Raw genomic sequence first — 45651 nt, forward strand, 5'->3', positions numbered from 1 at the left:
TCGTTCATTGCTCGGTCCCCGGCAAGTGCCCCAACGGCAACGCCCCCGGCGTCTTCATCGTATGAATCGCAAAGTTGCTGCGGATATCACTCACCCCCGGCAGTTTCAGCAGCCGCCCAGTGAGAAAACGGTCGTAAGCCCGCAAATCCGGCACCACCACTTGCAACAGAAAATCCGATTCACCTGACACCAGAAACGCCGAGATCACTTCCGGCAATGCCGTGACGGCCTGGCGAAACGCTTCGGCTTGTTCGTCGTTGTGCCGTTCAACTTTCACGCCGACAAAGATCGTTAATCCGAGCCCTACTTCGTCACGGTCCAGGATGGCTTGATAACCGCGAATGACACCGGCTTCTTCGAGCATCCGCACGCGGCGCAAGCAGGGCGACGGGGACAGGCCAATTTCTTCGGCCAGTTGCACGTTGCTCAGGCGGCCGTCCCGTTGCAGCGCGGCGAGGATTTTGCGGTCAAAGGCGTCCAGTTTCATGGGTTGGCAGATTCCGATTTAATGGCACGAATAAGTGGCAGGTTATGCCAATTAGCAACGCTTTAGAAGCTGACTTCGCAACCACCTGCCCTCCCCCTCGGCTCTAGACTGGCGCTATCAAATCGTCGCTCAAAGGGGTGTCACGTGGCAGAGCTCTGGTTGTTCCTGATGGCCTTGATGGTGGTCTACGTGTTGCCCGGGCCGGACATGATTCTGCTGCTGCAAACCGGTGCCCGTCAGGGCAGGGGCGCGGCGCTGGCGACGGCGGTGGGCCTGGGGGTTGCTCGTGGGTGTCATGTTGCATTGGCGGCGTTGGGGCTTTCGGCCTTGTTCAAGACCGCGCCGTGGACGTTCGACGTCGTGCGTCTGGCCGGTGCTGCCTACTTGTTATGGATCGGTTTTCAATGCCTGCGAACCACCTTGTTGCCGAGTTTTGAAGGTGCCGCCGTCGAGGTCGGGAAACGGCGCTGCTACCAGGCGATTCGGCGTGGGCTGCTGACCAATCTGCTCAATCCCAAAGCCTTGCTGTTTTGCTCGGTGTTATTGCCGCAGTTCATCGATCCACAGGGCGGGCCGGTGCTGGGGCAATTCGCGACCCTGGGCGTGGTGCTGGTCGGCGTCGGCCTGCTGTTCGATAGCGCCTACGCGTTGGTGGGTGTCGCACTCGGTCGCTGGCTTCAACGTTCGCCTTCGGCCCAGCGTGTGCAGCAGTGGTTATTTGGGAGTCTTTTGATTGGATTTGCGGTACGGCTGACGTTTGTGCAGCAGTCATAGCGACCGTAGTTTCGCGAAGTGGCTCCTGGTATTTGAACTGTAAATCCAGGAGTTGCTTCGCCCCCCAGCGGGAGCAAACGCCCTCGCCACGAATACATTTTTCCTTCTAGATCATAGGCTGTGTGGCCGTTATCCATTGTCTACCTCGCAACTGATAACAGCGCACTAGCATGGGGTGCTAGGGGTCGAGCAAATCGTTCATCAACCTTCCCAACAAACCCAATTGCAACGCCGGCCCAGTCAGACTAGACTCCTCCCAAAACGGGAGAAAATAGGTGCGGATTATCGCGAGAGGTACCTTGCGGGATTTTTGGGAAAGCAATCCAGCTTATGCCGATTCCCAGACGCCATTGGTTGAATGGTATCGACACATGGAGAAAGCGACCTATCGAACGCCTCAAGAGATTAAGGCTGAACTCAGAACAGCCAGTATTCTCAAAAGCGCCAGGGTTGTATTCAACATCGGCGGTAACAAATACCGAGTAATTCTGGCAATCGATTATCAGCGACAGCTTGGTTTTGTACGATTCGTCGGCACCCACGCCCAGTACGACCAAATCAACGCGGAGACCGTATGATGAACATCAAACCCATTCGCAACCAGGATGACTTGAATGCAGCGTTTACTCGCATCGAACAGCTCTGGGGTGCGGAAGTCGGTTCGGCTGAAGGCGATGAACTGGAAATCCTTGCCTTGTTAATCGAAAAATACGAGGACGAGCACTACCCGATGCCCCCCTCCGATCCAATTGAGGCAATTAAATTCCGAATGGATCAACAAGGCTTGACTCCGCGTGACTTGGAACCGTTCCTTGGTTCGAGCGGGCGTGTGTCTGAAGTGCTGAACCGCAAACGCAAGCTGAGTCTGGCGATGATTAAACGCCTGCACGACGGATTGCGAATTCCTTACGAGAGCCTACTGTCGGACGTTGCTTAATACATAACGACTCAACACCAATCTGCAGCAGCATCTCAAGATCAAAAAAACCGGTCCAACATGGCCGGTTTTTTTGCACTTTTTTCTGCAACAGCTAAAACTTGAGGGCTGCTTCAGCCCAGCGGGAGCAAGCGCCCTCGCCCCACAAGCATTACGTCCGACTTCACATCCCGAAATAAACCCGCCCCGCCTCGCCGCCGCCCTTGTGCGACGCCGCTTCTAGACTTCGTTGCGATGACTGCGCATAGCTACCGAGGTCACCCTAGGTGGTTATAGTGTTGATCATTCGTTTTCAGTAGGTATAGTACCCACCAAGCACACCACACGGAGGTGTTGTGAATAGCCGATTTTTGATAAGCCAGATCATTGCAGATGGTTGGTATCTGGTACGAGTTCGGGGCAGCCACCATCACGTCAAGCACCCGACCAAGCCGGGGCTGGTCACGGTTCCTCATCCGAAGAAGGACCTGCTCAAGAAAACGGCCATCAGTATTTTGCAACAGGCGCTGCTTCAGCCGGCCCGTTGCGCGACGTTCGCGGAGGACGATGAATATGCTTTACCCGATTGCGATTTCCATGGGCGATGACAAGCACGCCTGGGGTGTTGAGGTACCGGATATTCCCGGTTGTTTTTCCGCAGGCGACGACCTGGACGAGGCCATGGCGATGGCGCGTGAGGCCATCGAGGGTCACTTCGAGATTCTGGCTGAAGACGGCTCGCCGATTCCGTCGGCCAACACCGTCACCTTGCACGCCGCCAATCCGGCATATGCCGGCTGCACTTGGGCGCTGGTGGACATCGATGTGACCAAATACCTGGGCAAGGCGCAGAAACTCAACATCACGTTGCCCGGCTACCTGCTCAATCGTATTGATGAATATGTGTTGCACCATCCTGAAGAGAAGAGCCGTTCCGGCTTCCTGGCTTCGGCAGCGCTGAAGGTGTTGCAACAAGGGCGCTAAGAAAGCCGCCATAACCTGTGGGAGCGAGCTTGCTCGCGATGGCAGTGTGTCAGGCACTCTTGCTATTGCTGCGCCGACGCCATCGCGAGCAAGCTCGCTCCCACAGGGTTGAGCTAGACGACTATTTGTTTTCCGTTCCCGACTCTTGCATCTGCACCGAGGACTTAGTGCCATCGGTGTTGTCCTTGGTCTCGTTACCCGAATTGTCGAAGCAGCCTTGCAGGGCGAACAAACAGCAGGCAAGGCAAACAGTGCGTGCGAGGTTCATGGTGGACTCCGAAGCTGAGGGCCTTAAGGAGTGACCCGCCAACACGGCAATTGGTTGCGATGATTTTCAGGTTGCACGAAAAACCTTGCCGAACAGCGGCGCCTGAAAATGTAAGCAGAATTTTCATCAATTCATTGCTGTCACAAAGGACAGGTGCATCCATAAGGAACACAGCAATGACCTTCGCAAAAATCGCTCAAAAACTGGCCCTTTGGGCGGGGAGCCCCAAGACGTTTCTGGGGGCCATCGTGTTGTTGGCGCTCTGGGCCCTCAGCGGACCTCTTTTCGACTTTAATGACACATGGCAACTGATCATCAATACATCAACGACGATCATTACCTTCCTGATGGTATTCCTGATTCAAAACACGCAGAACCGCGATACCGACATCTTGCACCTCAAGGTCGATGAGTTATTACGAGCGACCAAGGAGGCACAGAATGCAATGCTCGGCCTTGAGTCGCTGGACCTCAAGCAACTGGAGGCGCTGAGAAAGCATTACCAGGCCATGGGCCAGGACGAAGTCAGGAGCCTTGAAGGCCTGGAAGAAAAGAACAAAGTAGACCTGAACCAGTGCTGACGCAGATGCGCTGGAAGGTTCTCCTTTTGGCGGGCAAAAATCAGCCGGGACGCGAACGTCCCGGCCCTGAATACAAAAACGCAGCGGATCAGCGGCTGGCTTGCAGCGCCCTGGCCATTTCGAGATGGGTCTGCAGTTTAGGCAGCGTTTCATCGGCGAAGGCCTTGATCTCCGGCACTTCGGTGGTCTGGGCCTGCTGCTCGATCTGCGCGATGGCCTCCTCGGTGGCCTTGACCTGGCTGGCGGCATACGCAGCCTCGAACGACTCGCCTTCCTTGACCTGCGGGATCAGGGCCTTGGCCTTGTCAGCCACCTCCTCACGGGGGGCGACAGGCAAGTCGAGCTTCTTGGCGATCTTCGCCAGGTGTTGATTGGCCGTGGTGCGGTCGTTGATCACCATGATGGTGTAGTCCTTGACCTCCCTGGATTCGGCTTTCCCGTGGGCCATGCGACTGGCCTCGATGTCGGCCATGCCTTTGGCGGAAGCATCGTTGATGAAGTCGGCAGGCGATTGGGCCCAGGCACTGTTGGCACCCAGGCCCATCAGCACGACGACACTGGTGGTGCGAAAAAAGCTGGCCATACGGCTCATGGTCGCGCCCTCCTCTGATAAAAGTTCTGACGGGTTTCCCGCCTCTGAATCAGAACCACCCATGATGATCAACGAAACGTCTGACCCAGGTACGGCTGAGTGGTTCTCCCCCTTCTGCGACCCGCTCCAGACATCTTCGTTCGATCATGGACGATGTTTCCGGCGAGCGGGGCCCGCCTGACATCTGAAAAGGTCACGCTTGAAAGGTTGAAAAAACGTCCAGCGCCACGACGAACGGTGACGCGCTATCAGATGCCGAACGCCCGGTGATTGTGACGTTTGGCGGCGTACATAGCCTCATCGGCATGGCGGAACAGGGCGACATCTTCGGTGCCATGGTCGGGGAAACAGGCCACGCCGATGCTCGGCTCGATGCTCAGGCAGTGTCCGTCCAGACGCAGTGGCTGGGCCAGTGCATGGCGGATTTTTTCCCGCACACTGTGGGCATCCTCCAGGGCCTGGATGCTGTGCAGCAGGACCACGAACTCGTCGCCGCCAATACGCGCCACGGTGTCGGTGTCGCGGATGCAGCCCTTGAGACGATTGGCCACCGCTTGCAACAGCATGTCGCCCACCCCGTGGCCATAGGTGTCGTTGACCTGCTTGAAACGGTCCAGGTCGATATACAGCAAGGCCATGCGCCCGGACGCAGCACGGGCGGTTGCCAAGGCGTACTTGAACCGTTCACGGAGCAATTCGCGGTTGGGCACCTGGGTCAACTGATCGTACTGAGCCATGTGCTGCAACCGGGCGTGCAACTGCTTGCGCTCGATGGCGATGGTGAGTTGCGCGCAAACGTATTGCAGCAACTCCTTGTCCTGCTCGGTGTAGCGCACATTGTCCGGCGCGCTCTTGACGATCAGCGCGCCAATCGTGCCGCTCTGCGAGTTCAGTGGCACGCCCAGCCAACACGGCGCATCCGGCTGCGCCACAAGGTCGTCGAACCCCGGCGGCAAGTGGCTGCAACCGGGCGTCAGCAGGATTGGCTGTCCACTGCGAATCACCTCGGCGCACAAACGCCCGGTGACCGTGCCCGGCAATTCGGGCTGCCCTTCCCGGTCGTCGACGTGATAGGGGAAGTTAAGTTGCGAACATTGTTCGTCATACAGCGCCACCGAAAAATTCAGCGCCGGCAGCCACTCGCCAATAATCAGGTGGATGCGTTTGAACAGCGCCAGCAGATCCGCCGCGGCATGGGCTGCCTCGGAAATCGCATACAACGCCGCCTGTCGGGACTCGGCCTGCTTGCGTTCGGTGATGTCCCGGGCCACGGCAATGCGCAGTTGGTCCGCCGGCGACCAGCGTGCCGACCACAGGATGTGCACCACCCGACCGTCCTTGCGCAGGTAGCGGTTTTCGAAATTGAGCTTGGGCTCGCCGTCCATGATCTCCCGGGCCGCCTCGAGGGTCCGCTGGCGGTCGGCGGGGTGCACCAGATCGATCATCGGCTGGCCGATCAGCTCCTGCGGGGTGTAGCCAAAAATTTGTTCGCAGGCAGCACTGACAAACACGAAACGCCCTTGGCCGTCGACGGCACACACGGCGTCCAGCAAAAGGTCGATGTAGCTGGCCAGCGGCGCGGAACTTCGAGTGTCCATGGGGCTGGAGGTCATCCGGATAATGCAACGGTGAGCGAAGCGGGTGATGGTCAGTTCGTGACGCCGATACAACGAGCGAGACCGACGCGCCCCACCAATACCGATGAGGATAGCGCAGGGGATCAGACTGTAGAGGATGAGCCTCGATATCGGGGCGAACATTCACACAAACGATGGAGACCAACGGGACTGGCAACACTTCAAGGACGATGTAGTATGTTGTATTACAAACCACTACATCGAGATCATCATGTCCGTCATGTCATTGCGCTTGCCCGATGAAGTCGCCGAAACCCTGGCGGTATTGGCCAAGGCTACCGGGCGCAGCAAGTCATTCCTGGCCGTCGATGCACTACGCGAATACCTGGCCCGTGAAGCCTGGCAGATCAAGGAAATCCAAGAAGCCTTGCATGAGGCAGATGCAGGTGACTTCGCCAGTCCCGAGGATGTCAACGCGATTGCCGAAAAATGGATGAACAATGCAGGTTGAGTGGCTGCGCACTGCCCTCAAGAATCTGGACGACGAAGCCGCTTACATTGCGCTGGAGAATCCAAAAGCAGCAGCGCACTTCGTCAAGGCAATCCTCATGAGCGTCGAGCAACTTGCCCAATTCCCGGCGTCCGGTCGTGAAGGCCGCCTGGCTGGCACCCGTGAATGGGTTGTCCCCGACCGTCCGTACCTGATTCCCTATCGCGTTCGCCACGGGCGCGTGCAAATCCTGCGACTGTTCCATACGCGACGATTGCCGCCCAACGCCTGGTAGGCGCAGCAACTCGGTTCGACGCAGCCCATCACGGCTCGGTAAAAAACGCCATACCGGCATACGGTGCCTGCCGACAGGCCTCCAACCGCGACGCCAGGTCCCCCACATGGACTTCCAGCTTGTGCCCATCCGGGTCGAGAAAGTAGAACGAATCCCCCTCGCTGCGGTTGTCTCGCCATGAGGACACCTGGGCCGCGTTCAGCCGCGCCACCAGCTCCGGGAAATCCTCGGCAGCGATGCTGAAAGCGTAATGGGTGTAGTCCGCTGCCGGCAGGGGCCTGCGCAACGGGTCGAAAGCCAGGCACAACCACAGACCCGGCAGCGACAAATAGGCCCCGCGGTCCCACTTGGCTTCGAGGCGCAACTGCAATAGCTCGCCATAAAAAACCACACTGCGATCCAGGTCGGTGACAGCAAGGGTCAGATGATTGAGGCCTGAGAGCATCAGTAAACAACCTTCAGAAAAGAGTGATAACCCAGCGGGCTTGGGGCGAACCCAGGGTACTTTCAAGCTCCGACATCGCCGACGGATTCCCCGTCCAAGGTCCTAGGCAAAGTCCTACGCAGAAATCTCCAGTGACACTCAAGCACGCCGGAAACAGCCGATTCAAAGCCCTGCACAACAATCTGTAAAGTCTGGAAACACACCGCTATCGAAACACCCCACGGACAGCGCCACTCACCAAGGAATGTAATCGCACCATGAACCAGACTGCTCAAGCACCCCATCACTTCACCCACTACCGCAAGGTGATTTCCCTCGCAGACCAGAACTGGCAGGGCACCGAAGCCGGAAAAATCTCAGGGCTGAATGTCGAGGTCAAGACACCCAATGTGCTGGTCGACCAATACGGTCGCACCTTTCATCACTTCTGTACCACGTCCTACCTGGGCCTGGACTATCACCCCGCGTTGCTGGACGGCGCCATGACTGCCCTGTGGGAAACCGGGACCCTGCGGGTCGCCAACTCAAGGAATCGCTGCAAACTGGCGATCCTGGACGAGTACGAAACCCAATTGTCGGAGCTGTTCGGGGCCAGTTGCCTCAGTGCCCTGTCGTGCAGTGCGGCAAGCGCCGGAATCCTGCCGTTGCTGGCCAGCGGCGCGTTCACCAACCAGTGTTCGCCGGTCATGGTGTTCGACAAATACGCCCATTACTCGATGAACCACAGCAAGGCCGCCTGCGCCGATGAAACCCAGGTCATCACCTGCCCGCACAACGACATGGACTTCATCGAAGACCTGTGCAAACGCCAGCGCTACGTGGCATACGTGGCCGACAGCGCCTACAGCATGGGCGGATTGGCGGACCTGGACAGCCTGATGTATCTCAAGCAGCGCTATGGCCTGTTTCTCTATCTGGACGACTCCCACGCATTGTCTGCGGTCGGGGAGTCCGGCGCAGGCCTGGTCCGTTCGCGCGTCCCGGCCGTGGATGAACGTACCCTGATCGTTGCTTCATTGGCCAAGTCATTCGGCGCCAGTGGCGGGCTGGTCATGTTTGGCAGTGAGCGGTACAAAGCGCTGGTGCAGCGTTACGGTGGGCCGAGCAATTGGTCCCAGAGCCTGAACGCAGCGGCCATCGGCGCCGGCATGGCGTCGATCCGCCTGCACCGCAGTCGAGAATTCAGCGCCCTGCAGGAGCGTTTGCAAGCTAATATCCGCTTCTTCGACAGCCTCGTGCGCACTGAACAGCACGGCAATCCCATGGCGATCCGCATGGTGCCCTGCGGTGAAGCTACCCTGGCCAACAGCCTGGCCGTCGAACTGGCCGAACTGGGGTATTTCACTTCAGCGGTTTTTTTCCCCGTGGTGCCGCAAGGCAAGGCCGCCATTCGCATTACCCTGCGCGCCGACATGGAGCCGAACGTGATTCGCTCGTTTTGCGAAAAGATCACCGAACTGCTGCTGACCCACGGGCGTGACATCCGCCCTTGAGACAGGACGCTCGATGAAGACCCGTACAACCCTGATCGTCACCTGCACCACCGTTTTCCTGGCCCAACTGGGCATGAGCATCTACTTGCCGGCCCTGCCCGATATCGCCCGGGACCTGGGCGCCGATGCGTCCCGGGTTTCCTGGGGCTTGTCGGTGTACCTGATCGGCATGGCGCTGCCGATGTTGCTGTGGGGCAGCCTGAGCCAGCGGCTGGGGCGCAAGCCGGTCTTGCTGGCGGCCTTGGGGTTGTACGGTTTGGGCAACCTGGCCCTGCCGCTGGGCACAACCGTGGAGGCGTTCCTGACGCTCAGGTTGATCCAGGGCATCGGCGCCAGCGGTATCTCGGTGATGGCGCGGGTCTTGATTCGGGACAGTTTCAGCGGCGACCTGTTGGCCAAGGCGCTGTCATGGATATCGATCGCCTTTGTGATTGCCCTCGGTATCGGCCAGTACCTGGGTTCGCTGATCCAGGCCGCTTTTGGCTGGGAGGCGATTTTCTACGGTTTGGGCGCCGTCAGCCTGGCCATGGCAGCGGCGGTGTCCCGGGCCAGGTTCCCGGTGCTGGTGCAAGCCGGCAACGGGCAATCGGCATGGGGCATCTACGGGCACATTCTCCGGCAACGCGCGTTCCTGCTGCCGGCCTTGGCCGGTGGACTGGGTTACGGCGTGATCGTCGCCTTCAACACCGCCGCGCCGCTGATCTTGCAGGAGAGCTTCCACTGGTCGCCCATTGAATACGGCCTGCTGGGCTGGCCGGTCAGTGCCGCGTACTTGCTTGGGGCGCTGGTGGTGAACGCTTTTGTACTGCGTACTGGTCAACGGCGAATGATGGGCTGGGGCATCGCGCTGGTGTTGGGCGGGAGCACGACCATGCTGGCAGGCAGCCTCACCCTGAGCAGCATCGCGCTGCTTTTCTGGTTGCCGTATTGCTTTGCGGTGTTCGGCCAGTCGTTGAACTACCCCATCAGCCTGTCCCTGGCCAACGAAGGCTCACCGGTGGCCGGCGCTTATGCCATGGCATTGAGTGGGTTCCTGCACCAACTGATGGCCTCGGTGATCGGTGCCATGGCCAGCCTGTTGTTGAGTCAACAGGCCTGGCCGCTGGCGGCGTTGTGCGCGGTGTTGGGGACGGCGGCGATGCTCTGTGTGAGGTTCATGCCGCCCCGGGTCGCTTAGAACGCGCTGCGGAAAATCTCTTCGATCTGCCGCTGGTCCGCCGCCCGTGGGTTGGTCAGGCCGCAGGCGTCTTTCAAGGCGTTGGCAGCCAGCACCGGTACGTCGTTGAGGCGTACGCCCAGGTCACGCAAACCGGCCGGAATGTCCACGTCAAGGGCCAGTTTGCGGATCGCCGCAAGGGCGTCCCGAGCGCCCTCTTCCGGGCTGAAGCCGCGTGTATCGGTGCCCATGGCATGGGCCACGTCGGTCAGGCGAACGGCGCACACCGAAGCGTTGAAGCTCTGCACATGAGGCAACAGCACCGCGTTGCACACACCATGAGGCAGGTCGTAGAAGCCACCCAACTGATGCGCCATCGCGTGCACGAAGCCTAACGATGCATTGTTGAATGCCATCCCCGCGAGAAACTGCGCGTAGGCCATGTTCTCCCGCGCGGTCAGGTCATTGCCGTCACGCACGGCCAGGCGCAGGTTGTTACTGATCAGGGTGATGGCCTTCAGGGCGCAGGCATCGGTGATGGGGTTGGCGGCGGTGGAGACATAAGCCTCGATCGCGTGAGTCAGTGCATCCATGCCGGTGGCGGCCGTCAGGCCCTTGGGCATCGCCACCATCAGCGCCGGGTCGTTCACCGACATCAATGGTGTCACGTTGCGATCGACAATCGCCATTTTCACGTGGCGTGTCTCGTCGGTGATGATGCAAAAACGGGTCATTTCGCTGGCGGTGCCCGCCGTGGTGTTGATGGCGATCAGCGGCAACTGCGGCTTGCTCGAACGGTCGACGCCTTCATAGTCACGAATCTGCCCACCGTTGGTGGCGCACAGGGCGATGGCCTTGGCGCAGTCGTGGGGCGAACCACCGCCCAGCGACACGACGAAATCACACTGACTCTCCTTCAGCAGCCCCAACCCGAGCTCGACATTGGCGATGCTTGGGTTGGGCTTGGCGCCGTCGAAAATCACCGAGTCGATGTCCTGCAACGCCAGCAGCCCGGCCACTTTGCTGGCGACACCGGCCTTGGCCAGCCCCGCGTCGGTGACGATCAGGGCTTTGCGAAAGCCGTAGTTGCGGATAGCGATCATCGCTTCATCGAGGCAGCCCAGCCCCATGATGTTCACGGCGGGAATAAAAAAAGTGCTGCTCATGGGGTCACGCTCCTGGTTGAGGCCGGATCGGCAGGGCCTACAGAATGACCGACTAGTCATGACGCATCTTGATCTGGCTCAAGACTGGGTCGTGATAAAGTCGCGCCCTGCCTTTGCCACGTTTTGAGATGATCCTTGCGATGACCGATTTCCAGGAATACGACACCCGGCTCGAAGACTGGGAGGCCCTGCGCGCCGACACCGCCTTCAACGGCCTGCTGGTGGGCAACGGCGCCAGCCGCGCGGTGTGGGATGATTTCGGCTATGACTCGCTGTTCGAAAATGCCCGCACCGTCGAGGAAAAACCCCTGAGCCCGTCGGAGTTGAGCGTGTTCGACGCGATGCAGACGCGCAGTTTCGAACAGGTGCTCGCTGCGCTGAAAACCACCAGTCGGGTCAACAAGGCCCTGGCCGTCAGCTCCGCCGCGCCGCGTAATCGCTATTACGCGATCAAGGAAGCGCTGATCAACACCGTGCATGCGGTGCACATCCCATGGCGCCTGGTGCAACCGTCGACCCTGGCGACGCTCAACCAGGAGCTGGGCCGCTACCGCACGGTGTTCACCACCAACTACGACCTGCTCAACTACTGGGCGATCCAGCAGGCGCCTGAGGGCATCAGCGACCTGTTCTTCGGCGACGACCACAGTTTCGACCTGAGCCAGGCGACCACCGACAAACCACGCCTGTTGTACCTGCACGGCGGCCTGCACCTGGTGCGCAACCAGGACGGCACGGCGCGCAAGCTCACGTCCACCGAAGGCACCTTGCTGGGCAGTTTCGCCATCAACAACACGATCAAGACCCTCGACGATGTGCCGCTGTTCGTCAATGAAGGCCCGAGCCAGGACAAGCTCAAGACCATCCGCAGCAGCGATTACCTGTCGTTCTGCTACGACCAGTTGCTGCAGCATGGCGACAACCTGTGCCTGTTCGGCCATGCCCTGGGCGAGCAGGACAACCACATCGTGCAAGCCCTGCGCCTGGCCGCACCGAAAACCGTGGCGATTTCGATCTATCCCCGTAGTCAGGCGTTCATCCAGCATCAGAAGCGGCATTACGCCAAGGTGTTCCAGGGGCTGGAGGTGCAGTTGCGCTTCTTCGATGCGAAGAGCCATCCGCTGGGTGATCCGAAATTGTCGGTGCCGGTGGAGGTTTAAAAGGCAGGGTAAACCCGCATGACCAGGGGGATTCATTTGTGGGAGCAAAGCTTGCTCGCGATGAACGATAACGCGGTGAGCCTGCACAATCGCAGCGCCTGCATCGCGGGCAAGCCTTGCTCCCACAGATCCCCTTGCCACAGATCTCCTTATTACTGTCCTGTCAGAGCGCAGCCACCGTCTTGTCCTTGATGACCGTCGTCGGTCCGTTGGCCTTGACGCTGGCGATGCCTTTGTCCCGGGCCGCGTCCGATGAATAAGCCTCACTGCTGCCAATCACTTCATGGTTGGCCGCCTTGAGGTTGAAATACGGATGGCCGTCCTTGGTGTTCTTGAGTTCATAGCGCTCGGCCAACGGACTGTTTTTCTGCACCGAAGCAATGCCACCGTCGGCACCGCTGCGGGTGGTGTACAGCTCACTGGTCAAGATTGTCTCGGCGTTGGCCGCCTTGAGCACAAACCGAAACTGGCCGCTGCTGCTTTTGCTGATTTCGTACCATCCGGACATGATTTCTCTCCTGGTAATGAAGACATGCCCCGAGAGTAAAGACCCGCTGCGCTTGCCTTGCCAGTCCGCTGTGCGGCGTTATTACAAAGTGATGGCCGTGCCCAGCAGCGTCAGGAATCCCGCCAGCCAGTTCGGATGCGCAGGCCAGGCCGGTGCGGTCGCGAGATTGCCCTGGACATGGCCCTGGGTCACGGGAATGTCGATATAGGTCCCGCCCGCCAGCCGGACTTCCGGAGCACAGGCCGGGTAGGCGCTGCATTCGCGCCCTTCGAGGATGCCCGCCGCCGCCAGCAATTGCGCACCGTGGCACACCGCGGCAATCGGCTTGCCCGCCAGATCGAAATCGCGCACCAGTTGCAGGACGGTTTCATTCAGGCGCAGGTATTCCGGCGCTCGCCCACCCGGCACCAACAGCGCGTCGTAGTCGGCGGCCTGGACGTTGGCGAAGTCATGGTTGAGGGCAAACAAATGCCCCGGTTTTTCACTGTAGGTCTGGTCGCCTTCGAAATCGTGGATCGCCGTGCGCACCGTCTGTCCGGCGGTTTTGTCCGGACACACGGCGTGTACGGTGTGGCCGACCATCTGCAGGGCCTGGAACGGCACCATGACTTCATAATCTTCGACGTAATCGCCGACCAGCATGAGGATTTTCTTGACGGGCATGGGGTGGGCTCCTTTGGGGATGCGTGGGTGGTTAACGCATTAAAGGTAGTCCGCTACGTCGGTGGATGAGGGATAAGCGCTGATTACCTGACGGGCTGCACCTCTGCCCTTGTGGGAGCGAGTCCTGTGGGAGCAAAGCTTGCTCGCGATGAACGATGACGCGGTTCTAGCAGTTAAACCGTGTCGCCCTTATCGCGAGCAAGCTTTGCTCCCACAGTATTTGGGGCACCAGCTTCAGGCGAGGTAACCATCGGCCCGCAGCAGCGTTTCAAGGCAGTGCTCGGTAACGTGGTAGAACGCCTTGAGTTCCTGGATCTTGGCCAGCAGCTCGGTGGGGTCCACCGGTTCGGCGCGTTTGACGGCCAGGATCATCTTGTTCTTGTTGGTGTGGTCCAGGGAAATGAACTCGAAGACCTTGGTCTCGTAGCCGCAGGCTTCCAGGAACAGCGCCCGCAAACTGTCGGTGACCATTTCCGCCTGCTGACCCAGGTGCAGGCCGTATTGCAGCATCGGCTTGAGCAAGGCCGGGCTCTGGATCTGCAAGCGGATCTGCTTGTGGCAGCACGGCGAGCACATGATGATCGAGGCGCCCGAGCGAATGCCCATGTGGATTGCGTAGTCGGTGGCGATGTCGCAGGCGTGCAAGGCGATCATCACATCCACCGCGCTCGGCGCCACGCTGCGCACGTCACCGTGCTGGAAGCTCAGGCCCGGGTGTTCCAGACGCGCGGCGGCTTCGTTGCACAGCTTGACCATGTCTTCGCGCAGCTCGACACCGGTCACCACGCCTTCGGCCTGCAAGGTGTTGCGCAGGTAATCGTGGATGGCGAACGTCAGGTAGCCTTTGCCCGAACCGAAATCCGAGACCCGCACCGGTTTGTCCAGGGCCAGCGGCGAAGACGTCAGCGCATGACTGAAGACCTCGATGAACTTGTTGATCTGCTTCCACTTGCGCGACATCGCCGGAATCAGCTCGTGCTTGTGGTTGGTCACGCCCAGGTCGGCCAAAAATGGCCGGCTCAGGTCGAGGAAGCGATTTTTCTCGCGATTGTGCTCGGCAGACGGCACTTCCCGCAGTTGCTGGGGCTTGCTCTTGAACAGCGAGCTCTTGCCCTTCTTGCTGTACTCCAACTGCGCCTCGTCGGTGACCGCCAGCAAATGCGCGTTCTTGAACGATGCCGGCAACAGCGCAGCAATGGTTTCCACCCCTTCGGCCAGCGGGAAATTCTTGGTGATGTCGCGGGTCTTGTAGCGGTAGACGAAGGACAGGCACGGCTGGTCCTTGACTGTCAGCTGCTTGATGATCAGCCGCTGGAGGTCCGCTTCGTCACCCACGTACTTGGCCAGCACCAGTTTGATGAAAGCGTTTTGTTCAAGGCTGGTACGCAGCAGCTCGATGAACTGGGCGTGGTGATCCGGCGCGGGACGGACGGGCGTTGCGGTGGCAGACATGGACAAGCGGCCTCGGGGCGGGGCGAATCGGGAATGGCGGGTATTTTAGGGGGGATGGGCAGCGAGGGCACGGAAAAGTTGGTGTGGCGAGCAGTAGCCTCTGTGGGAGCAAGGCTTGCCCGCGATGCAGGCGCTGCGATTGTGCAGGCTCACCGCGTTATCGTTCATCGCGAGCAAGCTTTGCTCCCACAGGCTTTGCTCCCACAGGCTTTGTTCCCACAGGCTTGTGCTGGCAGGAAGTTTTCAGCCCAGCACCACCAACCGATTCGGCAGTTCATTGCGCTCCTGGGTCACCGGCACGTGCTCCTTGAGCAATTCGCCGCACGCTTCGATGCAGGTCACGAAACCCTGCAAGGTCTGCCCCTGGCGAACCTGCTGGGTGAACGCTGCGACGATGGCATCCCAGCATTTGTTGTCCAGGCGCTTGGAAATGCCTTCGTCCACCAGGATTTCCACGTACCGCTCAGCCTCGCAGACAAAGATCAGCATCCCCGTGCTGCCCACGGTGTGGTGCAGGTTCTGCTCGAGGAATTGCCGGCGCGCCAGGTTGGAGGCCCGCCAGTGACGCACGGAACGGGGGATCAGGTGCGTGGTGATCCTGGGGATGCGAAACACCAGGCACAGCACAATGAAGCTGACCCACTGCACCAGCAACAGGCTGTGCATCGTCAGCCAACCGGAGAGGTAATGGACCACGCCGGGCACCACCAGGGCCAGCAGGCTGGCCCATAACAGCGGGATATAGGCGTAGTCGTCGGCGCGGGCGGCCAGCACCGTGACCAGCTCAGCGTCGGTATGCCGCTCGACCCGGGCGATGGCCTCGGCGACCTTGCGTTGTTCGTGTTCAGTCAGTAATGCCATGTTAAAAGTGCCTGCTCATTATTATTATCACCAGCCGCCCGACGAACCGCCGCCCCCGAAACTGCCACCGCCACCACTGAAGCCCCCGCCGCCTCCGCCGCCGAAGCCTCCACCGGAACCGCCCGAACGGCTGGAGCCACCGCTTCCGGTCGGCAGGATACCGAGCATCTGGCAGACCAATATCGTCAAAATAAACAGTATCACCAGGAAGATGAACAGCCCGGGATGGCGCTCGACGAAATCACTCGGTTCTTGCTGCCCGCGCGCACTGTACGCCGGCGCCGGCTCGTCCAACGGGCTGCCGCCCAGCACCACCAGCATCGCCGCGACGCCGTCGCTGATGCCTTTGTTGAAGTTGCCGGTCTTGAAGGCCGGGGTGATCACCTGGTTGATGATCACCGAACTCTGCGCGTCGGTCAGGCGATCCTCCAGGCCGTAGCCCACCTCGATGCGCAGTTTACGGTCATCCCGGGCGACGATCAGCAGTGCGCCGTTGTTTTTATCCTTCTGCCCGATGCCCCAGTGGCGCCCCAGTTGATAACCGAAGTCTTCGATGCTGCTGCCTTGCAGGTCCGCCAGCGTGACCACCACTACCTGTTCGCCGGTGGCCTGTTCATGGGCCTTGAGCTGCGCTTCCAGTTGCGCGCTCACCGACGGTTCGAGCATCTGCGCGGCGTCCACCACCCGCCCGGTCAATGCCGGAAACTTCAGCTCGGCCTGGGCCGTGATGGCAAACACCCAGAGCAACAGCACCAGGCCAAATTTCAACACGCGCATTGGAACTCCTGTGTGGGAGCGAGCGGGTGTGGGAGCCGAGCTTGCTCGCGATGAAGGCACCTCGGTCTTTCTAATGACCGCGTTATCGTCCATCGCGAGCAAGCTTTGCTCCCACAGGCTCGCTCCCAGCGTTTTTTCAGAACTTCACTTCAGGGGCTTTTTCGGCATTGGGGCTGGTAGCCTCGAAGGTTTCGCGGATCGGCAGGTCGCTGTACATCACGCTGTGCCACAGGCGCCCCGGGAACGTGCGGATTTCGGTGTTGTACTTCTGCACCGCCAGGATAAAGTCGCGACGGGCCACGGCGATGCGGTTCTCGGTGCCTTCGAGCTGCGATTGCAACGCCAGGAAATTCTGGTTGGCCTTGAGGTCCGGATAACGCTCGACCACCACCATCAGCCGGCTCAACGCGCCGCTCAACTGGTCCTGGGCCTGCTGGAACTGCTTGAGTTGTTCCGGGTTGTTCAAGGTGTTGGCGTCGACCTGGATCGACGTCGCCTTGGCCCGTGCCTCAATCACGGCAGTCAGGGTGTCCTGCTCGTGCTGGGCGTAGCCCTTGACGGTTTCCACCAGGTTGGGAATCAGGTCGGCGCGGCGCTGGTACTGGTTCTGCACCTGGCCCCAGGCGGCCTTGGCCTGCTCGTCCAGGGTCGGGATGTTATTGATGCCGCAACCGGCCAGCACCGTGGTGAGCAGCATCAGGGCCAGCATCGGCAAGCTGCGAAGGTGGTTCAGTCGTGGATTCATTGGAGGAAGCGCTCCCTGGCATGACATTGGAAAAAACCGGCCACCTATCTCACCGGCGCCTGGGGCATAATCTGCCGCCGCACTGGATTGAAACGGGTCGATGGGCTAAAAGATGCGCAGTGCGAAACTAAGTTCAGCCCAATGGGTTCGAAAGTGTGCTGCATTTAACTGAACAACAATAGCCGCTCCTCACATTTTGGCTGACCGGCGTGTCCTGATTACCGCCCTTTAGGCTTGCGAGAAAATTATTCATGAAGAAGCTGTGTTTGCTGGGCCTGTTTGTCAGTCTGGCCAGTCAATCCGTATTAGCCGACAACCTGCCAGCCCCCATAGAGAACAAGGACGCCTTCATCAGCAACCTGATGAAGCAGATGACCCTCGACGAGAAGATCGGCCAATTGCGCCTGATCAGCATCGGCCCGGAAATGCCCCGGGAGATGATTCGCAAGGAAATCGCCGCCGGCAACATCGGTGGCACGTTCAACTCCATCACCCGCGATGAAAACCGTCCGATGCAGGACGCGGCCATGCGCAGCCGGTTGAAGATCCCGATGTTCTTCGCCTATGACGTGATCCACGGCCACCGCACGATTTTCCCGATCCCCCTGGCCCTGGCCTCGAGCTGGGACATGGACGCGATCTACCACTCCGGCCGCATCGCGGCCAAGGAAGCGGCCGCCGACAGCCTGGACATCACCTTTGCGCCGATGGTCGACATTTCCCGCGACCCGCGCTGGGGCCGCACCTCCGAAGGTTTCGGCGAGGACACCTACCTGGTGTCGCGCATCGCCGGGGTGATGGTCAAGGCGTTCCAGGGCAACGGCGCCAACGCGGCCGACAGCATCATGGCCAGCGTCAAGCACTTCGCCCTGTACGGCGCGGTGGAAGGCGGCCGGGACTACAACACCGTGGACATGAGTCCGCTGAAAATGTACCAGGACTACCTGCCACCCTACCGCGCCGCCATCGACGCGGGTGCCGGTGGGGTGATGGTCGCGCTGAACTCCATCAACGGCGTGCCGGCGACCGCCAACACCTGGCTGATGAACGACCTGCTGCGCAAGGAATGGGGTTTCAAGGGCCTGGCGGTCAGTGACCACGGCGCCATTTTCGAACTGATCAAGCACGGCGTCGCCAAGGACGGTCGCGAAGCGGCGAAACTGGCGATCAAGGCCGGTATCGACATGAGCATGAACGACTCGCTCTATGGCAAGGAACTGCCAGGGTTGCTCAAGGCCGGCGAAATCGAGCAGAGCGACATCGACAACGCGGTGCGCGAAGTGCTCGCGGCGAAATATGACATGGGCCTGTTCAAGGACCCGTACCTGCGCATCGGCAAGGCCGAGGACGACCCGGCCGACACCTACGCCGAAAGCCGCATGCACCGCTCCGACGCCCGTGACGTGGCGCGCCGCAGCCTGGTCCTGCTGGAAAACCGCAACCAGACCCTGCCCCTGAAGAAGACGGCGAAAATCGCCCTGGTCGGCCCGCTGGCCAAGGCACCGATCGACATGATGGGCAGTTGGGCCGCGGCCGGGCGGCCTGCGCAATCGGTCACCCTGTTCGACGGCATGACCCGTGCCCTGGGCACTGACTCGAAGCTGATCTACGCCCGTGGCGCCAACATCACCGGCGACAAGAAGGTGCTCGACTACCTGAACTTCCTCAACTTCGATGCCCCGGAAGTGGTAGACGACCCGCGCCCGGCCCAGGTGCTGATCGACGAAGCAGTGAAAGCCGCCAAGGATGCCGATGTGGTGGTGGCCGCCGTGGGTGAATCCCGTGGCATGTCCCATGAATCGTCGAGCCGTACCGACCTGAACATCCCGGCCAGCCAACGCGAGCTGATCAAGGCCCTGAAAGCCACCGGCAAGCCGCTGGTGCTGGTGCTGATGAATGGCCGCCCGCTGGCGTTGCTGGATGAGAAGCAGCAGGCCGATGCGATCCTGGAAACCTGGTTCAGCGGCACCGAAGGCGGCAACGCCATCGCTGATGTGCTGTTCGGCGACTACAACCCGTCGGGCAAGCTGCCAATCACCTTCCCACGCTCGGTGGGGCAGATTCCGACCTACTACAACCACCTGAGCATCGGCCGGCCATTCACGCCAGGCAAGCCGGGCAACTACACCTCGCAGTACTTCGATGACACCACCGGCCCGCTCTATCCGTTCGGCTACGGCTTGAGCTACACCGAGTTCAGCCTGTCGGACATGGCCCTGTCGTCGACCACGCTGAACAAGACCGGCAAGCTCGATGCCAGCGTGACACTGGAAAACACCGGCAAGCGTGACGGTGAAACCGTGGTGCAGCTGTACATCCAGGACGTGACCGGCTCGATCATTCGCCCGGTGAAGGAACTGAAGAACTTCCGCAAAGTGATGCTCAAGGCCGGCGAGAAGAAAGTCATCCACTTCACCATCACCGAAGACGACCTGAAGTTCTTCAATGCCCAACTCAAGTACGCGGCGGAACCGGGCAAGTTCAACGTGCAGATCGGCCTGGACTCCCAGGAAGTGAAGCAGCAGAGTTTTGAGTTGCTCTGATCCAACAACATGCATGACCCTGTGGGAGCGGGCTTGCTCGCGAAGGCGGTGTATCAGTCAGCAATTGAGTCGGCTGACACACCGCCTTCGCGAGCAAGCCCGCTCCCACATGGGGTTCCATGTGTTTTCAAGGATTGCGCTTAACCTCGCCGATCCAGCAAGTTCACCACCACCCGATCCACCAACCCCCACAGCCGCTGCTTGAAGCGCTTCCACAACGGTCGGCGCTGCCAGGCGTCGAGGCTGACTTGCAGGCTCTGGCTGAAGTCCCGCTCGAAACTGGCCGCCACTGCACTGCTGAGCCTGGAATCCAGGGCTTCGAGGTTGGCTTCCAGGTTGAAGCGCAGGTTCCAGTGATCGAAGTTGCAGGAGCCGATGCTGACCCAGTCGTCCACCAGCACCATCTTCAGGTGCAGAAAACACGGCTGGTATTCGAAAATCTGCACGCCGGCCTTGAGCAATCGTGGGTAATAACGGTGCCCGGCGTAGCGCACGGACGGGTGATCGGTGCGCGGACCGGTCAGCAGCAGGCGCACATCGATGCCGCGGGCGGCGGCCTTGCGCAAGGAACGACGCACGTTCCAGGTCGGCAAAAAATACGGTGTCGCCATCCAGATGCGTTTCTGGCCGCTGTTCAAGGCCCGCGACAGCGACTGCAGGATGTCGCGATGCTGGCGGGCGTCGGCATACGCCACCCGGCCCATGCCCTCGCCCACTGGCGGTACCCGCGGCAGGCGCGGCAAGCCGAAGTTGGACGCCGGTTTCCAGGCTCGCCGATGACGGTTGGCGAGCCACTGGCGGTCGAACAGCAATTGCCAGTCGAGCACCAGCGGGCCGACGATTTCCACCATCACTTCGTGCCACTCACTGCGGTCGTCGAGGGGGTTCCAGAATTCATCGGTCACCCCGGTGCCGCCGACCACGGCCAAGCGTTGATCCACCAACAACAGCTTGCGGTGATCCCGGTAAAGGTTGCGCACCCAGCGGCGCCAGCTCAGGCGATTGTAGAAACGCAACTCCACCCCGGCCTCGATCAGACGCTTGCGCAGGGCCAGGGTAAACGCCAGGCTGCCGTAGTCATCGAACAGGCACCGCACGCGAACGCCACGCTCGGCGGCCTGCACCAGCGCCTGGACCATCGCCTCGGCGCATGTGCCCGCCTCCACCAGATAGAGTTCCAGCTCGACCTGTTCCCGGGCACGGGCGATTTCCACCAGCATGCGTGGGAAGAACTGCGGGCCATCGATCAACAGCTCGAAGCGATTGCCTTCACGCCAGGGAAATACCGGGCCGCTCATGTCAGCGCGCCGTGAAGATCAGCACCGCATTCACCGGCACCGAGAGGCTGATGGCCGACAACCCGGCCAGGTTTCGCAGCTTTTCCAGCCCCGGCGCCAGATCGAAATCGGCCGCGTTGAGCACCACCGGTTCCAAGGTCACCACTTGGAAGCGGCGTTCATCCAGGCGCGTCGCCAGCAGTTCGACGGGGTATTCATGTTGTTTGCCGTGCAGGTTCACCGTCAGCGGCAGACGCAACTCCAACTGCGCGCCGTTGGCCAGGTCCTGGATCGGCGCCAGGTCGATTTTTGCGGTGACAGTGGCTTCGGCAAATTGCTGGATCTCGAACAGCTCGGCGCGCATGCGCTCATCGCGCAAGGGAATGCCGCTGTTGATGGACTCCAGCTCCACCTCCAGGCGCGCCAAGCCCTCGGGCTGGACTTGACCGTGCAGCACCAGGAACCGCTGGACCTCGGAGACGTTGCCGTTTTTGCTGCTGATGAACGACAGCCGCGACGATTCGCTATCCAGGTACCAGTCGGCCTGGGCCGGCAGCGCTGCGCAGGCCAGCAGCAAGCTGGCGGCGTGAGGGAAAAACCGCTTGAACATACACACTCGGGGGGCAGATAAACCTGTGGCGAACCTTAACCGGGCCGAGGGCGCTTGCAAACTGTCTGTTGCAACAACGATCAGGAATACAGAGAACCTGAGGTGAAGGGTTTTATCTGTGGGAGCAAGGCTTCCTGGGGTGAAGGGGTTTATCTGTGGGAGCAAGGCTTGCCCGCGATGGCGGCCTCAAGGATGCCATCGCGGGCAAGCCTTGCTCCCACAGGCCTTGTTGCCAACGGTTAGTTCAGGGCTCCAACCGACACCCCTGCCGCTCACCCACCCATTGCGCACTGTTGCTACGCCCCAACCCGCTGACGGTGACGCGTTTGGCTTCAGGCGCATCGAAAAAATCATCGGTGGGCACTGACTGCTTCACATAACCCCGGCAATACTCGACCGGTTGTTGCATTACATAGCGGCACGAGCAGTATTCCTTGGCGGTGTAGGCGCTGATGATGTCGGGGAAGGCCCGCAATGCCACCCGCTCCAGCCAGACCCAACTGAACAGGGCGATGAACAGCATCGACAACAGGCTGAGCAACACTCTGCGCTTCATGGCTGCACCGTCCCGGCGAACGCCGCCATGGCGCGCTTGAGCAATTCGTTATGGCGATAGCTGCCGTCGCGGTCGTCGCCGTAGCGCACGATCACCAGTTTGGCGCTGGGAATGATGTACAGCGCCTGGCCCCAATGGCCCAACGCGGCAAAGGTATCCGGCGGCGCATCGGGCCAGGGGTGGATCGCCGGATCGGCGGCTCGGTTGAGCCACCAATGCCCGCCAGGCACGGCTTCGTCCTGGCCGGCCTGGAAGTGGGCAAAAGGCTGGCGATTGAACGCGACCCAGGCCTTGGGGAGCAGTTGCCGTCCGCCCCAGCGGCCGTCCCGTTGCAGCAACAACCCGACACGTGCCAAATCCCGCGCGGTGAGATAGGCATAGGACGATCCCACGAACGTACCGCTGGCGTCGGTTTCCCAGATGGCGTGGCGGATGCCCAGGGGGTCGAACAAAGCCGTCCAAGGGTAGTCGGGGTAGCGCGCCGGGCCGACGACGGTTTTCAAGACCGCCGCCAGCAAGTTGCTGTCACCGCTGGAATAACGGAACGCCTGCCCCGGCGGGCTGAAGCTTTCATGCTGCGCAGTGAACGCCGCCATGTCATGACGCCCACGGGTATAGAGCATCGCCACCACCGAAGAGTTGAGCGGCGCGTATTCGTAGTCTTCCTGCCAATCCAGGCCTGAGGCCCAGTGGAAAAGATCGGCCAGGGTCAGGCCCGGGTGTCGGCTCAGTGGCGGGTAATACTTGGCGGCCGGGTCTTGCAGGCCAAACAGCTTTTCACCGTAGGCCACGCCGAACACCGTCGCCAGCAGGCTTTTGCTGATGGACCAGGTCAGGTGCGGGGTCTCGGCGGTCGTCGGCCCGGCGTAGCGTTCGTAGACCAGCCGACCGTCCTGGATCACCAGCAGCGCATCGGTGCGGATGCCCTCGCGGCTCGCATCGTCCCGGGGTGGGAAGGCGTATTGTTCCAAGGCTTCGATGGCCGGCCCGCTCGGGGTCGGGCCACTTGGCCATTGCTCGCCGGGCCAGTCTTCGGCGTGGGCGCTCAGGCTGAGCAACAGCAGCGGGATCAGGAACCAACCTTTGGACATGCTCGGGGCTCGCAGGGTTGAACCTTCAGAGCCTATTCAGACTTGATGACAATTTCGAGGCTTGTGTCGACAGTCCCGACGCCATCGCGGGCAAGCCTTGCTCCCACAGGTGCAATGCCTAATGACAGTCTGCCGTAGACCTGTGGGAGCAAGGCTTGCACCACAGGCTCAGTGCCAAATGACAGTCTGCTGTAGACCTGTGGGAGCAAGGCTTGCACCACAGGCTCAGTGCCTAATGACAGTCTGCCGTAGACCTGTGGGAGCAAGGCTTGCCCGCGATGGGGCCCGTCAACCCAATGAAGCTCCCAACGCCTTGGCCAGCCGCTTGGCCCGCGCCCCCGCTCCAATCTCCATCACGCCTTTATCCCGCGCCCACATCTCGCGCCACGCCGCAGGCCCCGCTGCCAGGGCAACGTTGAGTTCGCCGTCGAGCCCCTGGAACTGAGCGAACAACCCGCCCAGCAGCACGTGCCCGGCCGCACTGGAAGGGTTATGCCGACTCACCTGCGCGCAGCCGGCGAGCAACGCCAGCAGGCGCAATTGCAACGCCTGGGGCCAGGCACATTCCTGCCCGACGCCATACAACCAGGCGGTCATCGCGCTGAGCACATAAAGGTCTTCCAGGGTGCGGAACGGTTTGACGTAGGCGTCCCAACCGTCGCCTGCCAGCAACTCGCATAACGCACCATCGAGCAGGACGCGGCCATGGCTGATGTCCGGCATCAGGGCAATGGCGGGCAGTTTTTCCAGGGTCACGCCGGGCTCGCCCGCATAGGCCACTGCCAGGTTCAGCCGTGGCGTTTCACCGGGTGCTTCGCAGCGAGCGGCAATCAGCAGCCACTCGGCGGCATCGCCGGCGGTGACGAAATCCTTGCGTCCGCTCAGGCGCAAGTCGTCGAGGCGGGTTTGCATGTCCGCTGGGCGCAGGCTGCGCTTTTCGGTGGCACACAAGGCACCGAGGCTCTGCGGCGCGCTGGGCCACAGCACCCGCAACGCCGCCTGGTACCCCACCAGGAACGCCAGGCCCGGCGTGGCCATCAAGCGTGCCCCGGTCACGGCCAGTTCGAACGGCGTTACCGGCCCCAGGCGTTGCAGCAGCGCTGAATAACCTTCGGCCAGGTCCGGATGGGCGGGCAGGCGCTCGCCGCGCTCGATCAGGGTGTGCCAGGGCATGGGGGGCTCCTTGAGGGCTGTCACATAAGCATCACCAAAGCTTCATGGCGATGACACCGGGGCTACATAGCCTGACTTTGCACAACATGGCTGCATAAAGAAAGTCGACAGGCTGCAACTGAACAGCCCGCACGGAGATTCGCTATGACCCAGATCGCCCGCATCAGCGACACCGGCAATGAACGCCGCCTGCAAGCCGAACGCCTGATCGGCGCCCAAGCCTTGCAAGAAGCACAGGCCCTGCGTTTCAACGTCTTCAGCGGCGAATTCAACGCCAAGCTCAAGGGCGCGGAAATGGGTCTGGACATGGATGACTATGATGTTCACTGCGCCCACATCGGCGTACGCGACCTGAACACCGGCCGCCTCGTGGCGACCACTCGCCTGCTCGATCACCAGGCCGCCAGCAGCCTGGGCCGGTTCTACAGCGAAGAAGAATTCAGCCTCCACGGCCTGGTCCATCTCAAGGGCCCGATCCTGGAAATCGGCCGTACCTGCGTCGACCCGGCCTACCGCAACGGCGGCACCATCGCGGTGCTCTGGGGCGAACTCGCCGAAGTCCTGAACGAAGGTGGCTACAGCTACCTGATGGGCTGCGCGAGCATTCCGATGCAGGATGGCGGTATCCAGGCCCAGGCGATCATGCAGCGCCTGCGCGAACGCTACCTGTGCACCGAACACCTGCAAGCCGTGCCGAAAAAACCCTTGCCGACCCTGGACGTGCCGTCCAACGTCATCGCCGAAATGCCACCGCTGCTCAAGGCCTACATGCGCCTGGGCGCGAAGATTTGCGGCGAGCCGTGCTGGGACGAGGATTTCCAGGTGGCCGACGTGTTCATCCTGCTCAAGCGCGACGAGCTCTGCCCGCGCTACGCCCGCCACTTCAAGGCAGCGGTGTAATGAGTCGGTTGCGGGTGTACGCGCGTATCGCGCGAGTGTTGCTGGTGGTGACACTGGGCCTGAGCATGGCCAGCGTCTTCGGTCTGTTCGAACGCCTGGGGATCGCCAACTCGATGGTCCGTCGCCAGCGCTGGTCGCGGTTCTTCATGGCACGGCTGAGCCATGCCCTGCCCTTTTCCGTCACCGTCCACGGTCAACTGCCGCAACGGCCGATGCTGTGGGTCAGCAACCATGTGTCCTGGACCGACATCCCGTTGCTGGGCATGCTCACGCCGCTGTCGTTCCTGTCCAAGGCCGAAGTGCGCACCTGGCCGGTCGCCGGCTGGCTGGCAGCCAAGGCCGGCAGCCTGTTTATCCGGCGCGGTTCGGGTGACAGCCAATTGATCCGCAAGCAGATGAGCCGCCATCTGGAACAGGCCCATTCGCTGTTGATGTTCCCCGAAGGGACCACCACCGATGGCCAGACCTTGCGCACCTTCCACGGTCGCCTGCTGTCAGCGGCCATCGACGCCGATGTCGCGTTGCAGCCGGTGGCGATCCGTTACCTGCGCAACGGTGAACCGGATTCACTGGCACCGTTCATTGGCGATGATGATTTGCTCTCGCACCTGATGCGCTTGTTTGCCAATGATCGGGGTGAGGTGGAAATCCATCTGCTGGAACCGATTGCCTGCCACGGCCAGGAACGCGCGGCACTGGCCTTCCAGGCGCAGCAGGCGGTGCACAAGGCGTTGTTTGGGGCACTTCCAGAGAAACAGCAAGCGCCGGTGCGGCCTGCGGCGATTGCGGCCTGATCCGATCCCAGCGACCCCTGTGGAGATCCCTTGTGGGAGCGAGCCTGCTCGCGATAGCAGTTTGTCAGTCAGCTGATTCTTGACTGCCAGGCCCTCATCGCGAGCAGGCTCGCTCCCACATTTGATCTTCAGTGACCACAAGATTCAGCTTCCAACATCACTCCTGCGGTGTGACTTGGTTTTGAGCAAAATCCTGCAGCTGTGGATAGAACAACCGAAAATCTTCGCTCAACGGCTCATAGAGCCTGATCAACTCCGGCATCGCCCCAGCCAATTCCTCCGGCCGGGACAGGCGGCGGGAAATGCCGCGCAGCACCTGCCCCAGCACCTCGAACTCCTGATAAGACCCCAGCCAGTCATCCGCCGCCATATGCGGTGCGATGTGCGCCAGGCGTCCCGGTAGCTGCGGCTCGGTGCTGAGCACCTGATAAACCCGGGAGGTGAAATCCAGCAGCGGCCCTTCGCCGTACAACGTCCAGTCCCGGGCCAGGCAGTGGTCGAAAAACACGTCGAGCACGATTCCGGCATAGCGCCGTCGCACCGTGGAAAAGCGCGACAGGGCGATGTCCACCAGGGGATGACGGTCGGTGTACATGTCAATGCGCCGATGCAGGGCGATCGCCGCTTCGATCCGTGGGTCGTAGAGCCCTTGCAGCGGTCCCTTGACGAAGTCGCCGTAGAGGCTGCCGAGTAGTTGTTCCCGGCCGGGGCCGCCGAGGTGCAGGTGCGCGAGATAATTCATGGCCCGCAGCTTAGCACCCCCAGGCCAATATCGTTATAACCCGATATAGCGATTTATGCGGCATTCAGATCAAATCCATATTGGTATATCGCGAAGTAACGATTTAAGGTTCGCCTCATCGCGATATAGCGTTTTACTCACCCCCGAGCCTGCCACCCATGACCCTCGACCTCGACGAAATAATAAAAGCCCTGGCGCACCCCGTACGGCGAGACATCCTCAACTGGCTCAAAGACCCCAAGGTCCAGTTCCCGGAACAGTTGCACAACCACGAGTTCGGCATTTGCGCCGGACAGATCGACCAGCGTTGCGGCCTGTCGCAATCCACGGTGTCTGCGCACTTGGCGGTGTTGCAACGGGCGGGGCTGATCACCAGCCAGAAGGTCGGTCAATGGCACTTCTTCAAACGCAACGAGGACGTGATCCAGCAGTTCCTCAAGCAAATGAGCCAAGAGCTCTGACCTGACAAGGATCCATCATGCCCCTCTCACTCCTGATCCTGGCCCTGAGCGCCTTCGCCATCGGCACCACCGAGTTCGTCATCATGGGCCTGTTGCCCGACGTGGCGGCCGACTTGGGCGTGTCGATTCCTGGCGCCGGCTGGCTGGTGACCGGCTACGCCCTGGGCGTGGCCATCGGTGCGCCGTTCATGGCCCTGGCCACCGCCCGGCTGCCGCGCAAGGCCGCCCTGGTGGCGTTGATGGGGATTTTCATCGTCGGCAACCTGCTCTGCGCCATTGCCAGCGACTACAACGTGCTGATGTTTGCCCGGGTCGTCACGGCCCTGTGCCACGGCGCGTTCTTCGGTATCGGTTCGGTGGTGGCCGCCGGTCTGGTGGCGCCCAACAAGCGCGCTTCGGCCGTGGCCCTGATGTTCACCGGCCTGACCCTGGCCAACGTGCTCGGCGTACCGCTGGGCACCGCACTGGGCCAGGAAGCCGGCTGGCGTTCGACCTTCTGGGCCGTGACTGTCATTGGCGTAATTGCGCTGATCGGGCTGATTCGCTTCCTGCCGGCCAAGCGCGATGAAGAAAAACTCGACATGCGTTCGGAGCTGGTGGCGCTCAAGGGTGCTGGCCTGTGGCTGTCCCTGAGCATGACCGCGCTGTTCTCCGCCTCGGTGTTCACCCTGTTCACCTACGTCGCCCCGCTGTTGGGTGAAGTGACCGGCGTGTCGCCCCGTGGCGTGACCTGGACCCTGGTGCTGATCGGCCTGGGCCTGACCCTGGGCAACATCATCGGCGGCAAGCTGGCGGACAAGAGCCTGGCGAACACGCTGATGGGCGTCTTCCTCACCATGGCCGTGGTGTCCACCGTACTGAGCTGGACCAGCGTGGCGCTGATCCCCAGCGAAATCACCCTGTTCCTCTGGGCCACCGCCTGCTTCGCCGCCGTGCCGGCCCTGCAAGTCAACGTGGTGACCTTCGGCAAAGACGCGCCCAACCTGGTCTCCACCCTGAATATCGGCGCCTTCAACATCGGCAACGCCCTGGGCGCCTGGGTCGGTGGCAGTGTCATCGACCATGGCCTGGGCCTGACCTCCGTGCCCCTGGCCGCCGGCGCGCTGGCCGTGCTGGCGCTGCTGGTCACCCTCATCACTTTCCGTCAGGGCGGCAATGCCGACCTGGCCCCGGCAACTCACTGACTTTTAATCCTTCCACTTTCGAGGTTTGTATTTCATGGCGACTATTTTCGACCCCATCAAACTCGGCGACATCGAGTTGAAGAACCGCATCATCATGGCCCCGCTCACCCGCTGCCGCGCCGACGCAGGTCGCGTGCCCAACGCGCTGATGGCCGAGTACTACGTGCAACGCGCCTCCGCCGGCCTGATCCTCAGCGAAGCAACCTCGGTCACACCGATGGGCGTGGGCTATCCAGACACCCCGGGCATCTGGTCCAACGATCAGGTGCGCGGCTGGTCCAACGTCACCAAGGCGATCCACGGCGCTGGCGGCAAGATCTTCCTGCAACTGTGGCACGTGGGCCGGATCTCCCACCCGTCGTACCTGAACGGCGAAACGCCGGTGGCGCCCAGCGCGATCCAGCCCAAAGGCCACGTGAGCCTGGTGCGTCCGCTGGCCGACTACCCGACCCCACGCGCACTGGAAACCGCTGAAATCGCCGACATCGTCGACGCCTACCGCGTCGGTGCCGAGAATGCCAAGGCCGCCGGTTTCGACGGCGTGGAAATCCACGGCGCCAACGGCTACCTGCTCGACCAGTTCCTGCAAAGCAGCACCAACCAGCGTACCGACAGCTACGGCGGTTCCCTGGAAAACCGTGCCCGCCTGCTGCTGGAAGTGACCGACGCAGCCATCGAAGTCTGGGGCGCCGGCCGGGTTGGCGTGCACCTGGCGCCACGCGCCGACTCCCACGACATGGGTGACGAGAACCGCCTGGAAACCTTCAGCTACGTGGCTCGCGAGCTGGGCAAGCGTGGCATCGCCTTCATCTGCTCCCGTGAGAAGGAAGGCGATGACAGCATCGGCCCGCAACTCAAGCAGGCTTTCGGCGGCCCGTACATCGCCAATGAACGCTTCACCAAGGACAGCGCCAATGCCTGGCTGGCCGAGGGCAAGGCCGATGCCGTGGCCTTCGGAGTGCCGTTCATTGCCAACCCGGACCTGCCGGCACGCTTGCAAGCCGATGCACCGTTGAACGAAGCGCATCCGGAGACCTTCTATGGCAAGGGTCCGGTGGGCTATATCGATTACCCCGTACTCTAAGTCGTAAAAAACAAAAGCCCTGCCTCGAAAGAGTCAGGGCTTTTTTATGTGCGCTAAATATCCAGTCAAACATCCAAACTTCTAAAAGCCGTTCAACCCTTCCTATTATCGCCAGCAACAAGACAACACGTCTTGCTTGCAGTCACTCTCTTTGAAAAGGATTTCAAATGAACGCCTCCCCTGAAAACAGTCAACAGACCAACAATGGAATTTATGAACTCATCGCCTCTCAATTCAGTTGGGCACCGTTGGCCGTGTTGTACCAATACCTCAAGTCACTCGATACGCAAGAATACATGCCGATGCTCACGGCACTGCTAGAGAAAGCGAACCTGAACGACAAGGTCAACGAGCAGGTTCAAGCCTGGGAACAGGAGCGCATCAACCCAAACCGCACCCGTCTCATCGTAAAGTTAATCAATCATACCGATTTGGATTTTGAAGTCGGTGAACACAACTTGCCGTTGAATGCGGACGAGCAACACCCCACACTGATTCTTCCCTGGGATATCCAAACCTGGAAGTTCGACCTCGCTTATACCCGACGCCTGGGCAGTCCCAGTAGGGAGATATTCAAACACTGCATTGTGTTCGGCGATAAAGCGTTTGGCTTTCGCTTTGACTTCGGTTTGCGCGTCAATACATCCTTCGGTGTTATTTCACCGACGCTGACACCCGTCCGGACCCACATACTGACTTCTATTGGAACAAGCCCGATCCAATGCACGACTCGAATCACCCGCACAGCAAGTGAAGAGCCCTATGGTTTTACTGTGGAACTCACGCTGAGCTAAACCATTCGGCCTCGCCAGGGCAGTCTGGCGGGGCATCGGCCGATCCGGTCGGATGAACCTGCCGAGCGGATTCTTCCTGCACATTCACCCGCGCGAAACAAATTTCCTACAAAATTCGCCGCCTATTGCCTATCAACCGCGCCAGTGTCGGTTTATAAAAGCACCCTTACGCGGATGTATCGACACAAACCGACGCAATTACGCATTTTGTTTCATTTGCGCAGGCTGGGGCTCAAGTGCAGCATGTCCAGCCCGATCTCCACCCAGCGCTCGGCCTCACCCGCCAGGGCGAAGCTGTCGGGGGCCAGTAGCCATTGGTACAAGATGCCGTCGATGTAGGCATGAATGGCAACTGCCGCCCTTTCGGGGTCCAGATCATCCGGCAACTGGCCGCGTTTCATCGCATTGCGCAACGACAGGGCGATGCGCACATTGCAGTCGAGGCTGACCTCGCGTCGCTGCTGGCGCAAATCGCACATTTCATCGGTGAATTCACACTTATGGAACAGAATCTCATTAATGCGCCGGGTTTTCGGGTCCAGGGCCACTTGCTGGAACAACCGGACCAACAGTTTGCGAATACAGCCCAGCGGGTCAAGCTCCTCCTCATTTTCACTGGCACGGGCCAACTCATCGAGCGGCTCGTGGAGGGTATCGAGCATGGCCTGGAGCAGGTCCGCCTTGTTGCTGAAATGCCAATAGATGGCGCCGCGCGTCACTCCGGCCAGTGTCGCGATGTCGGCCAGGGTCGTACGCGCCACGCCTCGCTCGAAAAACGCCTTTTCGGCGGCTTCGAGTATCTGGCTGCGAGTCTCCTGGGCTTCCTCTTTGGTACGACGGACCATGGCAGTAAACACCTCAATCAGGATGCGTCAGCAACGCGACAGCAACGCGTCAGCAATGCGTAAGAATCAACGGAACAAAATATGAGGCGACGTCTCTTGGAACGCGTCCCCGATCTACGCTCGCCTTTGTCAGGCTTGTGTAAAGCCGGATATTACGCAATTTGGCTGTTTACAAACAACCATGTACGTAAGTATATTTCTTAGCATCCTACTAATTGAATTAATGCGCCTTTTTACCTTTCCACCTTTCGAGTGCGCCCGTTGCGCGCCTGGACCCGAGGATTTCCATGCAATTCAAGCCAGCTGTTACTGCCCTGGTTACTGCCATCGCCCTGGCATCGCTGCTCAGCGGATGCAAAAAGGAAGAGGCTGCACCTGCTCCTCCGCCTCCTCAGGTCGGCGTCGTAACCCTCAAGACCCAGCCTTTCACCCTGACGTCGGAGCTTCCGGGGCGCACCAGCGCGTTCCGCGTCGCCGAAGTACGTCCGCAGGTCAACGGCATCATTCTCAAGCGCCTGTTCAAGGAAGGCGCCGACGTCAAGGCCGGCCAGCAGCTGTACCAGATCGACCCGGCCGTCTATGAAGCGACCCTCAAGAGCGCCGAGGCCAACCTGCGGTCCACCAAATCGATTGCCGACCGCTACAAGCAACTGGTGGATGAACAGGCGGTGAGCCGTCAGGAATACGACACCGCCGTGGCCAATCGACTGGAGTCGGAAGCCAACCTGCAGACCGCCCAGATCAACGTGCGCTACACCAAGGTCTACGCGCCGATTTCCGGTCGCATCGGTCGTTCCTCGGTCACCGAAGGTGCGCTGGTGAGCAACGGCCAGACCGACGCCCTGGCGACCATCCAGCAACTGGACCCGATCTATGTCGACGTGACGCAGAGTTCGGTCGAGCTGCTGCAACTGCGCCGTGAGCTGGAAAGCGGCCGCCTGCAAAAGGCTGGCGATAACGCCGCCATGGTCAAGCTGACCCTGGAAGACGGCAGCCAATACCCACACGAAGGCAAGTTGGAGTTCTCCGAAGTGTCGGTCGACCAGACCACCGGTTCGGTGACCTTGCGCGCCGTGTTCCCCAACCCTGACCACACCCTGCTGCCGGGTATGTTCGTCCACGCACAATTGCAGGCCGGCGTGAACAGCGCGGCGATCCTGGCACCGCAGCAAGGCGTGACCCGCGACCTCAAGGGTGCGCCGACCGCCCTGGTCGTTGGCCCCGACAACAAGGTCGAACTGCGTCAGCTCAAGGCCAGCCGCACCGTTGGCAGCCAATGGCTGATCGAAGACGGGCTCAAGGCCGGCGATCGCGTGATCACCGAAGGGTTGCAGTTCGTACGCCCTGGCGTGGAAGTCAAAGCCACCGAAGCCACTAACGTCGATACCAAGAACCCGGCCCCCGCACAGACAGCTGATAAAGCCGCCGGCGGCAAAGGGGAGTAAACCATGTCGAAATTTTTTATCGACCGTCCGATTTTCGCCTGGGTGATCGCCCTGGTGATCATGCTGGTCGGGGCTCTATCGATCCTCAAGTTGCCGATCAACCAGTACCCGAGCATTGCACCGCCGGCCATTGCGATCCAGGTGACCTACCCGGGCGCATCCGCGCAAACCGTGCAGGACACCGTGGTGCAGGTGATCGAGCAGCAGCTCAACGGCATCGACAACCTGCGTTATGTATCGTCGGAAAGTAACTCCGACGGCAGCATGACCATCACGGCCACCTTCGAGCAAGGCACCAACTCCGATACCGCGCAGGTCCAGGTCCAGAACAAGCTGAACCTGGCCACCCCGCTGCTGCCGCAAGAAGTGCAGCAACAGGGCATCCGCGTGACCAAGTCAGTGAGAAACTTCCTGATGGTGATCGGCGTGGTGTCGCGCGACGGCAGCATGACCCGGGAAGACCTGTCCAACTACATCGTGTCCAACATGCAGGACCCGATCTCGCGCACCGCGGGTGTTGGTGACTTCCAAGTCTTCGGCGCCCAATACGCGATGCGGGTCTGGCTCGACCCGGCCAAGCTGAACAATTTCAACCTGACCCCGGTGGATGTGAGCACGGCGATTACCGCGCAGAACGTCCAGATCGCTTCCGGCCAGCTCGGCGGCCTGCCGGCCATGCCCGGCCAGCAACTGAACGCCACTATTATCGGCAAGACCCGCTTGCAGACCGCCGAGCAGTTCAAGGCAATCCTGCTCAAGGTCAACCCGGACGGCTCGCAAGTGCGTGTCGGCGACGTGGCCGATGTGGCCCTGGGTGGTGAGAACTACAGCATCAACGCTCAGTTCAACGGTGCCCCGGCTTCTGGCCTGGCGGTGCGACTGGCGACTGGCGCCAATGCCCTCGACACGGCCAAGGCCCTGCGCCAGACCGTGGAAAATCTCAAGCCGTTCTTCCCGCAAGGCCTGGAAGTGGTGTTCCCCTACGACACCACCCCGGTGGTGAGCGAATCGATCAAGGGTGTGGTTGAAACCCTGGTCGAGGCGGTTGTACTGGTGTTCCTGGTGATGTTCCTGTTCTTGCAGAACTTCCGCGCCACCATCATCACCACGATGACCGTACCCGTGGTACTGCTCGGCACCTTCGGCATCCTCGCGGCGTTCGGCTTCAGCATCAACACCCTGACCATGTTCGGCATGGTGCTGGCCATCGGCTTGCTGGTGGACGATGCCATCGTCGTGGTGGAAAACGTCGAACGGGTGATGAGCGAAGAAGGCCTGTCGCCCAAGGAAGCCACCAAGAAATCCATGGGCCAGATACAGGGCGCCCTGGTGGGTATCGCCCTGGTGCTCTCGGCTGTATTGCTGCCGATGGCGTTCTTCGGCGGCTCCACCGGTGTGATCTACAAGCAGTTCTCCATCACCATCGTCTCGGCCATGGCCCTGTCGGTCCTGGTGGCCCTGATTTTCACCCCGGCCCTGTGCGCCACCATGCTCAAACCAATCCCCAAGGGTGAGCACGGTACGCCGAAACGCGGCTTCTTCGGTTGGTTCAACCGCACCTTCGACCGTGGCGTCAGGAGCTACGAACGCGGCGTGGGCAATATGCTCAAGCACAAGGCCCCGTACCTGCTGGCCTACATCATCATCGTGGTTGGCATGGTCTGGCTGTTCACCCGCATCCCGACGGCGTTCCTGCCGGAAGAAGACCAGGGCGTACTGTTTGCCCAGGTGCAGACACCGGCCGGTTCCAGCGCCGAGCGTACCCAGGTGGTGGTGGACAAGATGCGTGAGTTCCTGCTGCGTCCGAGCAAGGACGGCGGCGAAGGCGATGGCGTGGCCTCGGTGTTCACCGTGACCGGCTTCAACTTTGCCGGTCGTGGCCAGAGCTCCGGCCTGGCGTTCATCATGCTCAAGCCGTGGGAAGAGCGTAACGCGGATAACACCGTGTTCAAGATCGCCGGCCGCGCCCAGCAACACTTCTTCACCTTCCGCGACGCGATGGTGTTCGCCTTCGCCCCGCCAGCGGTGATGGAACTGGGTAACGCCACCGGTTTCGACGTGTTCCTGCAGGATCGCGCTGGCATCGGTCACGACAAGCTGATGGAAGCCCGCAACCAGTTCCTGGGCATGGCGGCCCAGAGCAAGATATTGGCTCAGGTGCGTCCAAACGGCCTGAACGATGAACCGCAATACCAGCTGGAAATCGATGACGAGAAGGCCAGTGCCCTGGGCATTACCCTCACGGAGATCAACAACACCCTGTCGATTGCCTTGGGCAGTAGCTATGTGAACGACTTCATCGACCGCGGTCGGGTGAAACGGGTGTACGTCCAGGGCCAGCCGAACGCACGCATGAGCCCCGAAGACCTGCAGAAGTGGTACGTGCGCAACAGCGCCGGGACCATGGTGCCGTTCACGGCGTTCGCCAAGGGTGAGTGGGTCTACGGCTCGCCGAAACTGGCTCGTTACAACGGCGTGGAAGCGATGGAAATCCTCGGCACCCCGGCGCCTGGCTATTCCACCGGTGAAGCCATGGCCGAAGTCGAAGCCATCGCCAAGAAGCTGCCGGCCGGTGTTGGTATTTCCTGGACGGGCCTGTCCTACGAGGAACGTCTATCGGGCTCCCAGGCGCCAGCGTTGTACGCCTTGTCGCTGCTGATGGTGTTCCTGTGCCTGGCAGCGCTGTATGAAAGCTGGTCGATTCCGATCGCGGTCATGCTCGTGGTGCCGCTGGGGATCATCGGTGCCCTGATGGCGACCAGCCTGCGCGGCCTGTCCAACGACGTGTACTTCCAGGTGGGCTTGCTGACCACCATCGGCCTGGCGGCGAAAAACGCCATTCTGATCGTGGAGTTCGCCAAGGAACTCCACGAACAGGGCCGAACCCTGGTGGAAGCCGCCGTTGAAGCCTGTAGGATGCGTCTGCGGCCGATCATCATGACGTCCCTGGCGTTCGTCCTCGGCGTGGTCCCGCTGGCGATCTCCACAGGCGCCGGTTCAGGCAGCCAGCACGCCATCGGTACCGGTGTGATCGGCGGTATGTTGACCGCGACCATCCTGGCGATTTTCTGGGTGCCATTGTTCTTCGTGACCGTGTCGTCGATAGGCCGTCGCAGAAATACCGACGAGCACGACACTCCTGAAACTTCCAAAGAGGCTGGCCAATGAGCAAGTCGCTACTCTCCCTGACCATCGCCGCCGTCGTGCTCAGCGGTTGCTCGCTGATCCCCGACTATCAGCGGCCCGACGCACCGGTCGCGGCGCAATACCCACAAGGGCCGGCCTACGAGGCGGCCAACGCGCCCGGCCAGGCCGCCGCCGAGCAAGGCTGGAAGCAATTTTTCCATGACCCGGCGTTGCAACAGCTGATCCAGGTCGCCTTGGAAAACAACCGCGACCTGCGTGTCGCGGCGCTGAACATCGATGCCTATGCTGCGCAATATCGTATCCAGCGCGCGGACCTGTTCCCGGCGGTCTCGGCCACCGGCTCCGGCAGCCGCCAGCGGGTACCGGCACGGGCTTCGCAAACCGGTGAAGCGGCGATCAGCAGTTCCTACTCGGCGACCTTGGGCATCAGCGCCTATGAACTGGACCTGTTCGGTCGGGTTCGCAGCCTGAGCGAGCAAGCGTTGCAAAGCTACTTCGCCACCGAAGAAGCCCGGCGCAGCACCCAGATCAGCCTGGTGGCCAACGTCGCCAATGCCTACCTGACCTGGCAAGCCGACAAGGAACTGCTCAAGCTGACCCAGGAAACCCTCGGGGCCTACGAGCAAAGCTTCAAGCTGACCTCGCGCAGCGCCGAAGTCGGCGTGGCCTCGGCCCTGGACCTGAGCCAGGCGCGCACCGCCGTGGAAAACGCCCGTGTGCAACTGGCCCGGTACACCCGCCAGGTCGCCCAGGACGAAAACAGCCTGACCCTGCTGCTGGGCACCGGCCTGCCGGCCAACCTGAACTCGCAACCGTTGAGCGATGACCTGCTCAGCGAAATGCCGGCCGGGCTGCCGTCGGACCTGCTGCAGCGTCGTCCGGACATCCTCCAGGCCGAACGCAACCTGCTGGCTGCCAACGCCAACATCGGCGCCGCACGGGCCGCGTTCTTCCCGAGCATCAGCCTGACGGCCAACGCCGGCACCCTGAGCCCGGACCTGTCCGGCCTGTTCAAGGGTGGTTCGGGCACCTGGACCTTCGCGCCGCAAATCAACCTGCCGATCTTCAACGCCGGTAGCCTGCGCGCGAGCCTGGACTACGCCAAGATCCAGAAAGACATCAACGTCGCGCAGTACGAGAAGTCGATTCAGACGGCGTTCCAGGAAGTCTCCGACGGCCTGGCCGCGCGTCAGACCTACAACGAACAGTTGCAGGCCCAGACCGACTTCGTCGCCGCCAACCAGGACTACTACCGCCTGGCCGAGCGTCGCTACCGCATCGGCGTCGACAGCAACCTGACCTTCCTCGACGCCCAACGCCAGTTGTTCAGCGCGCAACAATCGCTGATCACTGACCGTCTTGCGCAACTGACCAGTGAGGTCAATTTGTACAAGGCTCTGGGCGGTGGTTGGAATGCCGAAACGGGCAAGAACGAACCGGTGAAAGAAGAAGCGCCGAAGATGAAATTGTTCTGATTTGATGCCTGAGTGTTGAAACACGAAGCCCACCGGAAGGTGGGCTTTTTGTTTGTGTGCGCTTTAACGCTGGCCTATGTGGGAGCAAGGCTTGCCCGCGATGGCGGCCTGACAGCTGGCCTTGCTCTTGTTGACTGGGTACATATCCGTTTTCGTGGTAACGGCGGCTTAGGGTTCCGCCCTGACGGCGGCTCACTTTTGAGAAGCGCAAAAGTAAGCAAAACGCTCCTGCCCCACCACTTGGTGCCTCGCCTAGGCTCGGCATGCCTGAACGAAGGTACTGCTCCGTGGGCCGCCGCGAAGGGCCATCCATGGCCCAGCGCGGCTAACCCGGCATCCATGCCGGGTTGCCCACTGCGCAATACCTTCGTTCAGCCATCGTGGTTAACGGGGCGCCCGAGATCAACGTCCACCACGAGGCGGCCTAGTAGCCGACCTAGTTCTATGTGGACCGCGTTTCCCCTGTGGGAGCGGGCTTGCTCGCGAAGAGGCCGGCAAACCCAACATCCATGTGACTGACCCACCGCTATCGCGAGCAAGCTCGCCCACATAGGTTTTTGGTCGTTTATAAGATCAGTGTCCACCGCAGATCCCTGTGGGAGCCGAGCTTGCTCGCGATAGCGGTGGGTCTGCTTGCATCAATGCTGAATGTGCTGCCGCTTTCGCGAGCAAGCCCGCTCCCACAGTTGGATTAGGGCACGGCCGGAGAGCTAGGTCGGCTGTCAGGCCGCCTCGCGAGCAAGCTTTGCTCCCACAGCCCAGCGGGGCGATGCGACGCTTCGCTAAATCCCCTCGCCACAGATGTACGAGCCAATGGTAGTCCGGGATCCACAGCCCTGTATTCGTGGCTAATATCACTGAGGAGCGCGTTATAGAACGCGCTCCGGCTCTTTAAGAGATCTGACGAATGACCCTGAAGACCATCGAAGGTACCTTCATCGCCCCCAAAGGCCGCTACGCTCTGGTAGTGGGCCGTTTCAACAGTTTCGTGGTCGAGAGCCTGGTTGGCGGTGCGGTCGATGCCCTGGTTCGCCATGGCGTGAGCGAAAGCGACATCACCATCATCCGTGCCCCTGGCGCCTTCGAAATTCCGCTGGTTGCGCAGAAAGTCGCTCAAAAGGGCGAGTATGCGGCGATCATCGCCCTGGGCGCGGTCATTCGTGGCGGTACTCCGCACTTCGAATACGTGGCCGGCGAATGCACCAAGGGCCTGGCCCAGGTGTCCATGGAATTCGGCGTGCCAGTCGCTTTCGGCGTACTGACTGTTGACTCCATCGAGCAAGCCATCGAACGTTCCGGCACCAAGGCCGGTAACAAAGGTGCCGAAGCGGCCCTGTCCGCCCTGGAAATGGTCAGCCTGCTGGCGCAGTTGGAGGCCAAGTGATTAGCGACGAAAGCGATCGTTTCAACCCGCGCGATCCAAAGCCTGCGGATGCTGGCAAGCCGTCAAAAAGCGTCAAGCGTCGCGAAGCCCGTCAGCTCGCGACCCAGGCGCTGTATCAATGGCACATGGCCAAGCAATCGCTGAACGAGATCGAAGCGCAGTTTCGGGTCGACAACGATTTCAGTGATGTCGACGGTGCTTACTTCCGCGAGATCCTGCACGGGGTCCCGCAGTTCAAGACCGAAATCGACACCGCGCTCACGCCTTGCCTGGACCTGACCATCGAAGAGCTGGACCCGGTTGAACTGGCGGTGCTGCGCCTGTCCACCTGGGAACTGCTCAAGCGCGTCGACGTACCGTATCGGGTAGTGATCAACGAAGGGATCGAGTTGGCGAAAGTCTTCGGTTCCACCGATGGCCACAAGTTCGTCAACGGTGTGCTCGACAAACTCGCCCCGCGTCTGCGTGAAGCTGAAGTGAAGGCGTTCAAGCGCTGATTGGCGCTTGAACGACACTTAATGGGTGAGTTCGAGCTGATCCGTAACTACTTCGCCGCCGCGCCTTGCGCGCAGGGCGGCGAGGGCGTTGCGCTGGGAATTGGCGACGACTGCGCCTTGCTGGCCGTTCCTCCCGGGGAACAGCTGGCGGTGTCCACCGACACGCTCGTGGCCGGTGTGCATTTTCCAGACCCGTGCGACCCGTTCCTGCTCGGCCAGCGCTCGCTGGCCGTGGCGGTCAGCGATCTGGCTGCCATGGGCGCCAAGCCTTTCGCCTTTACCCTTGCCCTGACCTTGCCGACGGTGACCGCCGATTGGCTGCAAGCCTATGCCCGCGGTTTGAACCAGATGGCCCAGGCCTGTGGCGTGGCGCTGGTGGGAGGGGATACCACGCGTGGGCCCCTGAGCCTGACCATGACGGTGTTTGGCCGCGTGCCGTCCGGCCAGGCCCTGACCCGTAGCGGCGCGCAGCCCGGCGACCTGCTGTGTGTCGGCGGCGAGTTGGGCAATGCCGCCGGCGCATTGCCACTGGTGCTCGGCCAGCGCAGTGCCGAACCTGCGATTGCCGAGCCTTTGCTGGCCCATTACTGGTCGCCACGTCCGCAGATCGACCTGGGCCTGGCGCTGCGGGGCAAGGCCCGCGCGGCGATGGATATTTCCGATGGCCTGTTGGCCGATTGCGGGCATATCGCCGTGGCGTCCGGGGTGGCTTTACAGGTTGAACGGGACCGACTGCCGCTGTCCAACGCTTTGCTAGCGTTTCTTGGCCGGGCGGACGCCGAGCAGGTCGCCCTGAGCGGCGGTGACGATTACGTGCTGCTGTTCGCCGTGCCACCGAGCCGATTGTCGGCGTTGCAGGCCGAAGGCTGGCCGATCCATGTGATCGGCAGCGTGCTGGCCGGGCAAGGTGTCACGCTGGTCGACAGCGATGGGCACGACATCACTCCGCGAGTGCGGGGCTATCAACATTTTCGGGAGACACCGTGACAGATCATCCCAACCAGGTCCCGGCAGAGTTCGTTCCGCCTTCGGTCTGGCGCAATCCCTGGCATTTCCTGGCATTTGGCTTCGGTTCGGGTACTTTACCCAAGGCCCCGGGTACTTGGGGCTCGCTGGTTGCGCTACCCTTCATACCGTTATGGCAGATGTTGCCGGACTGGGGTTATTGGCTGATGCTGGGCATCACCATGCTGTTTGGCTTCTGGCTGTGTGGCAAAGTGGCGGACGACCTGCGGGTGCACGATCATGAAGGCATCGTCTGGGACGAAATGGTCGGCATGTGGATCACCTTGTGGTTGGTACCGGAAGGCTGGTATTGGTTGCTGGCGGGTTTCCTGGTGTTCCGTTTCTTCGATATCCTCAAGCCGTGGCCAATCCGCTGGATCGACCGGCATGTGCACGGAGGCGTCGGAATCATGCTCGATGATGTCTTGGCCGGGGTTTTCGCCTGGCTGGCAATGCAAGGATTGGTGTGGTGTTTCACCTGAGGGAGTCAGGCATGGGCGTAAGCCGCGCACTACTGCTGTTGCTGTGTTTGGGAGCCTGTATAGGGACGAGGGTGGCCGAGTCGACGCCGCTGCCTGGCAAGGTCCGCGCGGCCAGCGAGGAGTGGGCCGATTACACCCAGGCCGACGGTCAGGGCATGGGCTGGGACATCCTGCGTGCGGTGTTCGAACCTGAAGGCGTCAAGCTGGAGATCCGCAGCGTGCCCTACACCCGCTCGATCGGGTTGGTGCAGCGCGGCGAGGTCGATGTGCAGGTCGGCGCCTATCGGGATGAGTCCGAAGGCGTGCTTTACCCGAAGTGGCATTACGACGTCGATCACATCTATGCCCTGGGGCTGGCGTCCAAGCCGACGCCCACCCTGGCGACGATTGGCAGCTATCGGCTGGTATGGATGCGCGGGTACGAATACAACAACTACCTGCCCAACATCCGGCGTTTCAATGAGATCCACCGGGCGGTGGGTATCTTGCCGATGCTGATTCATGAGCGAGCGGATTTCTACATCGATGCATCGATGGAAATCGAGGAAGTGCTCGCCAAGGCCGACGATCCCAAGCAATTCAAGCTCTCGCCGCTGATCAACTTGCCGCTGTACCTGGGCTTCGCCAACAACGAAAACGGCCGTACGTTGCGTGCGCTGTTCGACCGACGCATGGAAGTGCTGGTGAAGAGCGGTGAGCTGAAGCCGATTTTCGAACGCTGGAAGCAACCCTATCCTTTCGACGAGCACGGCAAACCACCGAAGCCTTGATCAAACTTTTCGATGCTAATAGGCGATAATTCAGCCTAAGCGTCTGTCGGATCGTGCTGTTACAATGCCCGCCTCTGCGAATCTCCAGTACTAGATCAGGAGCACACCGGTGCCTGTCGTTTTTGTTGCCGCTTCCAAGCTGCCAACGCCCTTTGCGCAATTCACCATGCATGGTTTTCTCGATGAAGCCACCGGCCGCGAGCACGTCGTGCTGAGCCTGGGTGATTTCGCCGACGGTTCTCCGGTGCTGGGCCGCCTGCATTCCGAATGCCTGACCGGCGACGCCCTGTTCAGCCAGCGCTGCGATTGCGGTTCGCAACTCGAGGCCGCGCTGCAGGCCATCGCCCGCGAAGGACGTGGCGTGCTGCTGTACCTGCGCCAGGAAGGCCGTGGCATTGGCCTGTTGAACAAGATCCGCGCCTATGAACTGCAAGACGGCGGCGCCGATACCGTGGAAGCCAACGAACGCCTCGGCTTTGCCGCCGACCTGCGTGACTACAGCATCTGCCTGCCGATGCTGGAGCATCTGGGCGTGAAGTCGTTGCGCTTGATGACCAACAACCCACGCAAGGTCAAGGCGTTGACCGACATGGGCATCGTGGTGGCCGAGCGTGTGCCGCTGCACACCGGCCACAACCCCCACAACAAACTCTACCTGGCGACCAAGGCCAGCAAGCTCGACCACATGATGGGCAACGAGCACCAAGGCGAGGTTGACCGGGCGTGACGCGCGGTCAGGTTCGGCGGCGACTGTCCGTCAGTTGGTGGAAATACCTGGCGCTGGCCTTGTTGCCTCTGTTTGTGATCAACGCGGTGTTCGGTGAGGGCGAAGCGATTCTTCCAGTGCTGGCGATGCCGTTGTTCATTGCCGGCGTGGCCTCGATGTTTGTCAGCCTGCGTTTCTTCGGGCCTTATAAACAGGCCTTGATCGCCACCCAGAAAGCCCTCGACACGCCCGAAGAACCCCAGGCCTGGATTGACCTGGCAGCTCGTCGCCGCGCGGCCTTCCTGGTGGCCGGGCTACCGGCCTGGGTCGGCGCCCTTGCGGTGTTCGTGGGCTTGGAAGCGGTGCCGTTGATGCTGTTGGCCTTGTCGACCACCGTGTTGTTCTACCTGTACCGCATCCCGCGCCAACTCGGCTGATGAACCGCTGGCTGGCGGTCTTGCTGCTGGCCGTCAGCGCCTCGACGATGGCGGCGACGCGGGTCGTCAGCCTTGCGCCGTCGTTGTCGGAAATCGTCGTTGAACTGGGCTCCGCCGACCTCTTGGTGGGCGTGCTGGATGGCGGTGAGCGTCCGCCAATCCTTAAAGACCTGCCTTCCGTAGGGCGTTACGGCCAACTGGACATGGAGCGCTTGCTCAGCCTCCAGCCCGACCTGCTCCTGCTCTGGCCCGGCAGTGTCGGCCCGGCCCAGCGCGCACAGCTCAAGGGCCTGGGCATCCCCCTCTACGTCGCCGAACCCCGGAGCCTCGACCAGCTCATCGCGCAAATTGAAGACATTGCCCTGCAACTCGGCCGCCCGGAGCGGGGCGTGCAACGGGCGGCGCAATTGCGTGTGCGTCTTGAGGCCTTACGCCAGCGCTATCGACGGGACCCACCGTTGCCGGTGTTCTACCAGGTCTGGGACCGACCGCTGTACACCGTCGGGGGCGGGCAGATCATCAGTGATGCGCTGGCGGTATGCGGGGCGCGCAACGTCTTCGCCGACCTGAGCCTGCCGGCCCCGCAGGTGAGTGTGGAAGCGGTGCTGCAGCGCAATCCGCAGATCATCCTGGCCACGGAGCAGGCGCAACTCGACGCCTGGAAAACCTGGCCGGTGGCGCGGGGGCGGTTGTTGCTGGTCAATGACAAGGGGCTGGAGCGGCCCAGTGGGCAGATGATCGAGGCGACGGTGCGGTTGTGCGAATTGATTGCGCCAGACAGATAGACCGCGGCGCCTGATTCGCGAGCAAGCCCGCTCCCACAGGGGATTTGCGGCGAACGCTGATTTTGTATCCACCACAGATCCCTGTGGGAGCGGGCTTGCTCGCGAAGAGGCCCGCTCAAACGCTACAAATCACGGATCAGAGGGAGGGAGTCCAAGTCACCCCAAACAACCACGCCCGACCTTCCTCCCGATACCCATACTGGCCTCCATCATGGCTATACAGCGCCCGGCTGTACCCCTTGTCCAGCAGGTTATCCACCTTCATCTCCAGCTTAACCTCCCGGGTCAATGCCCAACTGCCGCGCAACCCGAGCAGGGCATAGCCGCCCAGGGCATTGCGGTTGTTTTCATCGTCGTAGCTGCCACTCACCGCTTGCCAGGTGGCGCCCAGGCCGAGGCGGTCGAATTGGCGGTCCAGGTCCAGGCTCAAGGTCCGTCGGGCGCGGCGGGCCAGGGTGTGGCCGCTGTCGCGGTCGCGTGGGTCGATGATGGCCAGGCCCAGGTTGCCCTGCCAGCCGAACACATCCTGCAGGTAGGCCATCTCAAAACCGTTGATCCGCGCCGAGGCGACGTTCTGCGGGCGTGAGTTGCTGCCAAAGATGATCGCGTCTTCCAGGTCCGTGCGGTACAGCGAGGTCTCCAGGCGGGCGCTGTCGCTCAGCTGGCTGCGCCATTGCAGCTCGTAGCTTTTTGCCGTTTCGGGTTTCAGGCCGGGGTTGCTGAAGTCCGGGTAGTACAGGTCGTTGAAGGTCGGCGCGCGGAAGCTTTCGCTGTAGGTCAGCAATACGTCGTTGTCCGGGTTGATCGGCAGGGTGAGCGTGCCGCTCCAACTGTTCTGGCCGCCAAACTGCTGATTCTGGTCGCGCCGCAGACCCAGTTCGGTGGAGAAGGTTTCGGCTTGGAGGCGGTGCTGGATGAACGCGGCACGGTTCCAGCGGCTGTCTTCGTCGAACGGCGTGCTGCTGTTGACCCGGTCCTGATACCAGTCACCGCCGACGATCAGGCTGTTGCGCGCGTCCAGCGTCACGTCGTTCTGCCAGGTCACGGAATCGCGGTAGGTGTTGAACACTTCGCGGACATCGCTGAGCTTGTCGAAGGTTTTTTCACGGTTCTCGCTGTGGCCCAGTTCCAGGCGTGATTTCCAGACGTCGTTGATTCGCCCGTCCACATAGGTGCTGAAGCTGCTCACCGCAAACTCACTGTAGGGTTGCTGGGGCAGGGATTCGGAGGTGACCGGGTCGAAGCGGCCGAACGGGTTGTCGTATTCGCTTTTGCCGCGGTTATCCAGCAGGTTCAGGCCGACTTCCAGGTCATCGCTGGCCGCATGGCTCAGGCTCAGGCTGAAGGACTGGTTGCGGTTGGCATCGTCGTCGCGGTCGCTGGCGTAGGACTCGCGGGTCCGATTGCTTGCGGCGCTCTCGTCGAGGCTGGCGCCGAGGTTGAAACGGGTCTGCTCGTCGCCGCCGGACAGGCCCAGGCTGCGTTCCCAGGTCTGGTGGCTGCCGACACCCATATGCAGGCGCGGTTGCAGGCCTTGCTCATTGCCGCGGCGGGTGAAAATCTGAATCACCCCACCCACCGCATCGGCACCGTAGATCACCGAGCGCGAACCGCGCAGCACTTCCACGCGCTCGATCTGGTTGATGTTCAGGCGTTGCAGGTTGCTGTCGCCGGAGGTGGCGTTGCCGATGCGCTGACCGTCCACCAGCACCAGGCTCTGGGCCGATTTGGTGCCGCGAATGTAAATCCCCGGCAGGCTGCCGCGCCCACCCAGCGGTGCCACCTGCACGCCTGGCACACGGCTGAGCAAGTCAGTGACACTGGCCGGTTGCAAGCGATCGATGTCGTCGCGGGTGAACACGGTATTGGCGGCGCTGCTGTCGTTGCGGGCTTCGACCTGGCGGTTGGCGCTGATCACGATGTCGGGCAGCTTCAGGGCCTGGTCGCGCTCGAAGGTGTCGGCCAGCAGGTCGGGGGTAGGGGAGTAGGGAGAGGGTGAGGGCGAGGCGGAGTTTCATGGGGTTCCGTGATGACTGGGTCCACACAAAACCAATGTGGGAGCGGGCTTGCTCGC

General features: G+C 61.3%; 47 protein-coding genes and 2 pseudogenes. 29 read left to right on the forward strand and 20 right to left on the reverse strand.

The features are described from left to right. Window positions 1-4: 4 nt before the first annotated feature. The gene (locus CFII68_RS14060) at window positions 5-487 is read right to left on the reverse strand and encodes an Lrp/AsnC family transcriptional regulator (protein WP_018606962.1); all 483 of its coding nucleotides are present in this window, start codon (window positions 485-487) and stop codon (window positions 5-7) included. 144 nt (window positions 488-631) lie between these two features. Here CFII68_RS14060 and CFII68_RS14055 point away from each other — a divergent pair, with 144 nt between their 5' ends. The 5 genes and pseudogenes from CFII68_RS14055 to CFII68_RS14040 all read left to right on the forward strand — a co-directional run bounded on the left by CFII68_RS14055 (window position 632) and on the right by CFII68_RS14040 (window position 3161). Further along, entirely contained in the window at window positions 632-1261 is a 630-nt protein-coding gene (locus tag CFII68_RS14055; protein ID WP_018606965.1) for a LysE family translocator, read from the forward strand. A gap of 275 nt (window positions 1262-1536) precedes the next feature. Continuing rightward, a complete protein-coding gene (locus CFII68_RS0125985) occupies window positions 1537-1839 on the forward strand; it encodes a type II toxin-antitoxin system HigB family toxin (protein WP_033062632.1) in 303 nt (100 codons plus the stop codon). After that, window positions 1839-2198, forward strand: coding sequence for a type II toxin-antitoxin system HigA family antitoxin (locus tag CFII68_RS14050; protein WP_018606969.1), 360 nt, complete (start codon window positions 1839-1841; stop codon window positions 2196-2198). The genes CFII68_RS0125985 and CFII68_RS14050 overlap by 1 nt, the downstream gene beginning before the upstream one ends. Window positions 2199-2533: 335 nt before the next feature. Then, window positions 2534-2710 (forward strand): annotated as a pseudogene (locus CFII68_RS14045) (type II toxin-antitoxin system HicA family toxin); the annotation flags it as partial. Window positions 2711-2750: 40 nt separating this feature from the next. Further along, entirely contained in the window at window positions 2751-3161 is a 411-nt protein-coding gene (locus CFII68_RS14040; protein ID WP_018606974.1) for a type II toxin-antitoxin system HicB family antitoxin, read from the forward strand. Window positions 3162-3282: 121 nt separating this feature from the next. Here the strand turns inward: CFII68_RS14040 and CFII68_RS27705 are convergent, their stop codons facing one another. Further along, window positions 3283-3429, reverse strand: a complete 147-nt coding sequence (locus tag CFII68_RS27705) for a hypothetical protein (RefSeq protein WP_018606976.1) — start codon at window positions 3427-3429, stop codon at window positions 3283-3285. Between the two features lie 176 nt (window positions 3430-3605). Between CFII68_RS27705 and CFII68_RS14035 the strand changes: the two genes are divergently transcribed. After that, window positions 3606-4010, forward strand: a complete 405-nt coding sequence (locus tag CFII68_RS14035; RefSeq protein ID WP_018606978.1) for a low affinity iron permease family protein — start codon at window positions 3606-3608, stop codon at window positions 4008-4010. Window positions 4011-4098: 88 nt separating this feature from the next. Here the strand turns inward: CFII68_RS14035 and CFII68_RS14030 are convergent, their stop codons facing one another. Further along, entirely contained in the window at window positions 4099-4602 is a 504-nt protein-coding gene (locus tag CFII68_RS14030) for a DUF4142 domain-containing protein (RefSeq protein ID WP_018606980.1), read from the reverse strand. A 248-nt stretch (window positions 4603-4850) separates the two neighbouring features. Further along, window positions 4851-6200 (reverse strand): diguanylate cyclase domain-containing protein, encoded by a 1350-nt coding sequence (locus CFII68_RS14025; RefSeq protein WP_018606982.1) that lies wholly within the window; start codon window positions 6198-6200, stop codon window positions 4851-4853. Between the two features lie 250 nt (window positions 6201-6450). Here CFII68_RS14025 and CFII68_RS14020 point away from each other — a divergent pair, with 250 nt between their 5' ends. Both CFII68_RS14020 and CFII68_RS14015 read left to right on the forward strand, forming a co-directional pair. Continuing rightward, the gene (locus CFII68_RS14020; protein WP_018606984.1) at window positions 6451-6690 is read left to right on the forward strand and encodes a CopG family ribbon-helix-helix protein; all 240 of its coding nucleotides are present in this window, start codon (window positions 6451-6453) and stop codon (window positions 6688-6690) included. Further along, window positions 6680-6964, forward strand: coding sequence for a type II toxin-antitoxin system RelE/ParE family toxin (locus CFII68_RS14015; RefSeq protein WP_018606986.1), 285 nt, complete (start codon window positions 6680-6682; stop codon window positions 6962-6964). The genes CFII68_RS14020 and CFII68_RS14015 overlap by 11 nt, the downstream gene beginning before the upstream one ends. Window positions 6965-6992: 28 nt before the next feature. Here CFII68_RS14015 and fos read toward each other — a convergent pair whose 3' ends face one another. Beyond that, window positions 6993-7409 carry a fosfomycin resistance glutathione transferase gene (gene fos / locus CFII68_RS14010; protein WP_018606988.1) on the reverse strand — a complete coding sequence of 139 codons (417 nt, stop codon included), beginning with the start codon at window positions 7407-7409 and terminating at the stop codon, window positions 6993-6995. A 257-nt stretch (window positions 7410-7666) separates the two neighbouring features. Between fos and CFII68_RS14005 the strand changes: the two genes are divergently transcribed. Beyond that, window positions 7667-8902 (forward strand): aminotransferase class I/II-fold pyridoxal phosphate-dependent enzyme, encoded by a 1236-nt coding sequence (locus CFII68_RS14005; protein WP_018606990.1) that lies wholly within the window; start codon window positions 7667-7669, stop codon window positions 8900-8902. Window positions 8903-8915: 13 nt separating this feature from the next. Continuing rightward, window positions 8916-10079: an MFS transporter gene (locus tag CFII68_RS14000; protein WP_018606992.1), complete on the forward strand. Its 1164-nt coding sequence runs from the start codon at window positions 8916-8918 to the stop codon at window positions 10077-10079. Here the strand turns inward: CFII68_RS14000 and yiaY are convergent. After that, entirely contained in the window at window positions 10076-11224 is a 1149-nt protein-coding gene (gene yiaY / locus CFII68_RS13995) for an L-threonine dehydrogenase (protein ID WP_018606994.1), read from the reverse strand. The two genes, CFII68_RS14000 and yiaY, sit on opposite strands and share 4 nt — an antisense overlap. A 140-nt stretch (window positions 11225-11364) precedes the next feature. Between yiaY and CFII68_RS13990 the strand changes: the two genes are divergently transcribed. Continuing rightward, window positions 11365-12384 carry a DUF4917 family protein gene (locus CFII68_RS13990; RefSeq protein WP_018606996.1) on the forward strand — a complete coding sequence of 340 codons (1020 nt, stop codon included), beginning with the start codon at window positions 11365-11367 and terminating at the stop codon, window positions 12382-12384. Window positions 12385-12547: 163 nt separating this feature from the next. Here the strand turns inward: CFII68_RS13990 and CFII68_RS13985 are convergent, their stop codons facing one another. From CFII68_RS13985 to CFII68_RS13960, 6 genes are all read right to left on the reverse strand, one after another. Continuing rightward, window positions 12548-12892 (reverse strand): YegP family protein, encoded by a 345-nt coding sequence (locus tag CFII68_RS13985; RefSeq protein ID WP_018606998.1) that lies wholly within the window; start codon window positions 12890-12892, stop codon window positions 12548-12550. Window positions 12893-12973: 81 nt separating this feature from the next. Then, complete coding sequence (locus tag CFII68_RS13980; RefSeq protein ID WP_018607000.1) at window positions 12974-13555, reverse strand: DJ-1/PfpI family protein; 582 nt, start codon at window positions 13553-13555, stop codon at window positions 12974-12976. A gap of 234 nt (window positions 13556-13789) precedes the next feature. Further along, window positions 13790-15007 (reverse strand): SAM-dependent methyltransferase, encoded by a 1218-nt coding sequence (locus CFII68_RS13975; RefSeq protein ID WP_018607003.1) that lies wholly within the window; start codon window positions 15005-15007, stop codon window positions 13790-13792. Window positions 15008-15250: 243 nt separating this feature from the next. Then, window positions 15251-15868 (reverse strand): TPM domain-containing protein, encoded by a 618-nt coding sequence (locus tag CFII68_RS13970; RefSeq protein WP_003198695.1) that lies wholly within the window; start codon window positions 15866-15868, stop codon window positions 15251-15253. A gap of 27 nt (window positions 15869-15895) precedes the next feature. Further along, window positions 15896-16645: a YgcG family protein gene (locus CFII68_RS13965; protein ID WP_018607005.1), complete on the reverse strand. Its 750-nt coding sequence runs from the start codon at window positions 16643-16645 to the stop codon at window positions 15896-15898. A gap of 136 nt (window positions 16646-16781) precedes the next feature. Continuing rightward, window positions 16782-17390 (reverse strand): LemA family protein, encoded by a 609-nt coding sequence (locus CFII68_RS13960; RefSeq protein ID WP_018607006.1) that lies wholly within the window; start codon window positions 17388-17390, stop codon window positions 16782-16784. A 251-nt stretch (window positions 17391-17641) separates the two neighbouring features. Between CFII68_RS13960 and bglX the strand changes: the two genes are divergently transcribed. Next, window positions 17642-19933 (forward strand): beta-glucosidase BglX, encoded by a 2292-nt coding sequence (gene bglX, locus CFII68_RS13955; RefSeq protein WP_018607008.1) that lies wholly within the window; start codon window positions 17642-17644, stop codon window positions 19931-19933. A gap of 140 nt (window positions 19934-20073) precedes the next feature. Here the strand turns inward: bglX and CFII68_RS13950 are convergent, their stop codons facing one another. The 5 genes from CFII68_RS13950 to CFII68_RS13930 all read right to left on the reverse strand — a co-directional run bounded on the left by CFII68_RS13950 (window position 20074) and on the right by CFII68_RS13930 (window position 24640). Beyond that, window positions 20074-21231, reverse strand: a complete 1158-nt coding sequence (locus CFII68_RS13950; RefSeq protein WP_018607010.1) for a phosphatidylserine/phosphatidylglycerophosphate/cardiolipin synthase family protein — start codon at window positions 21229-21231, stop codon at window positions 20074-20076. 1 nt (window position 21232) lies between these two features. Continuing rightward, a complete protein-coding gene (locus tag CFII68_RS13945; RefSeq protein WP_018607012.1) occupies window positions 21233-21820 on the reverse strand; it encodes a YceI family protein in 588 nt (195 codons plus the stop codon). Window positions 21821-22064: 244 nt separating this feature from the next. Beyond that, window positions 22065-22376, reverse strand: coding sequence for a hypothetical protein (locus CFII68_RS13940; protein WP_018607013.1), 312 nt, complete (start codon window positions 22374-22376; stop codon window positions 22065-22067). Continuing rightward, window positions 22373-23467: a serine hydrolase gene (locus tag CFII68_RS13935; protein ID WP_018607015.1), complete on the reverse strand. Its 1095-nt coding sequence runs from the start codon at window positions 23465-23467 to the stop codon at window positions 22373-22375. The genes CFII68_RS13940 and CFII68_RS13935 overlap by 4 nt, the downstream gene beginning before the upstream one ends. A 288-nt stretch (window positions 23468-23755) precedes the next feature. Further along, window positions 23756-24640: a hypothetical protein gene (locus CFII68_RS13930; protein ID WP_018607017.1), complete on the reverse strand. Its 885-nt coding sequence runs from the start codon at window positions 24638-24640 to the stop codon at window positions 23756-23758. A 144-nt stretch (window positions 24641-24784) separates the two neighbouring features. On the opposite strand from CFII68_RS13930, the gene olsB reads away from it, so the two are divergent. Both olsB and CFII68_RS13920 read left to right on the forward strand, forming a co-directional pair. Continuing rightward, on the forward strand, window positions 24785-25540 hold the full coding sequence (olsB, locus tag CFII68_RS13925; protein WP_003198679.1) for an L-ornithine N(alpha)-acyltransferase: 756 nt from the start codon (window positions 24785-24787) through the stop codon (window positions 25538-25540). Further along, window positions 25540-26334, forward strand: coding sequence for a lysophospholipid acyltransferase family protein (locus CFII68_RS13920; RefSeq protein WP_018607020.1), 795 nt, complete (start codon window positions 25540-25542; stop codon window positions 26332-26334). Before olsB ends, CFII68_RS13920 begins: the two co-directional genes overlap by 1 nt. 157 nt (window positions 26335-26491) lie before the next feature. Here CFII68_RS13920 and CFII68_RS13915 read toward each other — a convergent pair whose 3' ends face one another. Then, entirely contained in the window at window positions 26492-27076 is a 585-nt protein-coding gene (locus tag CFII68_RS13915) for an ACP phosphodiesterase (RefSeq protein ID WP_018607022.1), read from the reverse strand. 158 nt (window positions 27077-27234) lie between these two features. Between CFII68_RS13915 and CFII68_RS13910 the strand changes: the two genes are divergently transcribed. The 4 genes from CFII68_RS13910 to CFII68_RS13895 all read left to right on the forward strand — a co-directional run bounded on the left by CFII68_RS13910 (window position 27235) and on the right by CFII68_RS13895 (window position 30599). Further along, window positions 27235-27537: a helix-turn-helix transcriptional regulator gene (locus tag CFII68_RS13910; RefSeq protein ID WP_014336977.1), complete on the forward strand. Its 303-nt coding sequence runs from the start codon at window positions 27235-27237 to the stop codon at window positions 27535-27537. 17 nt (window positions 27538-27554) lie between these two features. Next, window positions 27555-28721, forward strand: a complete 1167-nt coding sequence (locus tag CFII68_RS13905) for an MFS transporter (RefSeq protein ID WP_018607025.1) — start codon at window positions 27555-27557, stop codon at window positions 28719-28721. 34 nt (window positions 28722-28755) lie between these two features. Then, window positions 28756-29805, forward strand: coding sequence for an alkene reductase (locus CFII68_RS13900; RefSeq protein WP_018607027.1), 1050 nt, complete (start codon window positions 28756-28758; stop codon window positions 29803-29805). Between the two features lie 167 nt (window positions 29806-29972). Then, window positions 29973-30599, forward strand: coding sequence for a hypothetical protein (locus CFII68_RS13895; protein ID WP_018607030.1), 627 nt, complete (start codon window positions 29973-29975; stop codon window positions 30597-30599). A gap of 212 nt (window positions 30600-30811) precedes the next feature. Here CFII68_RS13895 and CFII68_RS13890 read toward each other — a convergent pair whose 3' ends face one another. Then, a complete protein-coding gene (locus CFII68_RS13890; RefSeq protein WP_018607032.1) occupies window positions 30812-31444 on the reverse strand; it encodes a TetR family transcriptional regulator in 633 nt (210 codons plus the stop codon). A 287-nt stretch (window positions 31445-31731) separates the two neighbouring features. Between CFII68_RS13890 and CFII68_RS13885 the strand changes: the two genes are divergently transcribed. The 11 genes from CFII68_RS13885 to CFII68_RS13835 all read left to right on the forward strand — a co-directional run bounded on the left by CFII68_RS13885 (window position 31732) and on the right by CFII68_RS13835 (window position 43577). Further along, complete coding sequence (locus CFII68_RS13885) at window positions 31732-32889, forward strand: efflux RND transporter periplasmic adaptor subunit (protein WP_018607033.1); 1158 nt, start codon at window positions 31732-31734, stop codon at window positions 32887-32889. 3 nt (window positions 32890-32892) lie between these two features. Continuing rightward, window positions 32893-36057, forward strand: a complete 3165-nt coding sequence (emhB, locus tag CFII68_RS13880; protein WP_018607035.1) for an efflux RND transporter permease subunit EmhB — start codon at window positions 32893-32895, stop codon at window positions 36055-36057. After that, a complete protein-coding gene (gene adeC, locus CFII68_RS13875) occupies window positions 36054-37511 on the forward strand; it encodes an AdeC/AdeK/OprM family multidrug efflux complex outer membrane factor (protein WP_018607038.1) in 1458 nt (485 codons plus the stop codon). The genes emhB and adeC overlap by 4 nt, the downstream gene beginning before the upstream one ends. A 907-nt stretch (window positions 37512-38418) precedes the next feature. Beyond that, entirely contained in the window at window positions 38419-38895 is a 477-nt protein-coding gene (ribE, locus tag CFII68_RS13870) for a 6,7-dimethyl-8-ribityllumazine synthase (protein ID WP_003206025.1), read from the forward strand. Beyond that, window positions 38892-39392 carry a transcription antitermination factor NusB gene (gene nusB, locus CFII68_RS13865; protein ID WP_003185935.1) on the forward strand — a complete coding sequence of 167 codons (501 nt, stop codon included), beginning with the start codon at window positions 38892-38894 and terminating at the stop codon, window positions 39390-39392. Before ribE ends, nusB begins: the two co-directional genes overlap by 4 nt. A 21-nt stretch (window positions 39393-39413) precedes the next feature. Beyond that, complete coding sequence (gene thiL / locus CFII68_RS13860) at window positions 39414-40379, forward strand: thiamine-phosphate kinase (RefSeq protein WP_018607043.1); 966 nt, start codon at window positions 39414-39416, stop codon at window positions 40377-40379. Continuing rightward, window positions 40376-40879, forward strand: coding sequence for a phosphatidylglycerophosphatase A (locus tag CFII68_RS13855; protein ID WP_003206020.1), 504 nt, complete (start codon window positions 40376-40378; stop codon window positions 40877-40879). Before thiL ends, CFII68_RS13855 begins: the two co-directional genes overlap by 4 nt. Before the next feature lie 11 nt (window positions 40880-40890). Then, entirely contained in the window at window positions 40891-41649 is a 759-nt protein-coding gene (locus tag CFII68_RS13850) for an ABC transporter substrate-binding protein (RefSeq protein ID WP_024617561.1), read from the forward strand. 109 nt (window positions 41650-41758) lie between these two features. Then, entirely contained in the window at window positions 41759-42376 is a 618-nt protein-coding gene (ribA, locus tag CFII68_RS13845) for a GTP cyclohydrolase II (RefSeq protein ID WP_014340439.1), read from the forward strand. Continuing rightward, window positions 42373-42792 (forward strand): hypothetical protein, encoded by a 420-nt coding sequence (locus CFII68_RS13840; protein ID WP_018607049.1) that lies wholly within the window; start codon window positions 42373-42375, stop codon window positions 42790-42792. The genes ribA and CFII68_RS13840 overlap by 4 nt, the downstream gene beginning before the upstream one ends. Further along, window positions 42792-43577: a cobalamin-binding protein gene (locus CFII68_RS13835; protein WP_018607051.1), complete on the forward strand. Its 786-nt coding sequence runs from the start codon at window positions 42792-42794 to the stop codon at window positions 43575-43577. Before CFII68_RS13840 ends, CFII68_RS13835 begins: the two co-directional genes overlap by 1 nt. Window positions 43578-43713: 136 nt before the next feature. Here CFII68_RS13835 and CFII68_RS13830 read toward each other — a convergent pair. Beyond that, window positions 43714-45595, reverse strand: a pseudogene (locus CFII68_RS13830) (TonB-dependent receptor domain-containing protein). Window positions 45596-45651 lie beyond the last annotated feature (56 nt).

This window comes from Pseudomonas sp. CFII68 (genome assembly GCF_000416195.1).
GTDB classification, from domain to species: Bacteria; Pseudomonadota; Gammaproteobacteria; order Pseudomonadales; family Pseudomonadaceae; genus Aquipseudomonas; species Aquipseudomonas kilonensis.

Coding starts and splice junctions, on each gene's coding strand:
- CFII68_RS14060 (WP_018606962.1), bottom strand. CDS start 487: ATGAAACTGGACGCCTTTGACCGCAAAATCCTCGCCGCGCTGCAACGG.
- CFII68_RS14050 (WP_018606969.1), top strand. CDS start 1,839: ATGAACATCAAACCCATTCGCAACCAGGATGACTTGAATGCAGCGTTT.
- CFII68_RS14040 (WP_018606974.1), top strand. CDS start 2,751: ATGCTTTACCCGATTGCGATTTCCATGGGCGATGACAAGCACGCCTGG.
- CFII68_RS27705 (WP_018606976.1), bottom strand. CDS start 3,429: ATGAACCTCGCACGCACTGTTTGCCTTGCCTGCTGTTTGTTCGCCCTG.
- CFII68_RS14035 (WP_018606978.1), top strand. CDS start 3,606: ATGACCTTCGCAAAAATCGCTCAAAAACTGGCCCTTTGGGCGGGGAGC.
- CFII68_RS14030 (WP_018606980.1), bottom strand. CDS start 4,602: ATGAGCCGTATGGCCAGCTTTTTTCGCACCACCAGTGTCGTCGTGCTG.
- CFII68_RS14025 (WP_018606982.1), bottom strand. CDS start 6,200: ATGGACACTCGAAGTTCCGCGCCGCTGGCCAGCTACATCGACCTTTTG.
- CFII68_RS14020 (WP_018606984.1), top strand. CDS start 6,451: ATGTCCGTCATGTCATTGCGCTTGCCCGATGAAGTCGCCGAAACCCTG.
- CFII68_RS14015 (WP_018606986.1), top strand. CDS start 6,680: ATGCAGGTTGAGTGGCTGCGCACTGCCCTCAAGAATCTGGACGACGAA.
- fos (WP_018606988.1), bottom strand. CDS start 7,409: ATGCTCTCAGGCCTCAATCATCTGACCCTTGCTGTCACCGACCTGGAT.
- CFII68_RS14005 (WP_018606990.1), top strand. CDS start 7,667: ATGAACCAGACTGCTCAAGCACCCCATCACTTCACCCACTACCGCAAG.
- CFII68_RS14000 (WP_018606992.1), top strand. CDS start 8,916: ATGAAGACCCGTACAACCCTGATCGTCACCTGCACCACCGTTTTCCTG.
- yiaY (WP_018606994.1), bottom strand. CDS start 11,224: ATGAGCAGCACTTTTTTTATTCCCGCCGTGAACATCATGGGGCTGGGC.
- CFII68_RS13990 (WP_018606996.1), top strand. CDS start 11,365: ATGACCGATTTCCAGGAATACGACACCCGGCTCGAAGACTGGGAGGCC.
- CFII68_RS13985 (WP_018606998.1), bottom strand. CDS start 12,892: ATGTCCGGATGGTACGAAATCAGCAAAAGCAGCAGCGGCCAGTTTCGG.
- CFII68_RS13980 (WP_018607000.1), bottom strand. CDS start 13,555: ATGCCCGTCAAGAAAATCCTCATGCTGGTCGGCGATTACGTCGAAGAT.
- CFII68_RS13975 (WP_018607003.1), bottom strand. CDS start 15,007: ATGTCTGCCACCGCAACGCCCGTCCGTCCCGCGCCGGATCACCACGCC.
- CFII68_RS13970 (WP_003198695.1), bottom strand. CDS start 15,868: ATGGCATTACTGACTGAACACGAACAACGCAAGGTCGCCGAGGCCATC.
- CFII68_RS13965 (WP_018607005.1), bottom strand. CDS start 16,645: ATGCGCGTGTTGAAATTTGGCCTGGTGCTGTTGCTCTGGGTGTTTGCC.
- CFII68_RS13960 (WP_018607006.1), bottom strand. CDS start 17,390: ATGAATCCACGACTGAACCACCTTCGCAGCTTGCCGATGCTGGCCCTG.
- bglX (WP_018607008.1), top strand. CDS start 17,642: ATGAAGAAGCTGTGTTTGCTGGGCCTGTTTGTCAGTCTGGCCAGTCAA.
- CFII68_RS13950 (WP_018607010.1), bottom strand. CDS start 21,231: ATGAGCGGCCCGGTATTTCCCTGGCGTGAAGGCAATCGCTTCGAGCTG.
- CFII68_RS13945 (WP_018607012.1), bottom strand. CDS start 21,820: ATGTTCAAGCGGTTTTTCCCTCACGCCGCCAGCTTGCTGCTGGCCTGC.
- CFII68_RS13940 (WP_018607013.1), bottom strand. CDS start 22,376: ATGAAGCGCAGAGTGTTGCTCAGCCTGTTGTCGATGCTGTTCATCGCC.
- CFII68_RS13935 (WP_018607015.1), bottom strand. CDS start 23,467: ATGTCCAAAGGTTGGTTCCTGATCCCGCTGCTGTTGCTCAGCCTGAGC.
- CFII68_RS13930 (WP_018607017.1), bottom strand. CDS start 24,640: ATGCCCTGGCACACCCTGATCGAGCGCGGCGAGCGCCTGCCCGCCCAT.
- olsB (WP_003198679.1), top strand. CDS start 24,785: ATGACCCAGATCGCCCGCATCAGCGACACCGGCAATGAACGCCGCCTG.
- CFII68_RS13920 (WP_018607020.1), top strand. CDS start 25,540: ATGAGTCGGTTGCGGGTGTACGCGCGTATCGCGCGAGTGTTGCTGGTG.
- CFII68_RS13915 (WP_018607022.1), bottom strand. CDS start 27,076: ATGAATTATCTCGCGCACCTGCACCTCGGCGGCCCCGGCCGGGAACAA.
- CFII68_RS13910 (WP_014336977.1), top strand. CDS start 27,235: ATGACCCTCGACCTCGACGAAATAATAAAAGCCCTGGCGCACCCCGTA.
- CFII68_RS13905 (WP_018607025.1), top strand. CDS start 27,555: ATGCCCCTCTCACTCCTGATCCTGGCCCTGAGCGCCTTCGCCATCGGC.
- CFII68_RS13900 (WP_018607027.1), top strand. CDS start 28,756: ATGGCGACTATTTTCGACCCCATCAAACTCGGCGACATCGAGTTGAAG.
- CFII68_RS13895 (WP_018607030.1), top strand. CDS start 29,973: ATGAACGCCTCCCCTGAAAACAGTCAACAGACCAACAATGGAATTTAT.
- CFII68_RS13890 (WP_018607032.1), bottom strand. CDS start 31,444: ATGGTCCGTCGTACCAAAGAGGAAGCCCAGGAGACTCGCAGCCAGATA.
- CFII68_RS13885 (WP_018607033.1), top strand. CDS start 31,732: ATGCAATTCAAGCCAGCTGTTACTGCCCTGGTTACTGCCATCGCCCTG.
- emhB (WP_018607035.1), top strand. CDS start 32,893: ATGTCGAAATTTTTTATCGACCGTCCGATTTTCGCCTGGGTGATCGCC.
- adeC (WP_018607038.1), top strand. CDS start 36,054: ATGAGCAAGTCGCTACTCTCCCTGACCATCGCCGCCGTCGTGCTCAGC.
- ribE (WP_003206025.1), top strand. CDS start 38,419: ATGACCCTGAAGACCATCGAAGGTACCTTCATCGCCCCCAAAGGCCGC.
- thiL (WP_018607043.1), top strand. CDS start 39,414: ATGGGTGAGTTCGAGCTGATCCGTAACTACTTCGCCGCCGCGCCTTGC.
- CFII68_RS13850 (WP_024617561.1), top strand. CDS start 40,891: ATGGGCGTAAGCCGCGCACTACTGCTGTTGCTGTGTTTGGGAGCCTGT.
- CFII68_RS13835 (WP_018607051.1), top strand. CDS start 42,792: ATGAACCGCTGGCTGGCGGTCTTGCTGCTGGCCGTCAGCGCCTCGACG.